This window comes from Cupriavidus sp. 21MJTG02-4, assembly GCF_057798975.1.
Genome location: NZ_JBYOJP010000013.1, coordinates 1 through 55,637, shown reverse-complemented (window position 1 = coordinate 55,637; position 55,637 = coordinate 1). Strand labels below are relative to the sequence as shown.

The 55,637-nt window shown below is 67.4% G+C and carries 49 protein-coding genes (1 of these 49 running past the window's edge); 21 read left to right on the top strand and 28 right to left on the bottom strand.

The window, feature by feature from the left end; all coding sequences use genetic code 11:
• From narJ to AC3FKH_RS23520, 5 genes are all read right to left on the bottom strand, one after another.
• A protein-coding gene (narJ, locus tag AC3FKH_RS23540) for a nitrate reductase molybdenum cofactor assembly chaperone (protein ID WP_488678201.1) crosses the window boundary here: on the bottom strand, positions 1–21 show its start. It extends 654 nt beyond the left edge of the window; the window shows 21 of its 675 coding nt (coding positions 1–21); its start codon is at positions 19–21; the stop codon falls past the left edge of the window.
• Positions 22–48: 27 nt separating this feature from the next.
• The gene (gene narH / locus AC3FKH_RS23535) at positions 49–1,596 is read right to left on the bottom strand and encodes a nitrate reductase subunit beta (RefSeq protein ID WP_488678200.1); all 1,548 of its coding nucleotides are present in this window, start codon (positions 1,594–1,596) and stop codon (positions 49–51) included.
• Between the two features lie 2 nt (positions 1,597–1,598).
• A complete protein-coding gene (locus AC3FKH_RS23530) occupies positions 1,599–5,333 on the bottom strand; it encodes a nitrate reductase subunit alpha (protein WP_488678199.1) in 3,735 nt (1,244 codons plus the stop codon).
• A 174-nt stretch (positions 5,334–5,507) separates the two neighbouring features.
• On the bottom strand, positions 5,508–6,893 hold the full coding sequence (locus AC3FKH_RS23525; protein WP_488678198.1) for a NarK family nitrate/nitrite MFS transporter: 1,386 nt from the start codon (positions 6,891–6,893) through the stop codon (positions 5,508–5,510).
• Positions 6,894–6,932: 39 nt separating this feature from the next.
• Positions 6,933–8,222, bottom strand: a complete 1,290-nt coding sequence (locus tag AC3FKH_RS23520; RefSeq protein ID WP_488678197.1) for an MFS transporter — start codon at positions 8,220–8,222, stop codon at positions 6,933–6,935.
• 224 nt (positions 8,223–8,446) lie between these two features.
• On the opposite strand from AC3FKH_RS23520, the gene AC3FKH_RS23515 reads away from it, so the two are divergent.
• Entirely contained in the window at positions 8,447–9,667 is a 1,221-nt protein-coding gene (locus AC3FKH_RS23515) for an NnrS family protein (protein WP_488678196.1), read from the top strand.
• A 113-nt stretch (positions 9,668–9,780) separates the two neighbouring features.
• Here AC3FKH_RS23515 and AC3FKH_RS23510 read toward each other — a convergent pair whose 3' ends face one another.
• Complete coding sequence (locus AC3FKH_RS23510; RefSeq protein ID WP_488678195.1) at positions 9,781–10,449, bottom strand: MFS transporter; 669 nt, start codon at positions 10,447–10,449, stop codon at positions 9,781–9,783.
• A 334-nt stretch (positions 10,450–10,783) separates the two neighbouring features.
• Here AC3FKH_RS23510 and AC3FKH_RS23505 point away from each other — a divergent pair, with 334 nt between their 5' ends.
• Entirely contained in the window at positions 10,784–11,356 is a 573-nt protein-coding gene (locus tag AC3FKH_RS23505) for a hypothetical protein (RefSeq protein ID WP_488678194.1), read from the top strand.
• A gap of 44 nt (positions 11,357–11,400) precedes the next feature.
• Here AC3FKH_RS23505 and AC3FKH_RS23500 read toward each other — a convergent pair whose 3' ends face one another.
• Both AC3FKH_RS23500 and AC3FKH_RS23495 read right to left on the bottom strand, forming a co-directional pair.
• Positions 11,401–11,715 carry an H-NS histone family protein gene (locus tag AC3FKH_RS23500; protein WP_488678193.1) on the bottom strand — a complete coding sequence of 105 codons (315 nt, stop codon included), beginning with the start codon at positions 11,713–11,715 and terminating at the stop codon, positions 11,401–11,403.
• A gap of 1,185 nt (positions 11,716–12,900) precedes the next feature.
• Positions 12,901–14,283 (bottom strand): NCS2 family permease, encoded by a 1,383-nt coding sequence (locus AC3FKH_RS23495; RefSeq protein WP_488678192.1) that lies wholly within the window; start codon positions 14,281–14,283, stop codon positions 12,901–12,903.
• A 480-nt stretch (positions 14,284–14,763) separates the two neighbouring features.
• Between AC3FKH_RS23495 and AC3FKH_RS23490 the strand changes: the two genes are divergently transcribed.
• The gene (locus AC3FKH_RS23490; RefSeq protein ID WP_488678191.1) at positions 14,764–14,967 is read left to right on the top strand and encodes a hypothetical protein; all 204 of its coding nucleotides are present in this window, start codon (positions 14,764–14,766) and stop codon (positions 14,965–14,967) included.
• Positions 14,968–14,998: 31 nt separating this feature from the next.
• On the opposite strand, the gene AC3FKH_RS23485 is transcribed toward AC3FKH_RS23490, so the two are convergent.
• Positions 14,999–15,622, bottom strand: a complete 624-nt coding sequence (locus tag AC3FKH_RS23485; RefSeq protein WP_488678190.1) for an N-acetyltransferase — start codon at positions 15,620–15,622, stop codon at positions 14,999–15,001.
• A 586-nt stretch (positions 15,623–16,208) separates the two neighbouring features.
• Here AC3FKH_RS23485 and AC3FKH_RS23480 point away from each other — a divergent pair.
• The 3 genes from AC3FKH_RS23480 to AC3FKH_RS23470 all read left to right on the top strand — a co-directional run bounded on the left by AC3FKH_RS23480 (position 16,209) and on the right by AC3FKH_RS23470 (position 18,807).
• The gene (locus tag AC3FKH_RS23480) at positions 16,209–17,390 is read left to right on the top strand and encodes a glycosyl hydrolase (RefSeq protein WP_488678189.1); all 1,182 of its coding nucleotides are present in this window, start codon (positions 16,209–16,211) and stop codon (positions 17,388–17,390) included.
• Positions 17,391–17,403: 13 nt separating this feature from the next.
• The gene (locus AC3FKH_RS23475; RefSeq protein ID WP_483713264.1) at positions 17,404–17,664 is read left to right on the top strand and encodes a MoaD/ThiS family protein; all 261 of its coding nucleotides are present in this window, start codon (positions 17,404–17,406) and stop codon (positions 17,662–17,664) included.
• Positions 17,665–17,850: 186 nt separating this feature from the next.
• Complete coding sequence (locus AC3FKH_RS23470; protein ID WP_488678188.1) at positions 17,851–18,807, top strand: chemotaxis protein; 957 nt, start codon at positions 17,851–17,853, stop codon at positions 18,805–18,807.
• 253 nt (positions 18,808–19,060) lie between these two features.
• On the opposite strand, the gene AC3FKH_RS23465 is transcribed toward AC3FKH_RS23470, so the two are convergent.
• Together AC3FKH_RS23465 and AC3FKH_RS23460 are read right to left on the bottom strand one after the other, a co-directional pair.
• Positions 19,061–19,714 carry a peroxiredoxin gene (locus AC3FKH_RS23465; RefSeq protein WP_488678187.1) on the bottom strand — a complete coding sequence of 218 codons (654 nt, stop codon included), beginning with the start codon at positions 19,712–19,714 and terminating at the stop codon, positions 19,061–19,063.
• 73 nt (positions 19,715–19,787) lie between these two features.
• Entirely contained in the window at positions 19,788–20,225 is a 438-nt protein-coding gene (locus AC3FKH_RS23460) for a universal stress protein (RefSeq protein ID WP_488678186.1), read from the bottom strand.
• Positions 20,226–20,454: 229 nt separating this feature from the next.
• On the opposite strand from AC3FKH_RS23460, the gene AC3FKH_RS23455 reads away from it, so the two are divergent.
• On the top strand, positions 20,455–22,113 hold the full coding sequence (locus tag AC3FKH_RS23455) for a SulP family inorganic anion transporter (protein ID WP_488678185.1): 1,659 nt from the start codon (positions 20,455–20,457) through the stop codon (positions 22,111–22,113).
• Positions 22,114–22,121: 8 nt separating this feature from the next.
• Here the strand turns inward: AC3FKH_RS23455 and AC3FKH_RS23450 are convergent, their stop codons facing one another.
• Entirely contained in the window at positions 22,122–22,325 is a 204-nt protein-coding gene (locus tag AC3FKH_RS23450) for a CopG family transcriptional regulator (RefSeq protein WP_483733613.1), read from the bottom strand.
• Positions 22,326–22,407: 82 nt separating this feature from the next.
• On the bottom strand, positions 22,408–24,030 hold the full coding sequence (locus AC3FKH_RS23445) for a phospholipase D family protein (protein ID WP_488678184.1): 1,623 nt from the start codon (positions 24,028–24,030) through the stop codon (positions 22,408–22,410).
• Between the two features lie 120 nt (positions 24,031–24,150).
• Between AC3FKH_RS23445 and AC3FKH_RS23440 the strand changes: the two genes are divergently transcribed.
• Entirely contained in the window at positions 24,151–24,357 is a 207-nt protein-coding gene (locus AC3FKH_RS23440) for a DUF6494 family protein (protein WP_483733615.1), read from the top strand.
• Between the two features lie 9 nt (positions 24,358–24,366).
• Here the strand turns inward: AC3FKH_RS23440 and AC3FKH_RS23435 are convergent, their stop codons facing one another.
• The 5 genes from AC3FKH_RS23435 to AC3FKH_RS23415 form a co-directional block, all read right to left on the bottom strand.
• Positions 24,367–25,476 carry a dihydrolipoamide acetyltransferase family protein gene (locus AC3FKH_RS23435; RefSeq protein WP_488678183.1) on the bottom strand — a complete coding sequence of 370 codons (1,110 nt, stop codon included), beginning with the start codon at positions 25,474–25,476 and terminating at the stop codon, positions 24,367–24,369.
• A 32-nt stretch (positions 25,477–25,508) separates the two neighbouring features.
• Complete coding sequence (locus tag AC3FKH_RS23430; RefSeq protein ID WP_488678182.1) at positions 25,509–26,486, bottom strand: alpha-ketoacid dehydrogenase subunit beta; 978 nt, start codon at positions 26,484–26,486, stop codon at positions 25,509–25,511.
• 12 nt (positions 26,487–26,498) lie between these two features.
• Complete coding sequence (gene pdhA / locus AC3FKH_RS23425) at positions 26,499–27,596, bottom strand: pyruvate dehydrogenase (acetyl-transferring) E1 component subunit alpha (protein ID WP_488678181.1); 1,098 nt, start codon at positions 27,594–27,596, stop codon at positions 26,499–26,501.
• A 246-nt stretch (positions 27,597–27,842) separates the two neighbouring features.
• The gene (locus AC3FKH_RS23420; protein ID WP_488678180.1) at positions 27,843–28,655 is read right to left on the bottom strand and encodes a MetQ/NlpA family ABC transporter substrate-binding protein; all 813 of its coding nucleotides are present in this window, start codon (positions 28,653–28,655) and stop codon (positions 27,843–27,845) included.
• A 188-nt stretch (positions 28,656–28,843) separates the two neighbouring features.
• Entirely contained in the window at positions 28,844–30,118 is a 1,275-nt protein-coding gene (locus AC3FKH_RS23415; RefSeq protein WP_488678179.1) for an O-acetylhomoserine aminocarboxypropyltransferase/cysteine synthase family protein, read from the bottom strand.
• A 264-nt stretch (positions 30,119–30,382) separates the two neighbouring features.
• Here AC3FKH_RS23415 and AC3FKH_RS23410 point away from each other — a divergent pair, with 264 nt between their 5' ends.
• The 6 genes from AC3FKH_RS23410 (at position 30,383) to AC3FKH_RS23385 (ending at position 36,043) form a co-directional block, all read left to right on the top strand.
• Positions 30,383–31,282: a ketopantoate reductase family protein gene (locus tag AC3FKH_RS23410; RefSeq protein WP_488678178.1), complete on the top strand. Its 900-nt coding sequence runs from the start codon at positions 30,383–30,385 to the stop codon at positions 31,280–31,282.
• A 139-nt stretch (positions 31,283–31,421) separates the two neighbouring features.
• Positions 31,422–32,342: a TauD/TfdA dioxygenase family protein gene (locus AC3FKH_RS23405; protein WP_488678177.1), complete on the top strand. Its 921-nt coding sequence runs from the start codon at positions 31,422–31,424 to the stop codon at positions 32,340–32,342.
• A 55-nt stretch (positions 32,343–32,397) separates the two neighbouring features.
• Entirely contained in the window at positions 32,398–33,432 is a 1,035-nt protein-coding gene (locus AC3FKH_RS23400; RefSeq protein ID WP_488678175.1) for an ABC transporter substrate-binding protein, read from the top strand.
• A 1-nt stretch (position 33,433) separates the two neighbouring features.
• The gene (locus AC3FKH_RS23395; protein ID WP_488678174.1) at positions 33,434–34,306 is read left to right on the top strand and encodes an ABC transporter ATP-binding protein; all 873 of its coding nucleotides are present in this window, start codon (positions 33,434–33,436) and stop codon (positions 34,304–34,306) included.
• Between the two features lie 80 nt (positions 34,307–34,386).
• Positions 34,387–35,193, top strand: a complete 807-nt coding sequence (locus AC3FKH_RS23390) for an ABC transporter permease (RefSeq protein ID WP_488678343.1) — start codon at positions 34,387–34,389, stop codon at positions 35,191–35,193.
• An 82-nt stretch (positions 35,194–35,275) separates the two neighbouring features.
• Entirely contained in the window at positions 35,276–36,043 is a 768-nt protein-coding gene (locus AC3FKH_RS23385) for a class I SAM-dependent methyltransferase (RefSeq protein WP_488678173.1), read from the top strand.
• A 13-nt stretch (positions 36,044–36,056) separates the two neighbouring features.
• Here AC3FKH_RS23385 and AC3FKH_RS23380 read toward each other — a convergent pair whose 3' ends face one another.
• Both AC3FKH_RS23380 and AC3FKH_RS23375 read right to left on the bottom strand, forming a co-directional pair.
• A complete protein-coding gene (locus tag AC3FKH_RS23380; protein ID WP_488678171.1) occupies positions 36,057–36,410 on the bottom strand; it encodes a LysR family transcriptional regulator in 354 nt (117 codons plus the stop codon).
• A gap of 271 nt (positions 36,411–36,681) precedes the next feature.
• Positions 36,682–36,915, bottom strand: a complete 234-nt coding sequence (locus tag AC3FKH_RS23375; protein ID WP_488678170.1) for an IclR family transcriptional regulator — start codon at positions 36,913–36,915, stop codon at positions 36,682–36,684.
• Between the two features lie 473 nt (positions 36,916–37,388).
• On the opposite strand from AC3FKH_RS23375, the gene AC3FKH_RS23370 reads away from it, so the two are divergent.
• From AC3FKH_RS23370 to AC3FKH_RS23360, 3 genes are all read left to right on the top strand, one after another.
• Positions 37,389–37,859 (top strand): hypothetical protein, encoded by a 471-nt coding sequence (locus AC3FKH_RS23370; RefSeq protein ID WP_488678169.1) that lies wholly within the window; start codon positions 37,389–37,391, stop codon positions 37,857–37,859.
• A 109-nt stretch (positions 37,860–37,968) separates the two neighbouring features.
• A complete protein-coding gene (locus AC3FKH_RS23365) occupies positions 37,969–38,715 on the top strand; it encodes an IclR family transcriptional regulator (RefSeq protein ID WP_488678167.1) in 747 nt (248 codons plus the stop codon).
• Between the two features lie 153 nt (positions 38,716–38,868).
• Complete coding sequence (locus AC3FKH_RS23360; RefSeq protein WP_488678342.1) at positions 38,869–40,107, top strand: GGDEF domain-containing protein; 1,239 nt, start codon at positions 38,869–38,871, stop codon at positions 40,105–40,107.
• A gap of 6 nt (positions 40,108–40,113) precedes the next feature.
• Here the strand turns inward: AC3FKH_RS23360 and AC3FKH_RS23355 are convergent, their stop codons facing one another.
• From AC3FKH_RS23355 to AC3FKH_RS23345, 3 genes are read right to left on the bottom strand one after another with little or no spacing between them, the layout of a single operon-like run.
• Positions 40,114–40,965: a citryl-CoA lyase gene (locus tag AC3FKH_RS23355; protein WP_488678166.1), complete on the bottom strand. Its 852-nt coding sequence runs from the start codon at positions 40,963–40,965 to the stop codon at positions 40,114–40,116.
• Positions 40,962–42,161 carry a CaiB/BaiF CoA transferase family protein gene (locus AC3FKH_RS23350; protein ID WP_488678164.1) on the bottom strand — a complete coding sequence of 400 codons (1,200 nt, stop codon included), beginning with the start codon at positions 42,159–42,161 and terminating at the stop codon, positions 40,962–40,964. The genes AC3FKH_RS23355 and AC3FKH_RS23350 overlap by 4 nt, the downstream gene beginning before the upstream one ends.
• Positions 42,162–42,199: 38 nt before the next feature.
• Complete coding sequence (locus tag AC3FKH_RS23345) at positions 42,200–43,195, bottom strand: Bug family tripartite tricarboxylate transporter substrate binding protein (RefSeq protein WP_488678162.1); 996 nt, start codon at positions 43,193–43,195, stop codon at positions 42,200–42,202.
• 196 nt (positions 43,196–43,391) lie between these two features.
• Here AC3FKH_RS23345 and AC3FKH_RS23340 point away from each other — a divergent pair, with 196 nt between their 5' ends.
• Positions 43,392–44,648 carry an Hsp70 family protein gene (locus AC3FKH_RS23340; RefSeq protein WP_488678160.1) on the top strand — a complete coding sequence of 419 codons (1,257 nt, stop codon included), beginning with the start codon at positions 43,392–43,394 and terminating at the stop codon, positions 44,646–44,648.
• A gap of 81 nt (positions 44,649–44,729) precedes the next feature.
• On the opposite strand, the gene AC3FKH_RS23335 is transcribed toward AC3FKH_RS23340, so the two are convergent.
• The 5 genes from AC3FKH_RS23335 to AC3FKH_RS23315 all read right to left on the bottom strand — a co-directional run bounded on the left by AC3FKH_RS23335 (position 44,730) and on the right by AC3FKH_RS23315 (position 49,335).
• Positions 44,730–45,413 (bottom strand): phosphorylase, encoded by a 684-nt coding sequence (locus AC3FKH_RS23335; RefSeq protein WP_488678159.1) that lies wholly within the window; start codon positions 45,411–45,413, stop codon positions 44,730–44,732.
• Between the two features lie 23 nt (positions 45,414–45,436).
• Positions 45,437–47,440 carry a squalene--hopene cyclase gene (gene shc, locus AC3FKH_RS23330; protein WP_488678158.1) on the bottom strand — a complete coding sequence of 668 codons (2,004 nt, stop codon included), beginning with the start codon at positions 47,438–47,440 and terminating at the stop codon, positions 45,437–45,439.
• A 99-nt stretch (positions 47,441–47,539) separates the two neighbouring features.
• Entirely contained in the window at positions 47,540–48,406 is an 867-nt protein-coding gene (gene hpnD, locus AC3FKH_RS23325; protein WP_488678157.1) for a presqualene diphosphate synthase HpnD, read from the bottom strand.
• A gap of 132 nt (positions 48,407–48,538) precedes the next feature.
• Complete coding sequence (locus AC3FKH_RS23320) at positions 48,539–49,102, bottom strand: BON domain-containing protein (protein ID WP_488678156.1); 564 nt, start codon at positions 49,100–49,102, stop codon at positions 48,539–48,541.
• Positions 49,103–49,131: 29 nt separating this feature from the next.
• The gene (locus tag AC3FKH_RS23315) at positions 49,132–49,335 is read right to left on the bottom strand and encodes a cold-shock protein (protein WP_483713300.1); all 204 of its coding nucleotides are present in this window, start codon (positions 49,333–49,335) and stop codon (positions 49,132–49,134) included.
• 1,050 nt (positions 49,336–50,385) lie between these two features.
• Between AC3FKH_RS23315 and AC3FKH_RS23310 the strand changes: the two genes are divergently transcribed.
• Genes AC3FKH_RS23310 through AC3FKH_RS23300 form a run of 3 tightly spaced genes read left to right on the top strand, consistent with a single transcriptional unit; the run spans position 50,386 to position 55,115 of the window.
• Positions 50,386–51,096 carry a response regulator transcription factor gene (locus AC3FKH_RS23310; RefSeq protein WP_488678154.1) on the top strand — a complete coding sequence of 237 codons (711 nt, stop codon included), beginning with the start codon at positions 50,386–50,388 and terminating at the stop codon, positions 51,094–51,096.
• A complete protein-coding gene (locus tag AC3FKH_RS23305) occupies positions 51,089–52,762 on the top strand; it encodes a FecR domain-containing protein (protein WP_488678152.1) in 1,674 nt (557 codons plus the stop codon). Before AC3FKH_RS23310 ends, AC3FKH_RS23305 begins: the two co-directional genes overlap by 8 nt.
• Positions 52,737–55,115: a CHASE2 domain-containing protein gene (locus tag AC3FKH_RS23300; RefSeq protein ID WP_488678150.1), complete on the top strand. Its 2,379-nt coding sequence runs from the start codon at positions 52,737–52,739 to the stop codon at positions 55,113–55,115. The genes AC3FKH_RS23305 and AC3FKH_RS23300 overlap by 26 nt, the downstream gene beginning before the upstream one ends.
• Positions 55,116–55,637: the final 522 nt, after the last annotated feature.

The window sequence follows — 55,637 nt, the reverse complement described above, 5'->3', positions numbered from 1 at the left end:
AAGGATTGGGTAGAGCGGCATGTGGGTACTCCTGTCTGTTCAGCCGGTTCAGCCGGCGAAGGCCTTGCGCGAACGCGGCAGGGCGGCGTAGGCGATGGCCGGCTTCGGCTTCTTGCCGAACAGCGTGCCTTCCGATGTGCCGCCGGAGCAGCCGTTGCCGAAGGTGAAGCCGCAGCTGGCCTTGTCGCTGAAGCTGTCCTCGACCATTTCCTTGTGCGACGACGGGATGACGAAGCGGTCTTCATAGTTTGCGATGGCCATGGTCTGGTACATGTCCTCGACCTGCGCCGGCGTCAGTCCGACCTGTTCCAGCACGGCCAGGTCCTGTTCGCCGTCGACGACCTGCGAGCGCTTGTAGGCGCGCATCGCCAGCATGCGGTCGAGTGCGGACAGCACCGGCATGACGTCGCCCGCGGTCAGCAGGTTGGCCAGGTACTTCACCGGGATGCGCAGGCTCTTCACGTCCGGGATCACGCCGTTCATGCCCATGTGGCCCGCCTCGGCGGCGGACTGGATCGGCGACAGCGGCGGGATGTACCAGACCATCGGCAGCGTGCGGTACTCGGGGTGCAGCGGGAAGGCGACCTTCCATTCGCACGCCATCTTGTAGACCGGCGACTTGCGCGCGGCATCGAGCCAGCTCTGCGGAATGCCCTGGCGGCGCGCCTCGGCCTGCACAGTCGGGTCGTGCGGGTCCAGGAACACGTCGAGCTGCGACTGGTACAGGTCGCGCTCGTCGGCGACCGATGCCGCTTGCTCGATACGGTCCGCGTCATAGAGCATCACGCCCAGATAGCGGATGCGGCCGACGCAGGTTTCCGAGCACACCGTGGGCTGGCCGGCCTCGATGCGCGGATAGCAGAACAGGCATTTCTCGGCCTTGCCGCTCTGCCAGTTGAAGTAGATCTTCTTGTACGGGCAGCCCGAGATGCACATGCGCCAGCCGCGGCACTTGTCCTGGTCGACCAGCACGATGCCATCGTCCTCGCGCTTGTAGATCGAGCCCGACGGGCAAGACGCCACGCAGGTCGGGTTAAGGCAGTGCTCGCACAGGCGCGGCAGGTACATCATGAAGGTGTTCTCGAAGGTCGAGTACATCTCCTTCTGCACGTCGTCGAACAGCTTGTCGCGGCCACGCGAGCTGAATTCGCCGCCGAGGTCGTCTTCCCAGTTCGGACCCCATTCGATCTTTTCCATCTTGCGGCCGGTCAGCACGGACACCGGGCGCGCGGTCGGCGGGGTCTGCACGAGCGGTGCCTTCTGCAGGTGCTCGTAGTCGTAGGTGAACGGCTCGTAGTAGTCGTCGATCTGCGGCAGGTTCGGGTTGGCGAACAGGTTCGCCAGGATCTTCAGCTTGCCGCCCTGGCGCGGCTCCAGGGTGCCGTTGGCATTGCGCTTCCAGCCGCCTTGCCACTTGTCCTGGTTCTCCCATTCCTTCGGGTAGCCGATGCCGGGCTTGGTTTCGACATTGTTGAACCACGCGTACTCGATGCCGTCACGGCTGGTCCACACGTTCTTGCAGGTGACGGAGCAGGTATGGCAGCCGATGCACTTGTCGAGGTTCAGCACCATGGCTACCTGGGCACGGATCTTCATTCTCAGGCTCCTTCCTTCACGTTCTTCTCCACGAGCGGCCCTTCCAGCCAGTCGACCTTCTTCATCTTGCGCAGGATCACGAACTCGTCGCGGTTGCTGCCCACGGTGCCGTAGTAGTTGAAGCCGTAGGCGAGTTGCGCGTAGCCGCCGATCATGTGCGTGGGCTTGGTGACCGCACGCGTGACCGAGTTATGGATGCCGCCGCGCATGCGGCTGGTTTCGGCACCCGGCACGTTCACGATCTTTTCCTGGGCGTGGTACATCAAACACATGCCTTGCGGCACGCGCTGCGACACCACCACGCGCGCGGTCAGCGTGCCGTTGACGTTGAACACTTCGACCCAGTCGTTGTCGCGGATGCCGTTGGCCTTGGCCTCGACTTCCGAGATCCACACGTGCGGGCCGCCGCGCGACAGCGTCAGCATGCGCAGGTTGTCCGAGTAGGTGGAGTGGATGCCCCACTTCTGGTGCGGCGTGATCCAGTTCAGCACCAGCTCGGGGTTGCCGTTCGGCTTCTTGCCGAGCATCGGGCTGACCGTCTTGGTGTCGATGGCCGGCTTGTACACGGCCGAACCTTCACCGAAGTCCAGCATCCAGCGGTGGTCCTGCCAGAACTGCTGGCGGCCGGTCAGCGTGCGCCATGGAATCAGCTCGTGCACGTTGGTGTAGCCGGCGTTGTAGCTGACTTCTTCCGACTCCAGCCCCGACCACGTCGGCGCGGAGATGATCTTGCGCGGCTGGGCCTGCACGTCGCGGAAGCGGATCTTGTCGTGCTCGCGGCCTTCGGCCAGGTGGGTGTGGTCGCGGCCGGTGATCTTGGACAGCGCGTCCCAGGCCTTCACGGCAACATGGCCGTTGGTCTCGGGCGCGAAGGTCAGGATCATCTCGGCCGCGTCGATCGCGGTTTCCAGCTTCGGGCGGCCGTGGCTCACGCCGTGGTCGGCCACGGTCTTGCTGAGTTCGCCAATCTCCTTGACCTCGTGCTTCGTATCCCAGTTGATGCCCTTGCCGCCGTTGCCCATCTTGTCGAGCAGCGGGCCGATCGAGGTGAACTTCTTGTAGATGTCGGCATAGTTGCGCTCGACCACGACCATCGACGGCGCGGTCTTGCCCGGGATCAGGTCGCACTCGCCATGCTTCCAGTCCTTCGGCTCGAACGGCTGGCCGAGTTCGCCCGGGGTGTCATGCAGCAGCGGCGTGCAGACGAGATCCTTTCGGGTGCCCAGATACGGGCCGGCGATCTCGCTGAACGTCTTTGCGATGGCCTTGTAGATTTCCCAGTCGGTCTTGCTTTCCCACAGCGGCTGCACGGCTTCGGACAGCGGGTGGATGAACGGGTGCATGTCCGACGTGTTGAGGTCGTCCTTCTCGTACCACGTGGCCGTGGGCAGCACGATGTCGCCGTACAGGCAGGTGGTGCTCATGCGGAAGTCGAGCACGGTCAGCAGGTCGAGCTTGCCTTCGGCGGCCGGGCGCACCTTGACCTCGCTCGGCTTGATGGCATCGTCCTCGTCGCCGAACACGGCGTTCTGCGTGCCGAGCAGGTACTTCAGGAAGTACTCATGTCCCTTGCCCGAGCTGCCCAGGATGTTCGAACGCCAGACGAACATATTGCGCGGGAAATTGGCGGGGTTGTCCGGGTCGTCGCAGGCGAACTCCAGGTTGCCCGACTTCAGTTGCTCGACGGTGTAGGCGACAGGATCCTTGCCGGCGCGCTCGGCCGCGTCGACGACGTCGAGCGGGTTGGAGCCGAGTTGCGGTGCGGACGGCAGCCAGCCCATGCGCTCGGACTTGGCGTTCAGGTCCAGCAGCGTCATCTTGCCGTACTTGTTCTTGTCGGCGGTCGGCGACAGGATCTCGTCGACGCCAAGCTTTTCATGGCGCCACTGGCTGGTGTGGTTGTAGAAGAACGAGGTGCCGTTCATCTGGCGCGGCGGGCGCGACCAGTCCAGGCCGAAGGCCAGCGGCGCCCAGCCGAACTGCGGACGCAGCTTTTCCTGGCCGACGTAGTGGGCCCAGCCGCCGCCGCTCTTGCCGATACAGCCGCACATCATCAGCAGGTTGATGATGCCGCGGTAGATCATGTCGTTGTGGTACCAGTGGTTCAGCGCCGCGCCGACAATGACCATGCTCTTGCCCTGGGTGCGGTCGGCGTTGTCGGCGAACTCGCGCGCCACCTGGATCACGAGCTTCGGCGGCACCGAGGTGTGCTTCTCCTGCCAGGCCGGGGTGTAGGGCACGTCGTCGTCATAGGACGTGGCCACGTTCGGTCCGCCCAGGCCCTGGTCGACGCCGTAGTTGGCGAGCTGCAGGTCATACACCGTGGCGACCAGCGCGGTGGTGCCGTCGGCCAGCGTCACGCGGCGGGCCGGCACGCGGCGGCGCAGCAGCGCGTCATGCTCGCCGCCGAAATAGGCGAAGCCGACTTCGGCCACTTCATCGTGGCTGCCCAGCAGCGACAGGCGCGGATCGATATTGCGGCTGCTGCCGCCGTCCTTCATTTCCAGGTTCCAGCGGCCGACCTTCTCGCCGCCGTTGTGCGCGCCCTCGCCCCAGCGGAAGCCGATGGAGCCGTTGGGCGCGACGATGTCGCCGGTCATGTCGTCGACCAGCAGGGTCTTCCAGTCCGGATGGTTGGCTTCGCCGAGGTTGTCGGCCAGGTGCGAGGCGCGCAGGAAGTGGTCGGGGACCAGCGTGCCATCGTTGTCGCGCAGCAGCACCAGCATCGGCATGTCGGTGTACTGCTTGATGTAGTCGCGGAAGTACGCCGACTTGCGGCTGACGTGGAATTCCTTGAGCACGACGTGGCCCATCGCCATGGCCAGCGCGGCATCGGTGCCTTGCTTCGGGGCCAGCCAGATGTCGCCAAACTTGACCATCTCGCCGAAGTCCGAGGACACGGCCACGGTCTTGGTGCCCTTGTAGCGCACCTCGGTGTAGAAGTGGGCGTCCGGCGTGCGCGTCTGCGGCACGTTGGAACCCCAGACCATCAGGTAGGTGGAGTTGTACCAGTCGGCGGACTCGGGCACGTCGGTCTGCTCGCCCCAGATTTGCGGGCTGGCCGGCGGCAGGTCGCAGTACCAGTCGTAGAACGACAGGCAGGCGCCCCCGATCAGGCTCAGGTAGCGCGCGCCCGCAGCGTAGGACACCATCGACATGGCGGGAATCGGCGAGAAGCCGACCACGCGGTCGGGGCCGAACTTCTTGACGGTGAAGGCATTGGCGGCCGCGATGATCTCGGTCGCGGTGTTCCAGTCGGCGCGCACGAAGCCGCCCAGGCCACGCACGCTCTTGTAGCGCGCGGCCTTCTCGGGGTTCTGGCTGATCGATTCCCACGCGGAGATCGGGTCCATGGTCTTGCGGGCCTCGCGCCACATCTCCATCAGGCGGCCGCGGATCATCGGGTACTTCACGCGCTGGGCGGAATAGACGTACCAGCTGTAGGAGGCGCCGCGCGGGCAGCCGCGCGGCTCATGGTTGGGCAGGTCGGGACGGGTGCGCGGGTAATCGGTCTGCTGGGTTTCCCAGGTGATCAGGCCGTTCTTCACATACACCTTCCACGAGCAGGAGCCCGTGCAGTTCACGCCGTGTGTGGAGCGCACGATCTTGTCGTGCTGCCAGCGGCTGCGGTAGCCGTCTTCCCACTTGCGGTCTTCGTTCACCACCGCGCCGTGCCCGTCCGAATACGTGGACTTGACGCGCGACATGAACTTCAGTCGATCCAGAAAGTGACTCATCTCTTGTTCTCCGCGAATGCTAGCTGCTGGCCGCACGCGGCCGTTGCAGGGACACTCGTAGCTTATGGGGAGGGAATGGGCGCTCAAATGGGGGGGGCCAACGGGCGGCGGGGGGGGTGGGGGGTTGGGGGGGGGGGCCGGCCTAGTTCGGCCGAACTAGGCCGGCCGGCAGGATCAGCAGGGCATGGCAGCGTTGCGGCGCGCGTAGCACCACCACGTCACGATCACGCAGCTCACGTAGAAGGCGATGAAGCAATACAGTGCGGCGTCGGCCGAGCCGGTCAGCTCCAGCGAGGTGCCGAAGCTCTTCGGAATGAAGAAGCCGCCATAGGCACCGATTGCGCCGGAGAACCCGAGCACGGCAGCCGATTCCTTGCCGGCTTCCTGCAGCGCCTGGCGTTGCACGACGTCGCCCTTGCCGGCAGCGGCGCGCTGGCGCTCCGTGAGGAAGATCACCGGGATCATGCGGAAGGTCGAGCCATTGCCGACGCCGGTCAGCGCGAACAGCGCGACGAAGGCTGCCAGGAAGGCCGGGAAGCTGCCCGCCGCGCCGTCATGCGGCAACGCGGCCAGCACGCCGAACACGGCGATGATCATGCCGATGAAGGTCCACAGCGTTACGCGCGCGCCGCCGAGCTTGTCGGAGATCCAGCCGCCCACAGGACGCGTGAGTGCGCCGACCAGCGGCCCCAGGAAGGCATAAGCCGTGGGATTCACGCCCGGGAACTGCGACTTGGTCAGCAGCGCCAGTCCGGCCGAGAAGCCGATGAACGAGCCGAACGTGCCCACGTACAGCCAGCACATCAGCCAGTTGTGCTTGCGCTTGAAGATGATGGCCTGGTCGGCGAACGAAGCCTTGGCGTCGGCGATGTCATGCATGCCGAACCACGCCGCCAGCGACGACACCACGATGAACGGCACCCAGATAAAACCCGCGTTCTGCAGCCACAGGCTCCTGGTGACGTCGCCGGCCTGGTATTGCTGGGCATCGCCGCCGAGCGTGCCGAACACCGCCAGCGATACCACCAGCGGGGTGACGAACTGCACCACCGACACGCCCAGGTTGCCGATGCCGGCGTTCAATCCGGTGGCCAGGCCCTTCTTCGCCTTCGGGAAGAAGAAGCTGATGTTGGCCATCGACGAGCTGAAGTTGGCGCCGCCGAAGCCGCACAGCAGCGCGAGTGCCAGCAGCGTCGGGTAGCTGGTGGAAGGGTCGCGCAGGGCGAAGCCCATGCCGAGCGCCGGGATCAGCAGCAGCGCGGTGGAGATGGCGGTGAAGCGGCGTCCGCCGAACACCGGAACCAGGAACGAATAGAAGATGCGCAGCGTTGCGCCGGACAGCGCGGGCAGCGCGGTCAGCCAGAACAGCTGGTTCTTGGTGAACTGGAATCCGGCGCGGTCGAGGTTGACCGCAACCACGCTCCACAGCATCCAGATCACGAAGGCCAGCATCAGCGCGGGGATCGAGATCCACAGGTTGCGGTAGGCGATGCGTTCGCCCGTGTTTTGCCAGAACGCCGCGTTCTCGGGCTCCCAGCGCGTTAGTACAGAGGTGGACATGACAGTGTGCTTGAGTGGAAAGAGGGATCAGGGGCGGCGTCACGCCGTCTGGGTGAGGCCGACGGCCTGTTCCTTGCGCCGGCGTTCGGCGCGGTGGCTGTAGTGCATCCAGACCAGGCTCACGCACACGGTGCCGTACATCAGCATGAAGCAGCTGCTGCGTACGCCGGTCAGGTCGGCCAGCGCGCCGAACAGGATCGGCAGCACAAAGCCGCCGAGGCCGCCCGCCAGGCCCACCACGCCGGAAACGGCGCCGATGTTGTGCGTGAAATCGTTCGAGATGAACTTGAAGACCGAGGCCTTGCCGATGGCGAAGGCGATGCCGACCACGAACAGCAGGAACGTGAACACTGTCGGCGTCAGCGCGATGCGGAAGCTCTGCGGACCCGTGGTGGTGTGGATCACGAAGTCGGTCTGCGGGTAGCTCAACAGGAAGAAGCCGACCCAGCTCACCCACATCACCCACCACGTGGTGCGCTGCGCGCCGTAGCGGTCGGAGATCCAGCCGCCGATCGCGCGCAGCACGCCGCCCGGCAGCGAGAAGCATGCGGCCAGGAACGCGGCCACCTTCATGTCGAAGCCGTATTCGCCGATGTAGTACTTGGTCATCCACAGCGACAGGCCGACATAGCCGCCGAACACCACCGAGTAGTACTGCGAGTAGCGCCACACGCGCGGGTCGCGCAACATCGTCAACTGCTCGCGAAAGCCGGTGCTGGACGTCACCCGGTGCGCGGGATTGCTGCGCGAGCCGAGCCAGAACACGATGGCCGTCACCAGCATCGCCACCGAGTACACCCGGGGCACGACTTCCCACGTGCCGGCAGCGAGGATGAGCGCCGGCGCGACAAACTTGGTCAGCGCGGCGCCCGAGTTGCCGGCGCCGAAGATGCCCATGGCCAGCCCCTGGCGCGAGCGCGGGAACCAGCGTGCAACGTATGGGGTGCCGACCGAGAACGAGCCGCCGGCCAGGCCGACGAACAGGCCGAGCACGAGCAGTTGCCACAGCGTATGCGCATACGAGATCAGCCAGATCGGGATGACCGTGGCCAGCATCAGCAGGAAGAACACGACGCGGCCGCCGTAGCGGTCGGTCCAGATGCCGAGCGGCACGCGGATCAGCGAGCCGCTCAGCACCGGCGTGGCGGCCAGCAGGCCGAACTCGGTTTCATTGAGCCCGAGTTCCTTCTTGAGCGGGATGCCGAGGACGGCGAACAGCATCCAGACGGCGAAGCAGATGGTGAAGGCAAAGGTGCTGGATGCCAGCGTCGTCCATGCCCCGGAAGGGACGGGCTCCGGCATTCGCGCCGCGCGTGTTGGGGTGGCCATGGCCATACTCCTGTGTCAACTTTGACGGGATGACGCCAGAGTAGGCACGCGGGTTACGGCTGACCATTCGCCGGGAGCACAAGCCGCCACGCCACGGAACCTGCTGGTGGAGCTAGTTCCATCGGCGGAGGACGACGGCGGCATCAGGGTGCTATCGTGGTTGCACCCCGCCTGGACACGGTATCAACCCGTGACACGGATCAAATTTCTCGCACGCGCCCATCATGGAAACCATCCCTATCCTGCCCGCACGCGGTCCGCGCAAGTCGCCGGAAGCGGGTCCGCCGCCCCGTGGCTTTGCGCTGTTCGCGCTCGGCTTCCGCCCTTTCTACCTGGGCGGCGCGCTCTTTGCGGCGATCGCCGTGGCGGTATGGGCGGCTGTGTTCGGCGGTGCGGCGGGCATGGCGCCTGCAAACGCCTTGCCGCCGATGCTGTGGCACGCCCATGAGATGGTGTTCGGCTTTGCCGCCGCGATCGTGGTCGGCTTCCTGTTCACGGCCGGGCGCGCGTGGACCGGGCAACCCACGCCGACCGGCGCGCCGCTTGCTTGCCTGTTCGTGCTGTGGCTGGCCGGGCGTGGCGCCATGTGGTTCGGCCCTGGCGTGCTGGCCGCGTGGATCGACGGCGCGTTCCTGCCGCTGGCCGCGCTAGCGTTCACGCGCACGTTGGTCAAAGGCGGCAATCGCCGCAACTATCCGCTGGCGTTTGCGCTCTGGCTGCTGGCCCTGGCCAATGTGTCGAGCCTTGCGCTGCATGCCGGTGGCTACGCCGATGCGGCGCTGCGCGCCTGCCAGGCCGGCGTGGCGCTGATCACGCTGTTCGTCATCGTGATCGGCGCACGCGTGATTCCGATGTTCACGACCAATGCCGTTCCAGGCTTTCGCCTGCGCCAGTATCCGAAGGTCGACCGCGTGGCCGTGCCGGCGGCAGTCCTGGGCCTGCTGGCCGGGCTGGTTCCACTGCCCGGGTGGCTGGCGGCCCTGTTGTCGCTGCTGGCGGCCGTGGTGCTCGGCATCCGCGTGGTCGGCTGGCGCGGCTATGCGGTGGGCAACCGCCCGCTGCTGTGGTCGCTGCACCTGGCCTATGGGTGGCTGCCGCTGGCTTTCCTGCTCCAGGCCGGCGCGGAACTCGGCCTGGTGATGCCGGGCATTGCCACGCATGCGTTCACGGTCGGCGTGCTCGGTGGCGCCATCATCGCCATGGTCACGCGCACGGCGCTCGGGCATACGGGCCGGACGCTCGCTGCCGGGCGCGCGGAGACCGCTGCCTACTGGCTGGTCGCGGCGGCCGCGGTGCTGCGCGTCATCGGGCCGCTGCTGTGGCCGGCCGGGTACCTGCAATGGATCCATGGCGCGGCCGCCTGCTGGGTGGCAGCATTCGCGGTCTACGCCGTGGTCTACGCGCCGCGGCTGGCGCGGCCCAGGATCGACGGAAAGGCAGGGTGAGCCTTTCCCCCGGTCCTTCCCAAGGCCATCCGGCTCGTGTCCTTCGACACGGACCGGATCGATTCAAACAGCGTTGGGAATTCTGCCCTGTTGACGGCTGATGCACGCCTGTGTCAGCCCAATTCGGCCACTACGGCCATGCGATCGTTGCCGCGCTCCCTCCTCACGCTGAATCCTGCCACGAGCAGCGCGGCCAATGGCGCCAGGGCCGCCACCCAGGGCAGGGCATTCAGGCCCGGGCCATGGGCGACCACCATGCCGCCCAGCCACGCGCCGATGCCGTTGCCGAGATTGAATGCGGCGATGTTGAAGCTCGATGCCAGGTTCTGGCCCGCGCCGCTGGCGTGATGCAGCACGCGCAGCTGCAGTGGTGACACGGTCGCGAACGCGGCGACGCCCAGGATGCCGACGAAGCCGGCCATGGCGGGCTGGCTGTGGACGGCAAAAGTCATGGCCGCGAGCACGGCGATAAGCGCGCTCAGCGAGCCCAGCAGCGCGGCCGTGGGCTGGCGGTCGGCGAAGCGGCCGCCCAGGATGTTGCCGACGATCATGCCGCCGCCGAACAGCAGCAGGATCGGCGACACCGCCCTGACATGCAAGTCAGTGGCCACTTGCAGCAGCAGGCCCATGATGACGAATTCGGCGGAGCCAATGCAGAAGGATTTGGCATGGGGGGCGCCTGCGGAGGGCGGCAGGGATGGCAGGAAGGTTTCGAGATCGTCGACCAGCGCACGGCCCTGCTCGGCAGGCTGGAGCGCGAACTCGGCGTTCGTCTGCTGCATCGCACCACGCGACGCCTGCTGCGGGCGTTTGTGGATTTCCTGGCCGAACACTTCGGCGAAAACCCGCCGTGGGAGCGCCGGGCATGACGGGTTACGCTACGGTGCAACCGAATGCCTAAAAATTGGGCGGTCCGGTGCGTTGGCGCACAGATTGGGCGTTTCGGGGGAGACGCGCGAGGATATCCACAGATTCTGTGGATATCCTTGCCGGATTTCAACATGGGTTTCTACCATCGACGCGGCCCCCGGCCAGCGGGTATGCTGAGCGATCCGCCCCGGCCTGCCGCTCGCCGTTCGGCGCCCCGGCATGCCATCCCCCTTTCTTCGAGACACCATGCGACACCACGGGCCGACGGCAGTACCGATCCTGGCCATGCTGGCCGGCGCCGTCATGACGGCCGGCTGCGTGGCGCAGTACCGCGTGCCGTCCGGCGCCGCCGTGGCCAGTGTGCGCCTGATGACGGATACCGATGACAACACCACCTTCACGGTGGTCGATCCCGCCAAGTGCCCGGAGCCGGCTCGTCCGCTGGTACTGGCCGGAATGGGCAGGCAGTTGTCGGCGATCGGGCGGGAGCGCGGGCTCGAGATGGCCGGAAGTTCGCCGGAGTCGCCGGCGCGCACGCGCGAGCGGCATGTTGAGGCGGGTCGGCGGATCTACGTGGGCGTGATATCGACAGCCGCACCGCCGCTGCCGGAACTGCGCTGCGCGGCGGGCGTGTCGTTCGTGCCCGCGGCGGGGGCGCAATATGAAATCCGCTATAAGCGGGATGAGACCGCGAGCCAGTGCTCGGCCCAGGTCTTGCGCTTGCAACCGCTCTCGTCAGGCGCCGCGCGGCCCATGGCAGAGCCGACGCAGCAGGGCTTTCGCGCGCTGAAGAAAGAATACGTCTGCCAGGCGTCCTGACGACGCCTGGACGGGCCAGCCCCGGCAGGGGCGGCCGCGGCGGCTTACGACTCGATCAGGAAACGTTCCGGGCGCTTGCCCAGCCATGCCGGGGCACGGCCGCGACCCGACCAGGTCTTGCCGGTCTTCGGGTCCATGTACTTGGCGGGCAGCGGAGCGTGCTCCGCCTTCTTGGACGCGTTCGAACCTGCCGGCCGGCCGCGGCCGCGGCGCGGGGCGATGTCGTCCGGGGTCAGGCCGTATTCGGCCATCAGCGAACGGATCTGGTCGATCACGCCGGCGACTTCGGTTTGCCTGACCTCATTGAGCTTGGCTTCGAGTGCTTCTTTTTCTGCAAGAAGTTGCTTGTATGTCGCCATTTATATTCCCCTTTTCTGCAATTGACCGCTGCATGGTACTGGAACTTCCTGCCGATATGGCATTGTCGTGCGGCGGTGGATACGAAAATATTTTACAAAATATAACGCAGAATGCACGGGTCTATTGTTACAGAGTGGTGCGGCTTGCCAGAAATGGCGGCGCTCGCGCGACTTCATTCCGGCTTTTCTTCGGTTTCGAAATTCGCTATGCGTTCGCCCGGCGGGCGACAAGGTTCAATGGATATTGATGGATGCGGCAGTGGTTGGCATGGCCGGATGCCGGCACGATGAGCGTATAGACGGTAGGCAAAAAAGAATGGCTCTTCGCTGATCTGCGGGGATGATCTCTTGCCCACGCGATTCGGCCAAGAACCCAAAAAAATGGTTCTTGCGAATTGCGGGGTGTCGTTCTTGGCAGGCGCCGCTGTTTCGCCGGCGTAGCCGGCGAGTTACTTCTTGTCCAAGCGACAAGAAGTAACCAAGAAACGCGTTTACTTGCCCTAACGGGCGAATATTGATCGTAGTGTGCGACGAATTTCGTACGGGTATTCGCTTCAGAGTCTGCCCGGCTGCCTGCCGCATGGTGCGCATCCGTCTGCAGGCTCTCCAACAATGATTGAACCAGCCCCGAAACTGTCCGTGGCTCGACACTGCGAACGCCATCGCATCATCGCCTACGGCTGCTGCGCGGCTCAGTAGTCGGCAAGCGGGAGGTCATCAACGGCACAGAGGCTGGTGCTTCCGTTTCTTCCCTTCCCTTTCCCTCGGTTTTCACTGAGTGCGCGCAGCGCAGCCGTAGGCGTCCGACTGATGGTGGGATTAGAAGGAGCCACCAAGTAATCCGGGTTCGCTCATCCAAGGTGTCTATCCTGATCATCTACGCGGCAGGCAGTGTAGCTATGCCCTGTACCGTCTTTACCCATCGGGCCGTTCGTCGACCACGTAGACGCGCTCTTTGGTTCCTTCTGTCGCTCGGACAGAAAGGGACTCGCCGGCTACGCCGGCGAAACAGGCGCGCATGCCAAGAACGACGCCCCGCAATTCGCCCGAAGAACCAAAAAAAATACCCCGGGAAAGCAGGAATCCCGGGGCATAAATCCACCGTGTGGCGGTGGAGGAGACATTGTCGAATTCATTGCGGACAACCGCGCCAGCGGCAGCGGCGGTCCGATTGAAGCGTCTGTTTCAGATGGCCCAGCCCCCGGCATAGAACGCGGCAAGCGCAATCGCGATCGCCACCGTACCGACATTGAGCTTGCGCCATTCGCCGGAGACGATGCGGCCGACCACCAGCGTGCAGAAGCCGAGCATGATGCCGGTGACGATATTGCAGGTCAGCACGATGAACACGGCGCACACCAGGCCCGACAGCGCATCGACCAGGTCATCCATGTGCAGGCGCGAGACGCTCGACAGCATCAGCAGGCCCACGTACATCAGCGCGGGCGCGGTGGCGTATGACGGCACCAGCCCCGCCAGCGGCGAGAAGAACATCACGGCCAGGAACAGCAGGCCGACCACCACGGCGGTCAGGCCGGTCTTGGCGCCGGCGGCCACGCCGACGGTCGACTCGATATAGGCCGCGGCCGGAGCGCCGCCGAACATGGCGGAGAAGATCGAGCTGACCGAGTCCGCCGTCAGCGCACGGCCACCGTTGCGGATGTGGCCGCTGGCGTCGAGCTGGCCGGCCTGGCCCGCCACGGCCCGAATGGTGCCGGTGGCATCGAACACCGCCGTCATCACCAGCGCCAGCACGCTCGGCAGCACGGCGGCGGACAGCGCGCCACGAATATCCATGGCGCCGATCAGCGACTGGTGGCCGGGCGCGCTCAGCGAAGGCAGTGCGAACACGCCGGTGAATTTCACGGCCGGGTCGAAGATCAGGCCCAGCACGGAGATGGCGACGATCACCAGCAGGATGCCGCCCGGCACGCGCCGGCGCTCCAGGCCGAAGATGGCGGCCAGGCCCAGCACCGACATCACCACCGGGAACGAGGTGATCTTGCCCAGCGCGACAGGCAGGCCCGCGCCGCTGTTCTTGACCACCAGGCCAACCTCATTGGAAGCGATCAGCAACAGGAACAGCCCAATGCCGATTCCCGCGCCATGGGCAACGCCTGCCGGCAGGTTGCGCAGGATCCAGGAGCGCACGCCGGTGACCGAGATCGCGGTGAACACCACGCCCATCAGGAATACCGCGCCTAGCGCCACGGCCGGCGACAGTCCCTGCCCCAGCACCAGGCCGAAGGCCATGAAGGCCGTCAGTGAAATGGCGCAGCCGATGGCGATCGGCAGCTTGGCCCACACCCCCATCAGCAGCGAGCCGAACGCCGTGGTCAGGCATACCGCCACGAACACCGCGCTGGTGTCGAAGCCGGCCTTGCCGAGCATGCCCGGCACGACGAAGACCGCGTAGACCATGGCCATGAAGGTGGTCACGCCGGCCACCACTTCCTGGCGCCGCGTGCTGCCGCGCTCGGTGATCTGGAAATAGGCGTCGAGCTTGTTCCTGACTTCGGGGCGCGCGGAATCGACTTCCGTCACGGACGGATAGGGCTGTTCGATCATGATGATCTGTCTCCTTGCAGGGCGCTGCCGCGGCCGATGGAGGGGCCGTGGACAGGCTTTGTCTCACGTGGTTCTAGGTATCGGCCGCGTCCATGCTCGCTGCGCGGCCGGTTTTATCGGTGTTGCCTCTTGTCGGTGCCTTCTGCATGGGCGTGATCCGGGCAAGGCTGAAGGCTAGGCGACGCGCGCCGACTCGTCATAACCCCGTCAAAATGCGCGGTATGCCTGGCGGGGAATAGTGAATGTGATGGATTGCCGCTTTCGTGGGCGACGACGGCCCGGAGGTGGCTCGGAGGCACGCCTGCAATATCAGCTGACGCAAATACGGCCTATAGGGGTTGTCCCGTATGTCTCGGGGTCGACTTCGATATACTAGGGATAACCCTCGAATCGGGTCGTCAGCGTCCTTGCAGGTCGACGCAAGTGCGGCTCGGTACGCTTCTCATCGACGTTCCCTCTACCCTTAGCCTGAGCCCTTTTATGCAAGTCCTTGCTGATACGCTTTATCGCCAGTCGCCGAGCCGCCGTCCGGCTGTTGCCACCGACCTGACCCGCGACACAGACCTGTACGCCAGCATGGGCAACGGCCGTTCGCTGGCCGCGCGCGTGCGCGAATACTTTGCGCGCGGCTGGGCGCTGCATGTGGAGAATGCCCGCCTGGCGGCGCCCATTACCTGGCTCTGAACGCTTCAGAGCGCCGCCCCAGCCAGCGGACTCAGTACATCCCCGTCGCTTCCTTGAAGCGACCCAGCGTCCAGCCATGGCCGAGCAGCACCATGCGTGTGTGCAGGTCATCCATGACGGCTGCGCTGACCCGTTCGCCCAGATAGGTGAGCGTCTTGTGGCGCAGGTCGACATAGCCCAGCGTGTACCGGCTGCCCAGCGATTGCCACAGCGCGTGCGCGCCCGCGGACTGCCGGGCCCCGCTCAGCAGGCACAATCCACCATCGAGCGCCCAGCGGTAAAGGCCTGACGCCAGGCCGCGGCGCTGGTAAGCCGGCGCAAACTTCGTGTGGGGCGAACGCACCCACGGGTCGGCGCGACGGCCGACCTCGATCAGCCGGTTGAACACCGTATAGCCGGCAAGCCGGCCGCTGGCCACGTCTTCCACGTACACGAAAATCTCGCCGTCGGCCTCGCGAAAGCGCAGGCGCAGCCCCGGCAGCCCGCTGGGCTGGTCCGGCATCGCATGGAGCCGGTCGCCAGGGCAGCGCATGCGGTCATGCAGGGCGCCCAGTTCGTCTTCCACTTCGGCCCGTCCGGGGCTGACATCGATGCGCAATTCCAAGGCGCGTGCCAGTGCCTGCGCCGGACGGCGCAATGCGAAGGTCAAGGTCATGACGAGTACCCCCGCTCAGGCGTTGAGGGCGACGTACACGATCACGAGCGCCAGCATGGCGCAAAGGGTGCGGCGGTAGATCTGTGGCATGGCTTTCTCCTGGATGCACGATGGTTTGCGGCTGCCAACAGGGCAGCGGCATGCAAAGTGCCGTGCGGGAAAGCTCAGGTCGGGACGGGGGTCCGCCGAGCTGCCCGCACGGCCAGGAAAAGCACGGCCCGATGGGCCGGGGTCGCCGGCAAGCCGATGCGGGTGGCCATCGCCGGCGCGCACGCGGCCGCGCCATGCAGGGCATGGCGAAGCAGGGCGGTGGCGCGGAAAGGGCGTAGCATCGGCAAATAGATGGGGAGGAACCGGCGTGGCGGGGCGCGGCCGGGCAATGGGTCTTATCCCATAATTCTCCGTTCATGTCTATCCATTGTGCCGAGATCTGCGGTCAACAGCATCGATTTGGAGAGGAGGACGAGCGCATGGGCGACGAGTTACCGGCCACATCCTGCCGTCACATCGTAATTGTGAACACTGTCTACATATACTAGACTCGAAAGCACGCGCCCCGTGACGGGGCAATTCCGCAGGAGCCACGATGACTGCTACCAAGGCGCCGCATCCCGGGCCCCATTCGAAGCCGACTCCGGAATCCGGCCCGGCCATGCTGCTGGTCGCCACGATCAAGGGCGCGTGGTTCCTGACCAGTGATGCGGCCCGCCGCAATTGGACCCTGCGGGGGCCGGTATTCCTGGGGCATACCATCCATCACATCGTGCAGGACCCGCGCGAGCCCCGGCGCATGCTGATGGCCGCACGCACCGGCCACCTTGGCCCGACCGTATTCCGCTCCACTGACGGCGGCGAGAACTGGACCGAGGCGACGCGTCCGCCCGCCTTTGCCAAGGCGCCCGAAGGCGAGACCGGTCGCGTCGTCGACCATGTCTTCTGGCTGACGCCGGGACACGCGTCCGAACCGGGCACGTGGTACGCCGGCACGTCGCCGCAGGGGCTGTTCCGGAGTGCCGATCATGGTGCAAGCTGGGAATCCGTGACCGGTTTCAACGATCATCCGATGCGGCGCAGCTGGACCGGCGGCGAGCAGGACGGCACGCCCGATGGCCCCAAGCTGCATTCGATCCTGGTCGACCCGCGCGACCCGAAACACCTGTACATCGGCATGTCGAGCGGCGGCGTATTTGAAAGCACCGATGCCGGCGCCGACTGGAAGCCGCTGAACCGAGGCTGTGCCGCCAATTTCCTGCCGGACCCCGACGTCGAATACGGTCACGACCCGCACTGCGTGCTCCAGCATCCGGCCGCGCCCGACATCCTGTACCAGCAGAACCACTGCGGCATCTACCGCATGGACCGGCGCGAAGGAACCTGGAAGCGCATCGGCGACGCCATGCCGCGCGAGGTCGGCGACATCGGCTTCCCGATCGTCGCGCACCAGCGCGATCCGCGCACGGTGTGGGTATTCCCGATGGATGGCAGCGACGTCTGGCCGCGCGTGAGCCCCGGCGGCAAGCCCGCGGCCTATGTCACGCGCGATGCCGGCGAAACCTGGCAACGCCAGGACCGCGGCCTGCCGCCCGCGCAGGCCTGGCTCACGGTCAAGCGCCAGGCCATGGCGGCCGACGCGCAGGAACCCGTGGGCGTGTACTTCGGCACCACCGGTGGCGAGGTCTGGGCCAGTGCCGACGAGGGCGAACACTGGCAGTGCATTGCCAGCCATTTGCCGCACATCTACGCGGTGCAGTCCGCGCGGCCGGCCTGAGCGAGACCGGGCGATGCGCGTGCATATTGCCTCGCCGCTGCTTTCCTACACCGGCCAGCAGCCGGTGGTGGAGGCGCATGGCGGCAGCATCGGCCAGCTGCTCGAGGATCTCGACCGGCAATTTCCCGGCATGCGTTTTCGCATCGTCGACGAACAGGACAAGCTGCGGCCGTATATCCGCGTCTTCGTCAATCGCGTGCAGTGGATGCGGCTCGACGCGCCGCTGCACGACGAGGACGAAGTCCACATCCTGCAGGCACTGGCCGGCGGCTGAACGCCGCCGTGCCACGTGCGCCGCGCCCCGCGCCTTGATCTGGCGCGGGGCGCGCGCCTTAAATCCCCATCCCGCTTGCCGTTATCCAAGCATCGAACGTCTGCTGTCCGCCTGCCGCCAGGCCGCAGACCGGACCTACCGCAGCGGCAAACCAATCGGCCAATCGGCATGCAAGGGGAGCATCACATGAGCAGTTCGATGAGGGACATCGACGAGCGCACCAACCTGACCAACAACAACCAGTTCGAATTGCTGTTGTTCCGCCTGGGCGACGCCGAGCATTCAGGCCAGTCCGAACTGTTCGGCATCAATGTCTTCAAGGTCCGCGAAATCCTGGTGATGCCGCCGGTCACCACGGTGGTCGGCGCCGACCCGTCGATCCTCGGCATGGCCGACATCCGCGGCCAGGTGATTCCCGTGATCGACCTGCCGCGCCTGGTGGGCTGCAAGCCCGCAAACGGCCTGGGCATCCTGCTGGTCACCGAATACGCACGGTCTACGCAGGGGTTTGCCGTGGAAGCGGTCGAAGAGATCGTGCGGCTGGAATGGAACCAGGTGCATTCGGCCGAGGCCAGCGTGCGCACCGGCCACGTGACCAGCATCGCCAAGCTCGATGCCGGCACCGACCAGGCGCGCCTGGTGCAGGTGCTCGACGTCGAGCAGATCCTGCGCGACGTGCTGCCGTCGCGCCAGCCGGACGTCGTTCCGGAATCCGTCGGGCCGCAGCTTGCGCTGCCGCCAGGCACCAAGGTGATCGCCGCCGACGATTCGGCGCTCGCACGCGGGCTGATCGAGCAGAGCCTGAAGGCGCTCGGCGCGCCGGTGGTCATGACCAAGTCGGGCAAGGAAGCCTGGGAGCTGCTCGACAGCATGGCGACCGAGGCGGCCAGCAACGGCCGCTCGATCCACGACGAGGTAGCGCTGGTGCTGACCGACCTGGAAATGCCCGAGATGGATGGCTTTACGCTGACCCGCCGGATCAAGGCCGACAGCCGCCTCAAGGCCCTTCCGGTGGTGATTCATTCATCGCTTTCGGGCGAGGCCAGCGAGGAACACGTCCGCAAGGTCGGCGCCGATGCCTATGTGGCCAAGTTCGTGGCCAAGGAACTGGCCGAGACGCTTCGCAGCGTCCTGGTGCACTGAACCGGACCCGGGTTGTATCGCATCAGGCACAGAATCGCTGCCGGTGCAACCATTTCCCCACACCGGCGGCCTGCCTAGAATTTAGGCACTCCAGTGTTTCCCAGTCCCGGCGCGCCTTGTGCGGTTGTCAATAGGCCGGATATCCACTGTTCCTGTGGATAGTTTTCCCGGTGATTCGGCCGCCTCATCCAAAAGTATGAGGCGGCGCCGGTAACCACCGGGGGCACGGACGGCGGCGCCGCCCGCCGCGGGCCTATTTTGGCTGCGACACTACCCGGAGGTAGGGCTTCAGCGTCTTGAAGCCGTCCGGGTATTTCTTCCGGGCCTCCTCGTCCGACACCGAAGTCGGGATGATCACGTCTTCGCCCGGCTTCCAGTTGGCCGGCGTGGCCACGGCATGCTTAGCATTGAGCTGCAGGGCGTCCAGCAACCGCAGGACTTCATCGAAATTGCGGCCGGCGCTCATCGGGTACGCGAGCATCGCCTTGATCTTCTTGTCCGGCCCGATCCAGAACACGGAGCGGATGGTGGCGTTATCCACGGCCGTGCGCGGACCGCCGCTGGCTTCCGGATGGATCATGTCATAGAGCTTGGCCACCTTCAGGTCGGCGTCGCCAATCATCGGGTAGTTGACCGCGTGGCCCTGCGTCTCTTCGATGTCCTTGGCCCAGCGCGAATGGTCGCCGACCGGGTCGATGCTCAGGCCGATGATCTTGGTATTGCGCTTCTCGAATTCGGGCTTGAGGCCGGCCATATAGCCGAGTTCGGTGGTGCAGACCGGCGTGAAATCCTTCGGGTGCGAGAACAGGATGGCCCAGCCGTCGCCGATCCATTCATGGAAACTGATCGGCCCCTGCGTGGTTTCGGCGGTGAAGTCTGGAGCAACTTCGCCAATGCGAATCGCCATGATCGAACTCCTTGGTCTTGTGATGAAGGTGGGGAAACGGGCTGTCGCCCGCATGCCAGGCCCCTGCGGGCGCCTAGCGGAATACCAGCACGGGAATCGCGCTGTGGGTAAGGACCCGGTGCGTCTCGCTGCCGATCAGCATGGCCTGCAGGCCGCGCCGTCCGTGCGATGACATCACGATCAGGTCGCAATCTCTTTGCTGCGCCGTCTGCACGATGGCCTGCCACGGGTGATCGTCCGTGGCGGTGACGGTCTCGCATTGCACGCCCGCCTGCGTAGCCGCCCGGCTCAGTGCGGCCAGGAACTCGTCGGCATGGCGCGCGGTCTCCGCGGCGAAGGTCTCCCGGGTGTCCTGCAGGCTGGTCAGCCGGTAGGTCATCAGGTGGTACTGGGGAATCACATGCAGGCCCGTGACGCGGGCGCCAAGGCGTCCGGCAAAGGTCATGGCGCGCGCAATCATCGCGTCGGCGCGGGGCGAGCCATCCGTGGGAACCAGGAAGTGCTTGAACATCGTGTCCTCCGCCTGCCAGTCCACTGAAAGCCGGCGCGTTTCCGGCTGCACGCCCCGGTTCGCGCGGGCCACTCCAGTATAGGAATTGCCTGCCCGTCGCGACAGCCCTTCAGTGCGCTTTCCGGCATCGGTTCGCCGCCGCCGGACGGGCTCGCCCGGTGTAGCCGATGATTAACATACTGTTATCATCGGATGTGCTTATCGATTCTCCGTCGACGAAGGTGCCCCAATGATTGCGTTGCGCGAAGCATGGCAGGCTGGATTGTTCCGCCGCGGGAACTGGCTCTCCAATATCGTTGCGGGGGCCATCGTCGGCGTGGTGGCGCTGCCGCTCGCCATGGCCTTTGCAATGGCTTCGGGGGCCAAGCCGGAGCAGGGACTGTACACGGCGATCGTGGCCGGCCTGCTGGTCTCGGCGACTGGCGGCAGCCGGGTGCAGATCGCCGGGCCGACCGGGGCGTTCATCGTCATCCTGTCGGGCATCACGGCAAAGCACGGCATCGACGGCCTGCAGATCGCCACGCTGATGGCCGGGCTGATCCTGGTGGCCATGGGGCTGACGCGGCTTGGCAGCGTGATCCGCTATATCCCGGCGCCGGTGATCGTTGGCTTCACCGCAGGCATCGGCGTGATCATCTTCGTCGGCCAGTGGCGCGACTTCTTCGGCCTGCCGGCGGTCGCCGGCGATCATTTCCACCAGAAGCTCTGGCACCTGTTGCAAGTCTTGCCGCATCTGCATCCGGCCACCACGGGGATCGCGCTGCTGAGCCTGCTGCTGGTGGTTGGCACGCCGCGCGTACCCTGGCTGCGGCGCATTCCGGGGCCGCTGGTGGCGCTGGTGGCGGCCACCGCCATCCAGGCGCTGTTCCACTTCGATGGCGTGGCCACCATCGGCAGCGCCTTCGGTGGCCTGCCGCGCGGCCTGCCGGGGCTGTCGCTGCCCGAAGTCACGCTCGCGCGCGTGCTGGAACTGGCCGGGCCCGCCTTCACCATCGCCATGCTCGGCGCGATCGAATCGCTGCTGTCCGCCGTGGTCGCCGACGGCATGGCCGGCACGCGCCACGACTCCAACCAGGAACTGGTGGGGCAGGGGCTGGCCAACGTGGTCGCGCCGCTGTTCGGCGGCTTTGCCGCGACCGGCGCCATCGCGCGTACCGCGACCAATATCCGCAATGGCGGCAACAGTCCGCTGGCGGGCATCACGCACGCCGTGACGCTGGTGCTGGTGGTGATGTTCCTGGCGCCGCTGGCCGCCAATGTGCCGCTGGCCGCGCTGGCGGCGATCCTGTTCGTGGTGGCCTACAACATGAGCGAGCTGCGGCATTTCGCGCGCATGGTGCGCCGCGCGCCGCGGGCGGACGTGGCCATCCTGCTGATCACGTTCTGCCTGACCGTACTGGCCGACCTGGTGGTGGCGGTCAATATCGGCGTGATCCTGGCCATGCTGCAGTTCCTGCGGCGCATGGCGGAGTCGGTGGAGGTGTCGCGCCAGGATGCGCCCGACCTGGAGCACGAACTGTCGCGCGACGGCGGGGTGCCGTCCGGCCTGCCGGCCGGCGTGCTGGTGTACGGCATCGACGGGCCGTTCTTTTTCGGCGCGGTGGAGAACTTCGAGCGCGCGCTGATCCAGACCCATACCGATCCGCGTGTGCTGCTGATCCGGCTGCGCCGCGTGCCGTTCATGGACATGACCGGCCTGCAGACGCTGGAGGAGGTGATCGGCAAGCTCAGGCATCGCGGCGTGGCCGTGGTGCTGTGCGAAGCCAACGCGCGCGTGCGCCAGAAGCTTGCGCGCGCCGGCGTGCTGGCGGCGCTGGGGGAGGGGAACTACCAGGAAACGCTGGCCGAAGCGGCCGAGCGCTGCGCGCGGATCGCGCGGCAGGCATGACGACGGGCTCAGGCCTTGTCGGCCGAGGCCTTCTTGCGGCCGACGGCCTTTGGCTTGGTGGCGTAGTCGACGCCGTGCTGGGCGAGGTATTCGCGGATGAGTTGCCGCACCACTTGCGAGGGTGTCAGGTCCTGCGACGCGCACAGGGTCTCGAAAGCCTTCTTCTTGGCCGGATCGATCAGGATGGTGAGGCGGGCGGTCTTGGATTCCATGGAGGTCAGTCGCGATGCGCGGCGGCGATCGGAACCGCATTATATACAGGGCCAACGCAGCGCCAGATGCGCGTCCGGCAGTCTACAGTTCCTCTTCGATCGGCAGCATCCGCAGCAGTCCCTGCCCGAGATGCTGCAGCGCGCCCATGCCCGGCTCGCTGTCATAGGTGCGCAGCAGGCCGTTCTCGCGCGTCACCCATTCCAGGTGCGCGGCGTTGCCATCGGTGCCGGGTGCGAGCATGACCTTGTAGGCGACGTCCAGCAGCGCCTGGTCCAGGTCCTTGCCGAGCGCTTCGCACAGCGGCGCGCTGTCGACCACTACGCCCATCTCGGTATTGAGCCGGGCCGAGCGCGGATCCAGGTTGAGCGAGCCGACGAACAGCAGGTGCCGGTCCACCATATAGCTCTTCGCATGCAGGCTGGCGCGGCTTTTGCTGATCATGCTGCGGTGCGCGTGCTTGCCTTCATGCGCGATCTCGGCGTAGGCAGATGGCTTGAGTTCATAGAGTTCCACGCCGGCTTCGAGCAGGTCCTTGCGCCAGGGCGAATAGCCCGCGTGCACGGCACTGACGTCGGTGGCCGCGAAGGAGTTGGTCAGGATGCGCACCTTCACGCCGCGCTTTGTCATCTGCGCGAGCCAGTCCACCGACTTGCGGTCCGGCACGAAGTAAGGCGATACCAGCGCCAGTTCCTGTTGCGCGCTGCCGAGCAGCTTCGCCAGCTTGGGGATGGCATGGCTCGAATCGTCTTCGGGCGGCAGCGTGACCTTGGCCGCCTTGTCGGCGATCACCGCGGCATGGCCCCAGTACGCCGGAAGCTTGCCGCTTTCGAGTGCCTGTGCGAGGCCGGACGCCAGCAGGGCCTGCGAATACTCGCCGCCGCGCGCTTCGGCGACATGCTGGTCGAGGTATTCGCGTATGTCCTGCAATTGCGCTGCCGCGTCCTCTGGCGGCCTGGCCAGCGCACTGACGGGGTACGCGGCGGCACCGTTCCAGTAGTCGTCGAACACGGCCGAGACCTCGGGCACCACCGGGCCGGCCAGCAACAGGTCGAGATCCGTGAAGTCCGAGCCCTTGTCGGCCGAGAAATAGGCGTCGCCGATATTGCGGCCGCCGACGATGGTGGCCTGGTTGTCGGCCGTCATCGACTTGTTGTGCATGCGGCGGTTCAGCCGGCTGTAGTCGAAGGCCATCTGGGCCATGCGCAGGCTGCGTGCCGTGAACGGATTGAACAGGCGCACTTCGATGTTCGGGTGGTCGTCGAGCGCGGACAGGATGCGGTCCTGGCCGGACAGGTGCAGGTCGTCGAGCAGCAGCCGCACGCGCACGCCGCGGTCGGCTGCGGCGATGATGTCGGCCAGCAGCGTCTTGCCGGTCAGGTCGCCGTCGTAGATGTAATACTGCACGTCCAGCGTGCGCTGCGCGGCCCTGGCCAGGGCCAGTCGCGCCACCAGTGCGTCCGGGCCGCTGGCGAGCGGATAGAAGGCCGACTGGCCAGGGTGCGCGGACAGCAGCGGCGCCAGGGTGCGGCCCAGCAGCGTACCGGCCGTATCGGTGACCGCGTAGGAGGCGACGCGCGCGTCCTGCGGCGGCAGGCTGGCGCAGCCCGCCATGAGCAGTGCGGCCGCGAGCAGCGATGCCAGGCGATACAGCCAGCGGGAGGTCGGGCTAGGGAGCGGACTCGGGCGGTCATGGATGGCGGGCATCGCATCTCCTGGGCGGCCAGCCTCCTGTGTAGCGCGTTTTGCACGCGCGCGCCAGTCCTGCGGCACCTGCACTACTATCAAGGCGTAACCGGCAAGCGAACCACCCGTCAGGAGATCGACATGGACCAGGAAGCCTTCAACACGAGCATCCGCAAGTTCCTCAAGACCGTGGGGGTCAGTTCTCAGCGAGAGATCGAGCAAGCCGTGGCCGCCGCGCTCGACAGCGGCGAGCTGGCCGGCAACGAGATCCTGCCGGTGAAGATGACGCTGGAACTCGGCAAGCTGAAGCTGAGCGCGACGTTCGACGGCGAGATCCGCCTGGCCTGACCGCGCCGGCTATTCGGGCAGCGCCAGGTCGGCGATCACTGCGGCGAGGAAGCGCGCCGCCTCGCCGCCGGTGACCACGCGGTGGTCGAAGGTCAGGCTCAGCGGCATTACGCGGTGCACCGCCGGCACGCCGCCGGCGGCCACCACTTCGTCGCGGATGTGGCCGGCGCCGAGGATCGCCACGGTTGGCGGCACCACGATCGGCGCGGCATAGCGTCCCGCGATCATGCCGAAGTTCGACAGCGTGATGGTGCTGCCGCGCATCTCCTCGGGCGCGATCGTGCGCGCGCGGATATCGGCGCGCATGCGATCCAGCCCATGGCGCAGGTCGGCCGCGTCGCGGTTGCCCACGTTGCGCAGCACCGGCACGAACAGGCCCTCGGGCAGGTCCGCGGCAATGCCGACGTCGATCTTCTGCATCACGTGGCGCTTGCCGGTCTGGCCTTCGTACCAGGCATTCAGGCCCGGCTCCGCGCGGCAGCCGGCGACCAGCGCGCGCACCAGGCGGATGGTGACGTCATGCGCGCCCTGCCAGGCATGGATATCGGCATCGTCCATCACCGTTGCGGCGGCGACCTCGCTCTGCGCGCGCGCCATGTTCTGCGCCATCGCGCGACGCACGCCGCGCAGGACCTCGCCCGGCCCGGTTTCGGCGAGTGTCGACGCCACGCGCTCCACATCCGCGGCGGTGACCACGCCATCGGCACCGGACGGGTTTGCCATCGCCAGGTCCACGCCCAGGCGCCGCGCCAGCGCACGCACGGCCGGCGTCGCCTTGATGCCTGCGCCGCCCGCGCCGGGCGCGAGCGGCGTGGCCGATTCCGCCACGACGTGCGAGCCGACCTTGACCGCGCCGACCACCGTCCCCGCATCGGCATCATCGCCGGCGCCCTCGAAGCCCGCGAGCGGCGCGCCCAGGTGGACGATGTCGCCGGCCTGCGCAAACAGCTTGCCGATCGTGCCCGCGTAAGGCGACGGAATCTCGACGATGGCCTTGGCGGTTTCCACCGACAGCAGTGGCTGGTCGACGGCCACGGTGTCGCCGGCCTTCACATGCCACGTCACGATCTCGGCCTCCTGCAGGCCTTCGCCCAGGTCGGGCAGCTTGAACACTCTCATGGTTGCGTCCCCGGATTTTCGTCCCAGATCGGTCAGGCGGCCAGCGCCTTGCGCACGGCATCGACGATGCGCGCCACGCTCGGCAGGTAGGTATGCTCCAGCCGCGACAGCGGCACCACGGTGTCAAAGCCGGTCACGCGCTGCACCGGCGCCGCCAGCGAGTACAGGCCGGCATCGGCGAGCCCCGCGGCGATCTCCGCGCCGAAGCCCGCCGTGCGCGGCGCCTCGTGCACGATCACGCAGCGGCTCGTGCGCGCCACCGATTCGAGGATGGTCTGCATGTCGAGCGGCTTGAGCGTGGCCACGTCGATCACGGCGGCGGACACGCCTTCCTCGGCGAGCTGGTCCGCCGCGGCCAGCGTTTCCTGGAGCATCGCGCCCCAGCTCACCAGCGTGACATCGCTGCCTTCGCGCAGCGTGAAACAGGCATCGAGCGGCAATGCCGCGCCATCGTTGACGACCTCCTGGCGAAACAGCCGGTACAGGCGCGTCGGCTCCAGGAAAATCACCGGGTCGGGGTCGTTGATCGCGGCCAGCAGCAGGCCATACGCGCGCGCCGGCGACGACGGGATGACCACGCGGATGCCCGGCATGTGGGCGAAGATTGCCTCGGGGCTTTCCGAATGATGCTCGGGCGCGTGAATGCCCGCGCCGAACGGCGAGCGCACCACCAGCGGACAGCCCAGCCGGTTGCGCGTGCGGTGCCGCATGCGCCCGGCGTGGTTGATGATGTTGTCGATGGCCGGATAGATAAAGCCGGTGAACTGGATCTCGGCCACGGGCTTGAGCCCCATCGCCGCCATGCCGATGGCCGCGCCGACAATGCCGGATTCGGCCAGCGGCGTGTCCAGCACGCGCTGTGGCCCGAAGCGCGCCTGCAGGCCGACCGTGGCGCGGAACACGCCGCCGTTCACGCCGATGTCCTCGCCCAGCAGCAAGACGTCGGGATCGTGTTCCAGCGCGTAGCCCAGCGCCTGGTTGACGGCCTCGACCAGAGTGATTTCAGCCATGATGCGCGCGCCTCAGTTCGGGTTGGGCTGATGCGGCGCGGCGTAGCGCCGTGCCGTCGCCAGCTGTTCCTGCAACGCCGCCGGCATGGTGGCGAACAGGCAGTCGAACATCGCGGCCGGGTCGGGCGGCGGCAGCGACAGATACGCTTCCACGGCCTGCGCCACCTGTTGCGAGCATTCGCGAACCAGTGCCTCCTCGCGCCCCGCGTCCCAGGCGCCAAGCTTGACCAGGTGTTCGCGCAGCCGCAGCAGCGGCTCCGCCTGCCAGTGCGCCTTGACGGTCGACTCGTCTCGGTAGCGCGACGCATCGTCGGCCGTGGTGTGATCACCCAGCCGGTAGGTGACGGCCTCGATCAGCGTGGGTCCGTCGCCGGCCCGCGCGCGCTCGATCGCCTCGCCCACGCGGTGCCGCACGGCGACCACGTCGTTGCCATCGATCTGCTCGCCCGGAATGCCCGCCGCGATCGCCTTCTGCGCCAGCGTATGCGCGGCCGTCTGGCGGCTGCGCGGCATGGAGATGGCCCACTGGTTGTTGCTCACGACGATGACCAGCGGCGCATGCCACGCGCCGGCCATGTTCATGCCCTCGTAGAAATCGCCCTTCGAGGTGCCCCCATCGCCGAGCATGCAGACCGCTACGCGCGGTTCGTTGCGCAGCAAGAAGGCATAGGCCACGCCCGCGGCATGGCAAACCTGCGTGCCGATCGGCACGTTGTTGCCGAAGTCATGCGGCGCCGCCGCAAAGCCGCTGCCGCGTTCGTCGCCGCCCCAGTACAGCAGGCTCTCGGTCATGCTGACGCCGCGCACAAACTGCGCGGCATGTTCGCGGTAGGACGGCACCAGCACGTCCTCGCGGCGCATGGCGCTGGCCACGCCGACGCCGATGGCTTCCTGTCCGAGCGCCGAGGCGAACGTGCCGATCTTGCCCGTGCGCTGCAACGCAATGGCCTTGAGGTCGAACTGGCGGGTCAGCACCATGGCGCGGTACAGCGGCAGCAGCGCGTCCGGATCGGTGGCGAATGGCGGGAGAGGGGAAGAAGAAACCGGGGATGCGCCCGGCGGGTCCAGGTATCGTGTGTAGCCGATGTCAAAGCTCGCAACCGTGCCCATGTGGGAGGCCTCCGATGTGCGTGTCAGGGATCCCGCGCTTCCTTGTGGGACAGCGGGACCGCGTCGGGTTGCTATGAGTTTAGGGCATCGGCGCGCGCGTGGGGGACGGAAAGCGGCGCTTGTGTTACTCCGGGCGCAGAAGCGTGATGGGATCGCCCATGCCGTGCTGCAGCAAGCGCAGCCTTTAAAAACAAGAAAGGCTCCCGATGGGAGCCTTTCCATACTGGCTGCGTTCAGCCCATCCGCTTACTTCTGGTAAGCCGGCGGCACGAAGCCCGCGAAGCGCTGCTGCGCCACGGTCTTGAACTCGGCCGACTGGTAGGCGTCGCGGATGTCCTTCACGAACGGCTTGTTCAGGTCCGCCGTCTTCACCGCCACCAGGTTCATGTAGTAGTCCGGAATCTTCTCGAGCGCCAGCGCCGAGGTCAGCTTAAGGCCGGAGGCCAGCGCGAAATTGCCGTTGACGAAGCCATAGTCCACGTCGTCGAGCGAGCGCGGCAGTTGCGCGGCTTCGAGCTGGATCAGCTTGAGCTTGTGCGGGTTGCTGTCGATGTCTCGCTCCGAGGCGCGGATCATGTCCGTGCCCGGCTTGAGCGTGACCCAGCCGATCTGCTGCAGGATGGTGATCGCGCGCGCGAGGTTGCTCGGATCATTGGGCAGCGACACCGTGGCGCCGGCCTTCACTTCGGTCAGGGCCTTGTGCTTGTTGCTGTAGATGCCGATCGGCGCCGTGGGCACCTGGACCACTTCGGAGAGCTGCAGCTTGCGGTCGGCCGAGAACTTCTTCAGGTAGGCCACGTGCTGGAATGCGTTGGCGTCGATCGCGCCATCGGCCAGCGCCAGGTTCGGCTGCACGTAGTCGCTGAACTCGACGATGGTCACCTTGTAGCCGCGCTTTTCCAGCACGGGCTTCACGCCATAGCGGATCTGGTCCGCGTACGGGCCGGCCGTTGCGCCAAAACGGATTTCCTTCTTGTCCGGATCGGCAGCGGCCGCCGCCTGCATCACGCCAACTGCCAGCACGGCTGCGAACAGCCGGATCCCCTTGCCGATCTTCATCAAAGCTCCCCGTTTGGAATAGCGCAGCCATCGGGCTGCATGGTCGGGCCATTGTAGGGAAAGGCAGACAAGGAAGGAACGAGTGTTTCGTCATGCCCATATGCCGAAAGTACATATGGGGAGCGGCGCACGATGCCGCCCGCAGGGCCGCGTGCCCCATGCGGGGACGCGCGGTCGCGCCATCCCGCTCAGGCAGCGTTCAGCGCGCGGTCTAGGTCCTCGATCAGGTCGTCGATATGCTCGATGCCGATCGACAGGCGCACCATGTCCTCGCTCACGCCGGCGGCCTTGAGTTCATCGGCGTTGAGCTGGCGGTGCGTGGTCGAAGCCGGGTGCGTGGCCAGCGACTTGGCATCGCCGATGTTGACCAGGCGCGTGAACAGTTGCAACGCGTCGAGGAACCGCGCGCCGCCTTCGCGCCCGCCGGCCTTCAGGCCGAACGACAGGATGCCCGGCCCGCGGCCGCCGAGGTACTTCTGCACCAGCGCGTGGTCCGCGTGCTCCGGCAGGCCGGCGAAGTTGACCCAGTCCACCTTGGGGTGCTTCTGCAAATGCCTGGCGATGGCCAGCGTGTTTTCGGTGATGCGATCGAGGCGCAGCGCGAGCGTTTCAATGCCCTGCAGGATCAGGAACGCATTGAACGGCGACAGCGCCGCGCCGGTGTTGCGCAGCGGCACGACGCGTGCGCGGCCGATGTAGGCCGCCGGGCCCAGCGCTTCGGTGTAGACCACGCCGTGGTACGACACGTCGGGTTCATTCAGGCGCTTGAAGCGCGCCTTGTGCTCGGCCCACGGGAACTTGCCGCTGTCGACGATGGCGCCGCCCACGCTGGTGCCATGGCCGCCGAGGTACTTGGTCAGCGAATGCACGACGATGTCCGCGCCGTGCTCGAAGGGCCGGCACAGGTATGGCGAGGGCACGGTGTTGTCGACGATCAGCGGCACACCGTGGTTGTGCGCCACGCGCGCAATGGCTTCGATGTCGACCACATTGCCGAGCGGGTTGCCGACCGATTCGACGAACACGGCCTTGGTGCGTTCGTCGATCAGGTCGCCGAAAGCCGCCGGGTTGCGGCCATCGGCGAAGCGCGTTTCGATGCCCGATTGCGGCAGCGTGTGCGCGAGCAGGTTATAGGTGCCGCCGTAGAGCTGGCTGGACGAGACGATGTTGTCGCCGGCCTCGGCGATGGTCTGGATCGCGTAGGTAATGGCCGCCATGCCCGAGGCCAGCGCCAGCGCGCCGACGCCGCCTTCCAGCGCGGCCAGGCGCTGCTCCAGCACGTCGTTGGTCGGGTTCATGATGCGGCTGTAGATGTTGCCGGGCACCTTCAGGTCGAACAGGTCGGCGCCGTGTTGCGCGCTGTCGAACGAGTACGCGACGGTCTGGTAGATCGGCACCGCAACGGCGCGCGTGGTGGGGTCGGACGAATAGCCGCCGTGGACGGCAATGGTTTCAAGTCTCATGATCGGGTTGTTCTTGGTCGGGTGCTGGAGCGGCATGCGCGAGGAAGATGCCGGATGAAGCCGCAGCGTACGTTGCGCCGGGCTTGCGCATGGTAGCAGCACAGGATGTCCGAGGCCACGCGCGGCAAAGAACCAAATTGCATTTGCATATGCGCGGCCCTGCGCAGCTGCCCTGTCATAATCGTCTTCATGCAGGCGACGCGGGCTCGGGGTATGACGCCACGTCGCGCACCATCGGGGTTCACAGCAGGGAGCGTGCAAATCATGAAAGTCGCAGTGATGGGCGCCGGGGCAGTCGGTTGCTACTACGGCGGGATGCTGGCGCGGGCCGGCCACGAGGTGGTGCTGATCGCCCGGCCGCAACACGTGCAGGCCATCGAGGCGCGCGGCCTGCGCCTGGAAACGCAATCGTTCGACGAGCAGGTCAGGGTATCGGCGAGCACCGAGGCGAGCGCGGTGCAAGGCGCGGATCTCGTGCTGTTCTGCGTGAAGTCCACCGACACGCAGGGCGCGGCGCTCGCCATGAAGCCGTCGCTCGCGCCGGGCGCGCTGGTGCTGTCGCTGCAGAACGGCGTCGAGAATGCCGACACGCTGCGCGGCCTGCTGGAGCAGGAGGTGGCTGCGGCGGTGGTTTATGTGGCCACCGAGATGGCGGGCCCGGGACACGTCAGGCACAACGGGCGCGGCGAACTGGTGATCGAGCCGACCAGCCAGGGTGAGCGCCTCGCCAGCACGCTGGCCGCGGCCGGCGTGCCGGTCGAGACCTCCGGCAATGTGCGCGGCGCGCTGTGGGCCAAGCTGATCCTGAACTGCGTGTACAACGCGCTATCGGCGATCACGCAGTTGCCGTATGGCCGGCTGGTACGCGGCGAAGGCGTGGAAGCCGTGATGCGCGATATCGTCGCGGAATGCCTGGCGGTCGCGCAGGCCGACGGCGTGATCCTGCCGCCGGATACTGCGCTGGCGGTGAGCCGCATCGCGGAGACCATGCCCGCGCAGACGTCATCGACCGCGCAGGATCTCGCGCGCCGCAAGCGCAGCGAGATCGACCATCTCAATGGCCTGATCGTGCGCCGCGGCGATGCGCTCGGCATTGCCGTGCCCGCCAACCGGCTGCTGCACGCGCTCGTGCGTCTGATCGAAGACAAGCAGCAGGCCGGCTGATCACCGCTTCGATCGCGGGGCGGTCCATGTCAAGACATGGATATGCGCTGCCCGCATAAGCGGCAGCGATTTCGTTCGTTGACCGCCCCAATCGGCGTTCCCTACAGTGCAAGGCTCGTACCCGCTCACCGAGCCTGCCATGACTGCAAATCTCCATAGCGGCCAGCCGAGCCGCCGGTCCTACGTACCGCAAGCCCCAGCGGTCGCGGATCGCTTCCGCATCCGTCCGTTCGACGCACCGCTCGGTGCCGAAGTGATCGGACTGGATCTGTCGCAACCGTTGTCCGCCGGCGATTTCGCGCGCATCCATCGCGCGCACCTCGACTATCACGTGCTGGTGTTCCGCGACCAGCGCATCACGCCGGCGCAGCAGGTCGCCTTCAGCCGCCGCTTCGGCCCGCTGCAGATCCACGTGCTGAACCAGTTCCAGCTGCCTGGCCATCCGGAGATCCTGGTGGTGTCGAACGTGGTGGAGAACGGCAAGCCGATCGGCCTGGGCGATGCCGGCCACTTCTGGCATTCCGATCTCTCCTACAAGGACAAGCCGAGCCTTGGCTCGCTGCTGCATGCGCGCGAGCTGCCCGCCGAAGGCGGCGACACGCTGTTTGCCAACATGCACCTGGCGTGGGATACGCTGCCGCGCGCATTGCAGCGTGCCGTCGAGGGCCTGCAGGCCGAGCACACCTATCTCGCCCGCTATGCAGAACTGCAGGCGCGCAGCCCGTGGCGGCCCGACCTTACCCCGGAGCAGGTCGCGCAGGTGAAGCCGGTGCTGCAGCCTGTCGTGCGCACACACCCGGAAACCGGACGCAAGGCGATCTTTGTCAGCGAGCATTTCACCACGCGCATTGCCGGCCTGCCTGAAGACGAGAGCCGCGCACTGCTCGACCAGCTGTTTGCGCACAGCACGCGGCCCGCACATGTGTATCGCCATGCCTGGCAGGAGAACGACCTGGTGTTCTGGGACAACCGCTCGCTGCTGCATCTTGCCTCGGGCTGTCCGGCCGAACTGCGTCGCGTGATGTATCGCACCACCATCGAAGGCGACGTACCGCGTTGAGCGCGGTGGCGTAGCCGAAGGTCCTTCCGCTTCATCTTATTCCGGAGTTATCCGCATGTTCCCCTCCCGCTTCACCGCGCGTGCCCGTCGCTGGCCGCGCAAGCTGGTGTTGCTCGCCCTCGGCGCAGGCCTGGCCGGAACCGGTGCCGCGCATGCCGAAGGCAAGCTGCGCATTGCCGAGCAGTTCGGCGTGGTCTACCTGCTGCTCAACGTGGCGCGCGACCAGCAGCTGATCGAAAAGCACGGCAAGCAGCAGGGCGTCGACATCAAGGTCGAATGGACGCAGCTGTCCGGCGGTGCGGCGGTCAATGACGCGCTGCTGTCCGGCGCCATCGATATCGCCGGTGCCGGCGTCGGTCCGCTGCTGACGCTGTGGGACCGCACGCTCGGCAAGCAGAACGTGCGCGGCGTCGCGTCGCTCGGCAACTTTCCCTACTACCTCGTCAGCAACAACCCGAAGGTGAAGACGATTGCCGACTTCTCCGAGCAGGACCGCATCGCCTTGCCGGCGGTGACGGTGTCCGTGCAGTCGCGCGTGCTGCAGCTTGCCGCCGCGAAGCAGTGGGGCGACAAGGCGTTCAATCGCCTCGACAAGTGGACGGTGGCCGTGCCGCACCCCGATGCGACGGCCGCGATCATTGCGGGCGGTACCGAGATCACCGGGCACTTTGCCAATCCGCCGTTCCAGGAGCAGGAGCTGGCGGGCAATCCGAATGCGCGCATCGTACTGAATTCGTATGACGTGCTCGGCGGCCCGAGTTCGGCGACCGTGCTCTACGCGACGGAAAAATTCCGCAACGAGAACCCGAAGACCTATCGCGCGTTTGTCGATGCGCTCGCCGAGGCGGCGAAGTTCGCCAGCGCGAACCCGGAAGCCGCTGCGGACCTGTACATCCGCGTGAACAAGGCGAAGATCGATCGCGCGCTGCTGGTCAAGGTGCTGAAGAACCCGCAGGTGCAGTTCAAGGTGACGCCGCAGAACACCTTCGTGCTTGCCGACTTCATGCACCGCGTGGGCGCCATCCGCAACCAGCCGAAATCCTGGCAGGACTATTTCTTCCAGGACCCGGCCACCGCGCAGGGCAGCTGACATGGCGACGCACAACCTGCGCGTCGTGTCCGACCGTGGCGCGGCGCGCGGCCCGCTGCTGCAGGTGGACGGCGTGTCGCTGGAGTACCGCACCGACGCACGCATCGTGCGCGCGACGCACCGCGTGAGCTTTGACGTGCATGCGGCCGACCGCTTCGTGCTGCTGGGTCCGTCGGGCTGCGGCAAGTCCACGCTGCTCAAGGCCGTGGCGGGCTTCGTGCCGCCTTGCGAGGGCGAGATCCGGCTCGACGGTGAACGCGTGCAGGCGCCGGGGCCGGACCGCATCGTGGTGTTCCAGGAATTCGACCAGTTGCCGCCGTGGAAGACGGTGCGCGAAAACGTGATGTTCCCGCTGCGGCAATCGCGCCGCATGTCGCGTGCGGAGGCCGATGAACGCGCGATGCATTGCCTCGACAAAGTCGGACTCGCCGGCTTTGCCGACGCGTATCCGCACACGCTGTCGGGCGGCATGAAGCAGCGCGTGGCGATTGCGCGCGCGCTGGCCATGCGGCCCAAGGTGCTGCTGATGGACGAGCCATTCGCCGCGCTCGACGCGCTGACGCGCCGGCGCATGCAGGAAGAGCTGCTGGCGCTGTGGGACGATGCCGCGTTCACGCTGATGTTTGTCACGCACTCGATCGAAGAGGCGCTCGTGGTCGGCAGCCGCATCCTGCTGCTGTCCCCGCACCCGGGACGCGTGCGCGCCGAACTGAACAGTCATCAGTTCAGCCTGGCCAGCCAGGGAAGTGCAGAGTTCCAGGCGGCCGCGCAACGCATCCACCAGATGCTGTTCGACGTGCCCGCCGACGCCGTAGCGACACAGGCGCCGCATGAGCTCGCCGCAGCGCGCCAATACTCAGGGAATCCAACATGACTGTCTCCATCGCCGCACCACGTGGCGGCCTGCCCGAGGTGCGCCCCGAAATCCTCCGCGAGCCCGAGCCCTTTGTCGCCATGCCGCTTGCCCGCGCACTGCCGTGGCCGCAGCGCCTGTGGCAGCACGGCTGGCTGCGCAAGGCGGCGATCCTGCTGGTGCTGGCGATCCTGTGGGAGCTGGCGGCACGCGTGCAGGACAACGACCTGCTGCTGCCATCGTTCCTGGCGACGGCACGCGCCTTTGCCACCGACATGGCCAATGGCGAATTGCCCGGCAAGGCGGTCGCATCGCTGTCGGTGCTGCTGCGCGGCTATGCGTGCGGCGTGGCGCTGGCGTTCGTGCTGACGACGGCGGCGGTGTCGAGCCGCATCGGCCGCGACCTGCTCGATACGCTGACCGCGATGTTCAACCCGCTGCCGGCGATTGCGCTGCTGCCGCTGGCGCTGCTGTGGTTCGGCCTGGGGACCAAGAGCCTGATTTTCGTGCTGGTCCACTCGGTGCTGTGGCCGCTGGCATTGAACACCTATGCGGGCTTTCGCGGCGTGCCCGAGACGCTGCGCATGGCGGGGCGCAACTACGGGCTGCGTGGCGTGCGCTATGTGGTGCTGATCCTGGTGCCGGCGGCGCTGCCCGCGATCCTCTCGGGCCTGAAGATCGGCTGGGCCTTCGCCTGGCGCACGCTGATCGCGGCCGAACTGGTGTTCGGCGCATCGTCGGGGCAGGGCGGGCTCGGCTGGTTCATCTTCCAGAACCGCAACGAGCTGTACACCGATCGCGTTTTTGCCGGCCTGGCCACGGTGATCCTGATTGGGCTGATGGTGGAAGGGCTGGTGTTCACCACGCTCGAACGGCTGACGGTGCGGCGCTGGGGCATGCAGCACTGAGTCGCTTGCCCGTCACCTCCGGCGGTAGTAGTGTACGGCTCTAGTTATATCCAACGCGCCACAGCGAGACCGGAGCCCGCCAATGACAGAGATTCACCACGCCGCCGCCGAAGGATTTGCCGCCCAGGCCGCCACCTACGCGCGCGGCCGCCCCGATTATCCGGAAGGCATTGACGACTGGCTGCGCGGGACGCTCGGTCTCGGCCCGGGAAATGCGGTCATCGACCTTGGCGCCGGCACGGGCAAGTTCACGCGACGGCTGGCTGCGACGGGCGCGGCCGTCATCGCGGTCGAGCCGGTCGACGAGATGCGCGCGCAGTTGTCCGCGGCGTTGCCCGCGGTGCAGGCCGTGGCGGGCACGGCCGAGGCGATTCCGCTGCCCGACGCGAGCGTCGATGCCATCGTCTGCGCGCAGGCCTTCCACTGGTTCGCCAACGACCGCGCCATGGCCGAGATCCACCGCGTGCTGCGCCCGGGCGGCAAGCTCGGCCTGGTGTGGAACGTGCGCGACGAGAGCGTGCCGTGGGTCGCCCGGCTTACCGCGATCATGATGCCGCTGGAGGGCGATGCGCCGCGCTTCTACAAGGGCGATTGGAAGCGGGTATTCCCCGCCCGGGGTTTCGGCCCGCTGGTGCTGGAAAGCCTGCCCTACGTGCATGAAGGCCCGCCGCAGCAGGTCGTTGTCGATCGCGTGATGTCGGTCAGCTTCATTGCGTCGCTGCCGCCCGGGCAGCAGGCCACCGTGCGTGCGCAGTTGCAGGCCGTGATTGACCAGGAGCCGGCGCTGGCCGGCCACCCGCAGGTGGCGTTTCCGTACCGGACCGAGGCTTACAGCTGCATGCGCCTGTAGCCGTTTCAGCGGCCTACATGGTGGCTTGCCGCACCCAGAAAGCCACGGGGCCATCGGGTGGCATTGCGGCATCCGTTGTCCCGGGCTCGCGTGCGACGCTATCGAGAATATCGCGCCACATCGCCAATACACGTTGCGCCCGGGGCAGCGCGCGGATGCCGGCCGGCGTGGGCAGCCAATGCGGACTGCCCACGCGGAACAGCGCCGTATCGAGCGCGGACTCCAGGCTGCGCAGCTGATAGTGCAGCCGTTGCGGCTGGATGCCCAGCTCGGCGGCCGCACGGCCGAGGTCCTGGTGACGCATGAGCGCGACGAACGCGCGCAATGACAGCAGGTTGACGCGCCGGTTCTTCAGGAGGTGTGCCATGCAGGGAACCACGCCGCGCGAAGGCCAGCCTGCCGCAGGCTGGCGTTCGCGCGGCGTGGTGGAGGTAAAGCGCTGATCGTAGCCACCGGGGTGGCGACCTTGAGTCAGAAACTTCCGCAACGTTATTGCGATTCGTCGGAAGCTTTGGCGGATCTGCTTGGGCAGTTTCCCTGGCGGGACGGGGACGGGGACGGGGACGGGGACGGGGACGGGGAAGGGGGAGAGGAGAAGCGGGACCAATCGCGGCGGGGCGGCAGCGCCCCGCGCGGTTTCAGTGCATGGGCAACTGGCCCAGGGCGGTCAGCGCCTGCACGACTTCGGGTGACAGGCGACGCTCGCTGCACTGCACGCCCGCGGTTTCCAGCGTGGTCCAGAGGTCGGCATCGCCGGTGACGATCCGCTGCCTGAGGTAGGCCAGATAAGTGTGCTCGGACGGCGTCAGCGGTCGCGGTGCGCTGCGCAAGTCATCCAGGATGTCGCAAAGCGAAATGTTGGGTGGGGTCATACCAATGCGAAAAGTAAAGCTGCGGCGGGAGGTAACGCATGATTCTATCCATGCCGTGCACTAACGGCTTCACCAAAAGCAGGCAATAACCCTTCTAATTCGGGCAGGGAACGCACAGGCGCCGCATACGTGGCGCGCCATGCCACGCCATGTGGCTTAAGCCGCCTTTGCAGTTGCCATGCGAACGCGAAGACGGAAAATGTTGTTGCGGAAAAACGCCATCGGTCGCGCTGTGCGCGTGATCGAGGAGCGCTTCAACGACAACCCGCGCGCCAACGCGCCGCGGCTTTCCATGGAGTGAATGCTGAACGGGTGCGCTGCACGAGGCACTCGTTCCCCGCCAGGATTGCGCCGTCTGTTCTGGCCGGAATATTTCAGCGGCCACGCGCGTATACGTCTATACAACAGCTATCAGGCGAGGTCGAAATGGGGGCTGCTCGCAACGGCCCCGGTGACTGCACAGGAGGTGAGCCATGAACGGTGCAGCGAGATGGACGGCGGCAGGGGTGTTCGTTATCGGTCTTTGCGCCGGGACCCCCGCGCTGGCCGACGAGGAATGGAGCACGGGACCGCCCTGCCAGCCAGTCGTGGGCCAGGCGGTGGTCAATGGCCAGTGGCAGCAGGTGGGCGGACTGGCCTGCCTGCAAGCTGACGGCAGCTGGCAACTGGTGGATGGCGGCGGCGATTATTACCAGACGCCCTATTACTACGACGACAGCTATCCCGGATATTGGGCGCCCGTAGCGGTGGGCTATGGCGCATTCGTCTTTGTGGATCGCCATCACCACGTGCATCCGATGCAACACGTGTACTTCCGCCGCATGGGCGGCGCGGGCTGGGGCGCGCGCGGCTTCCGTGCCATGCCGCGCGGTGGCACGGGCGGCGGAGCGGCCCGCGGAATGGGCGGCGCCATGGGTGGCGGCCGCGGCGGCGGGCACCGCTGATGGCCTGACCGGGCATCCATTGACAAGGACAGGCCTGTTCTATACGGTGGCTGCTCGTTCCGTCATGCCGGCGTGCCATGCACGCCGGTTTTCCTTTCCGCGCCAGCCTATGCCACGCAAAGCCGCCCAGGTCTCCGAAGCCGACAAGCACGCCGCCGAAGGCGGTGCCGTTGCCGTGGACCGAGCGCTGTTCGTGCTGTCGGCGTTCCGGCTTGGCGATACCTCGCTCGGGCTGGCCGAACTGGCACAGCGCTCCGGCCTCTATAAAAGCACGCTATTGCGGTTGCTGGCGTCGCTCGAGCATGCCGCGCTGGTGCAACGGCTGCCCGACGGACGCTACAGCCTGGGGCCCGAGGTGGCGCGGCTCAATGCGGTCTATGCCGCATCGTTTTCGCTCGAGGCCGTGGTCATGCCGGTCCTGCGCGCGCTGGTACAGGCCACGCGCGAAAGCGCCGCGTTCCATGTCGAGCAGGGCGAACACCGGCTGTGCCTGTACCGGGTCGATTCGCCGCAGCCCGTGCGCGACCACATCCGCGCGGGCGAGCTACTGCCGCGCGATCGCGGCGCCGGCGGCCGCGTGCTGCGCGCGTTTGCCGGCGAGGCCGGCGAACTCTACGACCGCATCCGCCGCCAGGGGGTGATTGCGCTGGTCGGCGACCGCAGCCCCGAGATCGCGGGCGTTTCGGCGCCGGTGTTCGGTCCGGACGGCGCCCTGGCCGGTGCGCTGACGCTGACCTGCCCGGCCAGCCGCTTCCGGGAAGATTTCCGTGACGATGTCCTGGGCGCGGCGCGCGCGCTGACCCAGGGACTGGGCGGCAACTTCCCCGATTTCCCGGAGCTGCCGGCGGCTGCCTGATCCCGCTTGCCCGGGCGGTGTGGTGGCGAGGTGACCCGGCTTGTCGGGGGTGCCCGTCGGCAGCCGCGGCGGGATATCATTCGCGGTCGCCCCCTTCACCCGTGCCCTCGTATCGATCGACGGCGCGCCTCATGGCTTTGTCAAGGGATGTTCGTGCACCTGGACCAGCAGACCATTGCGGTCGTGATGATCGTGTTCTTTTCCAGCACGCTGGTCATTGCGGCCGGGCTGGTCTTGGCGCTGCGCGCGATCGAGGCGGGGCGGCTGTGGGCGTTCGGCCATGTGATCGTGTCCGGCGCCGGACTGGCGCTGGCCGTGAGCGCGGCCGGCGGCGCGCCGAACCTGGGCCTGGCGGGCGCCGGCGCGTTCGTGGTGGGCTGGCTGCTGATCTACCGCGGCGTGCGCGTCTACTACGGCCTGAGCGTGCATGCCGGCCCGCTGGCGGCGGCCGGACTGGTCGTGCTCGGCCTGATGGCGACGTCCTCAGGGCTGCCGGACGGGCCCCGGGTGTTGCTGGCCGTGGCCTACGGCATCCTTGCCGCGATTTCGCTGGCGACGATCGTGACGCTGGTGCGTACCGGGCGCGGGCGGCGCAGCATCGGCGCGCCGCTGGTGCTGGTGTCCAGCCTGGTGCAGCTGTCGACCCAGCTTTTCTGCGCCAGCCATACGATCACGCAGGCCGGCGTCGACCGGCATGACCTTACGCTGCTCTTCGCCGGCCCGGCGGGCTCGGCCTGGGCGCTGGCGCCGCTCATCGCGGGGCTGCTCGGGCTGTTCGGATTCACCGTGATGGCGATGGAGCAGATCATCGCCAACAACGAAAGCGGCGCGCGCGTGGATGCGCTGACCGGCCTGCTCAACCGCGGCGCGCTGGACCTGTCGGCGCTAGGCCTGGTGGCGCGCTGGCAGCGCAGCGGCCAGCCGCTGTCGTGCCTGGTGATCGATATCGACCACTTCAAGCAGGTCAACGACACCTTCGGCCACCACGCCGGCGACGCGGTGCTGCGTGAAGTCGCCCAGGCGCTCGACAACTCGCGCCGCGCCTCCGACGTGGCCGCGCGCTATGGTGGCGAGGAGTTCTGCATTCTCTGTCCGCACACCGACGAACAACAAGCCACCGCGCTGGCCAACCGTATCCTGCGCAAGGTCCGTGCGATCGCGCTGCCCGGGCAGGGATGCTTTGCATCGGTCAGCATCGGCGTGGCGCAGTTGCGCGGCGAGACGGGCAGCAAGGAACTGCTGTGGCGCACGCTGTTCGCGGACGCCGACCGTGCGCTCTACCTGGCCAAGACGCACGGCCGCGATCGCTACGTGGTGGGGTCCGCGATGCAGGTCGAGGCGCCGGCGCCGTCGCTCGTGCGCGTGACCACCCGGCCCATGCCGGCGGGCTGAGCGGCGTCAGGCCCCGGTGCCGTCCGGCACATCGCGCTGCGGCACGCCGTCGTACGTCCACAGGAACTGGCGCGGGATCGGTCCCTTGTTGCGGCCGCCCTGCTGCGTCTGCTCCCACGCATGCGCCAGGATGCCCACCGAGCGCGACAGGCAGAACAGCCCGCGCGCCAGCGGCGCCGGGAAGCCCAGCTCTGCGTAGATCACCGCCGTGGCGCCGTCGATATTCATCGGCACGGGCTTGCTGCGGCCTTCACCGAGCGCGCGTTCCACGGCGCGCGCAATCGCGGCGTAGCGGCCATTCACCACACCTTTCTCCGCAGCCTGGTCCACCAGCGCCAGCAGGCGTGGCGCGCGCGGGTCCAGCGGATGGAAGCGATGGCCAAAGCCCGACACGAACTTGCCATGCAGGTCGCGATAGTGCTGCAGGCCCGCGCTGACGGCCTGGTCCAGCGCATCGCCGGCGTCGATGCGCTGCGCGATGTCCTGGTACAGCTCCACCGCCTGCTCGCCCGCGCCGCCATGCACGTCGCCGAGCACGTTGACCGCCGAAGCCATCGCATTGTTCAGCCCGACGCCGCACGTGGCGGCCATGCGGGCAATCGCGATGCTGGGCGCCTGCGGCCCGTGATCGACGGCCGCCATCAGCGCCGCATCGAGCAGTTCGCCCTGTCCCGGGCCGGGCAAATCGCCACGCAGCATCAGCCAGATCATCTGCGCGAACGAAACCTGGCCGATCAGCTGCTCGATCGGGTAGCCGCGATAGCGGATTTCGCCAGGGCGCATGTCGATGATTTCCGTGCGCCACCAGTCCTGCGACATCTGCTGGCCGGGATCCATGGTCGGTCGGGTCTCGCTCATACGGCGCGCTCCTGTGTGAGGGTGTCGATGTCGGTCTCGCTGTACCCAAGGCCGGCAAGGATCTGCCGCGTGTGCTCGCCCAGTTGCGGCGGCGGCGTGTCCACCGACGGCGCTTCGCGGTTCAGCTTGAAACCGGTGCGCACCACGCGGATATCGCGGCCCACGCCAGGCACGTCGGCGAAGGTGCCGATCATGCCGCGGTCGCGCACCTGCGGCTGTTCCAGGGTCTGATGCACGCCCAGCACCGGGCCGGCCGGCACGCCGGCCTCGTTGAGCAGCGCCCACCATGCGTCGGCGGGTTTCCTTGCCAGCTCGGCTTCCAGTGCCTGCGTCAGCGCGGCGCGGTTTGCCAGGCGGGCCTGGCGCGCCGCGAAGCGTTCGTCGGCAATCAGGTCCGGGCGGCCGACCACGCGGCACACGGCCTCGAACTGCTCCTGCTTGTTGGCGGCGATGTTCAGCAGGCCATCGCCGGTGCGGAAGGTGCCCGACGGACTGGCGGTGAAATTCTCGTTGCCCATCGGGGCCGGGGTTTTGCCGGCGATCAGGTGGTTCGACACCACCCAGCCCATGGTGGCGAGCGTGGCTTCCAGCATCGACACGTCGATGAAATAGCCTTCGGTGCGCTGGTGGTCCGCCAGCGATGCGGCGATGGCGAACGCCGCCGTGATGCCGCCGATGGTGTCCGACACCGGGTAGCCGACCCGGTACGGCGCGGTCTGCGCGTCGCCGGTGATGCTCATCACGCCCGACATGCCCTGGATGATCTGGTCGTAGGCCGGCAGGTCCGACAGCGGCCCGTCCTGGCCGAAGCCGGAGATGGCGCAGTAGATCAGGCGCGGATTGTCCTGCCGCAGCGTCTCGAAGCCAAGGCCCAGGCGCGTCATCACGCCGGGGCGGAAGTTCTCGACCACGACGTCGGCGCTTTGCACCAGTTTGCGGAAGACTTCCTTGCCGCGCGCATGCTTCAGGTTGAGGGTGATCGACTGCTTGCCCGGGTTCTGCGCCAGGAACGACACGCCCATCAGGCGCTGGTTCAGTTCGGCGTCGGCGCCGAGCTGGCGCGCCAGGTCGCCGGTGCCCGGCGTTTCCACCTTGATGACCTCGGCGCCCATGTGCGCCAGCTGGTGGCAGCAGAACGGGCCGGCCAGCACATTGGTCAGGTCGAGTACGCGCACATGGCGCAACGGTTTTTGCATGATGGTTTCCTGCGGAATGCTGGGATGGCCGGCGCGGACTACTCCACGCGCGCGCCCGATGCCTTCACGATCGTGCCCCAGCGGGCGTTCTCGGCCTTGATGAAGGCGGCCAGGTCCTGGGCGCTGCCGCCGCGCGGGTCGCTGCCTTCCTCGCGCATCTTGCTGATGGTATCGGGCTGGGCGAGCGCCTTGTTGACCTCGGCATTGAGCCGCTTGACCACTTCAGGCGAGGTGCCGGCCGGTGCCACCAGTGCCTTCCAGTCTTCCGCCTGGAAGCCGGCATAGCCCGATTCGGCCACGGTCGGCACCGCCGGCAGCAGCGGCAGGCGCCTGGCCGACGTGACCGCCAGCGCGCGGATCTTGCCAGCCTTGATCATCGGCATCGCGATGGGCGGCGTGGCGAAGTAGAAGTCGGTCTGGCCGCCGAGCAGGTCGGTCAGCGCCGGCGATGCACCCTTGTACGGCACGTGCAGCGTCTTGATGCCGGCGCGGCGCGCGAACATCTCGCCGGTCAGGTGGCCCACGGTGCCGGTGCCGGCGGAAGCCATCGACAACGATTTGGCCTTGGCCGCGGTCACGAGATCGGCCACCGTCCTGTACGGGGCGTCGGCGCGCACGATCAGCACCACTGGCTGGGCCGAGACCAGCACCACGGGCGCGAAGTCCTTCACCGCGTCGTAGGGCATCTTCGGGTACAGGGCAGGGTTGATCGCCAGGTTGGCGGTCTGCCCCATGCCGAGCGTGTAGCCGTCCGGCTTGGCCTTGGCGACGGCATCGAGGCCGATATTGCCCCCCGCGCCGGCGCGGTTTTCCACCACCACGTTCCAGTGCGTGGCCAATCCGACCTTGTTGAATACCAGTCGCGACAGCACGTCCGTGCCGCCCGCCGGCGGGAACGGCACCACCAGGCGCACCGGCTGGCTCGGGTAAGTGTCGGCGCGGACCGGCACTGTGGCGGCCATGAATCCGGGGATGGCGAGGCACAGCAGGGTGCGGGCCCACGAGTGAAGCTTGCGGCGGTGCGGGAAAGTCATGTTGTCTCCTGATATCCGTGTAATTCTATAAGATAGAACGAAGGTCTTATAGAAAGAACGTAGCCAGCATAGGAGGCGGGACTAAACGTGTCAAGGGCCGGTGGCGGCCGGCATCTGCCACTACAATGGCGCCCGGCCCGCGCCGGCCATTCGCTGGCGCGGGGAACTTGCAGTGGTGGTACAGAGAACGGAATCGATGATGTCAAACGCATGCGGCCTGGACTTCGGCACGTCCAACTCCACGGTGGGCTGGACCCGCCCCGGCCATCCGGCCGCGCTCCTGCCGCTGGAAGACGGCAAGCAAACGCTTCCCTCGGTGATCTTTTTCCACGCCGAAGACCCGCTGGTCAGCTATGGCCGCGCGGCGCTGGACGACTACCTCGCGGGCTATGAAGGCCGGCTGATGCGCTCGCTCAAAAGCCTGCTCGGCACCTCGATGATGGAGGACAGCACCGAGGTAATGGGGCAGGCCATGCCCTTCCGCAAGCTGCTGGCGCACTTCATCGGCGAGCTGAAGGGCCGCGCCGAGCGCGCGGCGGGCACCACGTTCTCGCGTGCGGTGCTGGGCCGCCCGGTGTTCTTCATCGACGAGGACCCGAAGGCGGACCAGCTTGCCGAGCAGACGCTGGCGGAGATCGCCCGCGATGCGGGCTTTCGCGACATCGAATTCCAGTACGAGCCGATCGCGGCCGCATTCGACTATGAAGCCAGGATCGCGCAGGAAGAGCTGGTGCTGGTCGCCGACATCGGTGGCGGCACGTCGGACTTCTCGCTGGTGCGGCTGTCGCCGGAACGCGCCAGCCGCACGGACCGCCGCGACGACATCCTGGCCAATGGCGGCGTGCATATCGGCGGGACCGACTTCGACCGCGCGCTGAGCCTGGCGCGCGCCATGCCGTTGCTGGGCCTGGGCAGCAAGCTGCGCAACGGCAAGGAGATGCCGTCGGGCCAGTACTTCGACCTGGCGAGCTGGCATACCATCAACCTGGTCTACACGCGCAAGGCGTGGGCGATCGTGATGGACAACTATCGCGACGCGGCCGACACCGCGATGCTCGACCGGATGATCCGCCTGATCCGCGAGCGCGCGGGCCACTGGCTCGCCATCCAGATGGAAGCGGCCAAGATCGCGCTCTCGGGCACGGACCGCACCGACGTCGACCTGCATCGCATCGAGCCCGAGCTGAGGCTGGCCATCACGCGCCAGGAGTTCGATGAGTCGATCGGCAAGCTCGTGGCGAAGACCGAGAAGACCGTGCAGGACATGCTGGTGACGGCCGGCGTGACGGCGGATGCGGTCGACACCATCCTGTTCACGGGGGGCTCCAGCAGCGTGCCGTTGTTGCGACAGCGGCTCGGCGAATTGCTGCCGAAGGCGCGGCGGGTGGAAGGGGATCTGTTCGGCGGGATCGGGTCGGGACTGGCGCTGGATGCGGCGCGGAAGTTTGGATGAGGCGATGAGGCGATGAGGCGATGAGGCAGGAAACCTTGTCGGATTCAGCGTCGGCAAACGCTGTTTAGTCCTTCTTATCCCTTACCACGTAGCGCATTTGCCGAGCGCAAAGCCCTGACCCACAGCCCGCCGTACCACCGCCAACGTCGCACGCGCGGCACTGGCATCGCGCCCAAGTCGCATCAGCGCCGGCAGTTGCCAGGGCGCCTTCAGCAGACCCGCCATGACCGCGCCGACATCGGTACGCCCGTCGCTCCCCATCCCGGCCAGCGCCAGTGGCGGGACGGCGCGCGTGGCCGGATCGATCACCACGCGGCACGCGGCGAATGGCAGGCCATGGCTGTGTGCGATGCGGGCGGCGATGTGAGACTCCATATCGACGGCCAGCGCACCGCTGGCGGCGTACAGGGCCGCCTTGTCGGCGAGCGTTGCCACGGCGGTGTCCGACCCGGCGACGATGCCGGATACCGCCTGCGGCAGCGACTGCATCAGCGCGCGCACCCAGTCGGGGTCAGCCCGCGTGGACATTTCGTTCGATTCGTCGCGCACGCTCGTTGCTACGATGACAGCCCCCGGCGCCAGCGCAGGATCCAGACCGCCGGCCACGCCGAAGCTCAGGATGCCGGCGCACGCAGCGGCCCGGCGCTCGATGGCGGCGCCCAACGCCGCGCCGCGCTGGCCGTACACGATCTCACTGTCCGGGCCCGCGGCGATGTTCGCTTCGAAATCCATGCCGCAGACCACCAGCACGCGCGGCTTGCTCATAACAGGCGCTTGCGGGGTGCGGTTCACAGTCCCCACGCCACCTGCCGCTTGCCGCCGCGCTGCAGGTTGCGGTAGCGCGCCAGCGCCCACAGCGGAAAGTAGCGGGCATAGCCGTGATAGCGCAGGTAGAACACGCGCGGGAAACCCACGGCGGTGAAGCGCGGCTCGCGCCACAGGCCGTCCGGTTGCTGCGTGCGCAGCAGGTATTCGATGCCGCGTGCCACGGCCGGGTGCGCGGCATCGCCGGCTGCCATCAGGCCCAGCAACGCCCAGGCCGTTTGCGATGCCACGCTGGGCGCGCGTTCGTAGCCACGGTATTCGAGCTTATAGCTGTCGCCGTCCTCGCCCCAGCCGCCATCCGCGTTCTGGATGCCGGCCAGCCAGTCGGCGGCGCGCCGCACCGGCGGCGCATCCCGGTCCATGCCCGCGGCATTGAGCGCGCACAGGGCGCTCCAGGTGCCGTAGATGTAGTTGGTGCCCCAGCGCCCGAACCAGCTGCCGTCAGGCATCTGCTCGGCCAGCAGGTAGCGCAGCGCGCGCGCGGCGGGTTCGCTCTTCTGCGGCGTGTCACCGGTCTGGCACAGCATCGACAGGCAGCGCGCCGAGACGTCGGCAGTGGGCGGGTCCAGCAGCGCGCCGTGGTCCGCGAACGGGATGTTGTTCAGGTAGAGATGGGTGTTCTCGGGCTCGAAGGCGCCCCAACCACCATTGCCGCTTTGCATGCCGACGATCCATTCGATCGCGCGCGTGACGGCTTCGGCGTTCGGGTCCGGGCGTTGGCTCGGCACTGCCTGGGCGGCACGGTGCATCGCCGCGGCGACGACCGCGGTGTCGTCCACGTCGGGGTAGTGCGGGTTCGCGTACTGGAACGCCCAGCCACCCGGGCGCACCTGCGCGCGGCGCACGGTCCAGTCGCCGCGCACGTCGAGTACCTGCAGCGGGCGCAGCCAGTCCAGCGCGCGGCCGACCGCGGCCGTGGCGCGCGGCCCGCCGGCTTCCAGCAGCGCATGCGTGGCCAGCGCGGTATCCCAGACCGGCGACAGGCATGGCTGGCAGTAGGCTTCGTCGCCGTGGATGACCAGCAGCTTATCGATCGAGCGCCGCGCCACGGCACGGTCAGGATCGTCGGGCGGAATGCCGAGCACGTCGAACATCATCACCGAGTTCGCCATGGCCGGGAAGATCGCGCCCAGCCCGTCTTCGCCGTTGAGCCGCTCGCGCACGAACGCTTTCGCCGCGTCGATGGCGCGACGGCGCAGCGCGCCTGGCATGACCGGCTCGGCGGCGCGCAGCAGCGCATCGGCACCGCGGAACAGCGAATACCAGCCGGCATGCTGGTGGGGCGCCTTCGATGGCAGCCGCACGGCGTCACGCGGGGCGGTGAACAGCTCGTCGATGCCGATCTTGCGCGGGTTGCGCGCCTGCGGCCGCAGGCTGTTCAGCACCAGCAGCGGCACGATCACCGTGCGGGCCCAGTACGAGACCTTGGACAGGTGGAACGGGAACCACTGCGGCAACAGCATGATTTCCACCGGCATCATCGGCACCGCCTGCCAGGGCATCACGCCGAACAGCGCCAGCAGCGTGCGCGTGAAGACGTTGCTGGCTTCCGCGCCGCCCATGGCCGCGATGGCCGCACGCGCGCGCGCCATGTGCGGGGCCTGCGGATCGTCGCCGGCCATCTTCAGCGCGAAATAGGCCTTCACGCTGGCGCTGACGTCGGAGCGGCCTTCATGGAACAGCGGCCAGCCGCCCTCGGCATTCTGGATGCGCCGCAGGTAGCGCGCGATGCGTGCCTCCAGCGCCAGGTCCGGGGTCTCGCCCAGGTAGTGCACCATGAGCAGGTATTCGGCGGGAATGGTGGCGTCGGCTTCCAGCTCGTAGACCCAATGCCCGTCGGACTTCTGCTGGGCCAACAGGGCATCGAGCGCATGGCCGATACCGGCCTCCAGGGCGTCCGGGGCGGCCGGCGCGGCGGCCGCCATGGCGGCGCGCGGTGCGGCAAGGACGGCCTCGTTCATCGACATGCAAACTCCTTGTTCGGCACGACGCATGCGTGCCTGGAAGATGGTGTCCGGGATGCGGCCGGACGTGGTACGCCAGCAGCGCATCCCCTCGCAGCATCTTCAGACCATGGTGTGGCGCAGAACGATCCACAGCATCTGCGCGCGCGGCACGCGCACGCGTGCGCGCGGTGCGCGCCAGCCCCGCGCGCGCAGGCGCACGAGCACGCAGTGATAGACCTGGGACATGATCCGCGGCGATCGCACCGCGCGTGACGGGCAGCGCGCCATGACGGCGTCGGCCTGTTCGTAGTGGGCCTGCGCCTCGCGCGCGACGGCCGCGCAGGCGGCGTCGATACCGGCATGGGCCACGACTTCCAGCGGCGTGGCGTGTTCCAGTCCCTGCACGCCCGCGGCGGCCAGTGCGGGCGCGGGCAGGTAGAGACGGCCAATGGCGGCGTCTTCGTCGATATCGCGCAGGATATTGGTGAGCTGCAGCGCCCGCCCGAGATGATGGGCCAGGGCCAGGCCGGGGGCCTCGTCCACGCCGAACACGCGCACGGCCAGCCGGCCCACCGCGCTCGCGACGCGGTCGCAGTAGAGGTCCAGCGTGGCGGCGTCGGGCGCGCGGATATCGGCGACCACATCCATGGTCATGCCGTCGATCACGTCCAGGAAGTCCTGCTGGCGCAGGTGGAAGGCGTCAATCTGCCGGGCCAGTGACCGCAGCGCGGCCGGCGCCATGCCCGCATAGCACAGGCCGATGTCGCGGCGCCAGGCATCCAGGCCGGCAAGGCGTTCGGCATGCGGCGCGTCGCAGTCGGCGATATCGTCGACGGCACGGCAGAAGGCGTAGATCTCGAACATGGCCTGCCGCTGGGCTGCCGGCAGGATGCGCATGGCCGCGTGGAAGGAACTGCCCGAAGATGCGGCCGGCGTGGCTGCGCCGGCGATTGGGGCATCTGGCGTTGCGATTTGAGTACCGGCCACGTAACTCCTCGACGCGCTTTTTTTTCCGTCGTGCGGCATCGGCGGACCACGGCGCCGAGCCACGCTCACGGTGGTTAGGGGTCGGCCGATTATAGCAACAACCTCGTAACAGGCCGGCCGGGCCGGAGTGCCTTATCGGCCGGGGGAAAAGCGCACATAGGGCACGCCACGACTGGGGGTCGAGGTGGTCTGGTCGACAACCTTCTCGACATCGGCCACCTCGCGCAGCGCGGCAAGGAAGGGTGCCACGGCAAAGCCCGGGCGGACGCATCCCTGCACGGTCAGCCAGCGTCCGCGTACCGTGATCCAGAGCGTGCTGTCCTGCCAGGCGGGCATGGTGACGGCCAGCGTCTGCAGTCGGCGTTGCAGGCTTTCGGCGATGTCCTGGTCGTACTGGAATGCATTGGCCAGGCGGCAGCGGCCCTCGGTCCAGCAGTGGTTGCCTTGCTCGATGCGATGGTGCGCCTCGCGGCGCCATTCGGCCTCGCTGACGCGCGGGCCGGCCGGCTCGGGGCAATCGGCAAGGCGGGACGACACCTGCACAAAGGGATCGTGGCCATAGTTGGCAACGGTTTCGGCGCAGGCCGGTTGCAGCGGCAGGGCGAGAGCGATGGCAAGTGCCTGGACGCCGCAGCGTCGCCGCCAAAAACAAAGAGCCCCGCGCTCGCGGGGCTCTCTGGTGGCAGGCACGTGCATGGGCGCGCGCCTGCGGTGTCCAAACCGGATCAGACCGCCTGGATCTTAGTGGCTTGTTCGCCCTTCTGGCCCATCGCCTTGACGTAGCGGACCTTCTGGCCTTCCTTCAGCGACTTGAAGCCGTTGCCTTCAATCGCCGAGAAGTGCGCGAACAGATCGTTGCCGCCTGCGTCCGGCGTGATGAAGCCGAAGCCCTTGGCGTCGTTGAACCACTTAACGGTACCGGTATCCATATCTTTTCAACCTTGAATTTCAAATGAGCTTAATTGCCCGCTGTACATCGTGCTCAATGCAGGAATCGCGCAAGGGTTGGTGAATGCCCGATTCCTTTGCGCATTGTTTATGCCTTCCCTATGTCGCTGGTATGACAAACGAAAAACACCGCGGATCGACACATCGAGAAGGCGTTGCACATGTGGGAAGCATTCTGACGAATTTTCCCGGCGTGTCAATCAGGCAAAGCGCCAAATCATGATGAGACGTTCCGACACGAGATATTAACGGTTTCTACATCACCGTCGATTCAGTGAATTCCCTGAGATACGCCCCCTTGGCACTGCAACGGTGCGTCGCAAGGGTATTGACTGAACTTCGGATTTTGCACACGTTTCACCGCGCCAAGTCGTCGGGCATAATGTCTGACTTATAAGTCATTGAGTTGCCATCGCTTTTACATCTGCTTACTTCTTGCGCGTACCACATTCGGGGGATGCGGCACTAATTGATCGCGGTTAAAACGCAGGCTCACAAAAAACAAAATCGCGTGGAGAGGCCAGACGGCGGCCACGATGAAAACACTGTCGCCACGGGCAGGCAGATGTCATTCGCAGAACGGGGAAACACATGATGCATGCGCAATAGGCGTCCGCGCGCCAAAACACGGACGTTGCCCTTGAACGGCCAGGACCTCGCATGTCCTGTGCTCCGCCACAGCAAATTCCGCATTGTCTTTTTTGCCACGGCGAGTCGCCGTGCGGCCCGCCGCCGCCTGCGTTCGTTCTCGGCACAATTGTTGACAATACGTTCGTCTTTGCTGACCTAGCATCTCGCCTTCGTCCGGTGAATGGGATTTTTCCGAACCGTAATGTCGTCCCGACATAGCAGAGGCCGTGTCACATCCATGGTGTGGCGTATGCTATACAAATAGTCGCATGGGACGACGCGTTGGATGAGTCGTGAAGCGGGCAGAGCGGGCGTTGGCTGGCTCGCTGCGCAAAGATCGTGAATGGCCGCGCCCGGCCATGGAAGCAATTTGCAGTCGCAGCAGGCAGAAGGATGTGAGGATGAGGATTGCCTCGGTGGAAGACGATCCGGACCAGGCCGAACTGATCCGGAAAATACTGGAAGAGTCGGGATTCGAATGCGAAACCTATGCAACGGGTGCGGCCTTGCTGCGCGCGCTGCGCGAGCAATCGTTCGACTTGCTGGTGGTGGACTGGCAGTTGCCCGATACCAGCGGCTTTGAACTGGTGAGCTGGGTGCGCCAGACCTCCGGCGCCATGCCGCCGATCCTGTTCCTGACCAGCCGCACCGCCGAGGAGGACATCGTTGCCGGCCTGAGCGTCGGGGCCGACGACTACATGCTCAAGCCGATCCGTGCCGGCGAACTGCTGGCACGCGCGCGTTCGCTGCTGCGGCGCGCCTACCCCGAAGCCACGCAGGATACCGAAGTCATCCGCCGCGGCAACTATTGCGTGGATCCGCGCGCGCGCACCATCACGCTCGGCGGCGAGCCCGTCACGGTATCGCCGCGCGAGTACGAGCTTGCGCTGTTCCTGTTCCGCAACATGGGCCGCCTGCTGTCGCGCGACGTGGTGGAGCAGGCCGTGTGGGGCCGCGCCATCGGCGCGGGGTCGCGCACGGTCGATACGCACATGTCGCGCCTGCGCATCAAGCTGGCGCTGCGCCCCGAGAACGGCGTGCGGCTGACCTCCGTCTATTCGCACGGCTACCGCTTCGAAGAGACCAGCGCCGAGGACCCGCCCCATGCGTAGGGCCGCAGCGGTGACCGGCATGGCGCTGGCCATGTGGCTGGGGTCCGTGGGGCCAGCGCAGGCGGGACCGGCCGGCGCCGAAGGCGCCGACTTCCTCTACGTGGTCGAGCCCGGCGACAACCTGTTCACGCTGGCCGAGCGCTACATGGCCAGCGCCGACGGCTGGCGCCTGCTCCAGGCGCATAACGGCGTGGCGAATCCGTACCGGCTGGCGCCGGGCACGCGCTTGCGCATCCCGCTTGGCCAGATTCCCGAGCAGCCCGGCGCGGCGCGCGTCGTGTTCGTCAGCGGTTCGGCCCAGGCGGATGGCGAGCCGCTGCGCGCCGGCCAGGCGCTGCGCGAGCGCGCGCGCATTGTCACGGCCGCCGGCAGCACCGTCACGCTGGAGCTGCCTGACCGCACGCGCGTCACGCTGCCGCCGGGCACCACCGTGGCGGTGCAGCGGCTGCGCACGTTCCGCAAGACCGGCCTGACCGATACCGTGATCCGTGTCGAAGGCGGCCAGGCCGAAACGCGCGTGGCGCCCGAAGGCGGCGGCGTGGGCCGCTTCGAACTGCATACGCCGATGATGGTGACCGGTGTGCGGGGCACGCGCTACCGCGTCGCCGCCGACGCTGCCGGCAGCCGCAGCGAGGTCCTGGAAGGACGCGTCGGCGTGAGCGTGGCCCGGGCCGGCGCGGCATCCGCCACGGCGGTGACGGCCGACTACGGGATCGGCGTGGCGGCGGGCCAACGCCTGTCACGGCCGGTTGCACTGCTGCCGGCGCCAGCCTTGCAGCCGCCGCCGGACACGGTCGTGGGCCCCGCCACGGAGGCGAACTGGCAGGCCGTGCCGGGCGCCGCGGCCTACCATGTCGCGGTGGCGCGCGATGCTGCGCTGACCGAGCTGGTCTGGACCGGCGACACGGCGGACACGCAAATCGGCCTGGATGGCCTGCCCGAAGGCCCGCTCCACCTGGTGGTGAGCGCCGTGGACGCGCAGCGGCTGGCCGGCCGGCCGGCCTCGGCACCGTTTGCCGTGCGCCTCAATCCGCCGGCGCCGTTCACGCTGCAACCGGCCGCCGGGACGGTGCGTTATGGCGAGTCGGCCGCGTTCGAGTGGGCGGCCGTGGGCGCCGCGGCTTCGTATGAAGTCGCGGTGTCGGCGGATGCGGGGTTTGCCGTCACGGCGGCCACGCTGCAGGGCAAATCCGAGCAGGCCACGCAGAAGCTGGCGCCAGGGGCCTGGCTATGGCGCGTGCGCTCGCTGGATGCGGCCGGGCGTCCCGGGCCGTGGTCGGCGGCGGTGCCATTCACGCTCGAACCGGCGCCGCCCGTGCCGACGCTGAACGATGACGGCAACCGCCTGCGCATCGGCTGGCCGGCCGACGCCCGGGCCACGGCCGGCTATCGCGTGCAGATGGCCGAGGACGCCGCCTTCACGCGCATCGTGGCGGACCAGCGCAGCGCCGACAACGAAATGGCGCTGCCACGGCCGCCGGTGGGCACCTATTACGTGCGCGTGGCGCGCGCGGCGGCGGACGGCCGCGAGCCCGCAGCCGCATTCTCCGCGCCGCAGCGCCTGGACATAGCGGGCTATCTGCGCGATGGACTGGGCGGCGCGATCCGCATCGGCAACGGCGTCCGCGAAGACGGTGTCCATGGCGACGGCGTCCGCCTCCGATAAGCCCTGGCGACGCCTGCGCGGGTCCGCCTTCGGGCGGCGTACGCTGGCCGAGTGGGCCTTGCTGCTGGCCGCCGTGCTGGCGCTGGTGGCGGTGGTCGCGCGCTACGGCTGGGCCGAGCGCGCCGATCTGGCGCTCTATGATCTTGCCATCGGCGCGCAGCACCATGCCGCGCGCGACGACATCGTCATCGTGGCCATCGACGACGCCAGCCTCGTGACGATCGGCCGCTGGCCCTGGCGCCGCACCGTGCTGGCGCAACTGGTGGACCGCATTGCCGGCGGACAGCCGCGCGTGATTGGCGTGGACGTGATCCTGACCGAGCGCGACACGCGTTATCCGCAGGACGATGCCGTGCTCGCGCGCAGCCTGGCCGCCGCGGGCAACGTGGTATTGCCCGCGCTGGCCGAGCCCTCGGCGGGCGGCATGATGGTGCGCTATCCGCTTGCGGGGCTCGGCGCCGGGGTGGGGCACATCAACCTGTCCGTGGACACGGACGGCGTGGCGCGTCAGGTGTACCTGCTGGAAGGGCCGCAACCCGCGCTGCAGGCCGGGCTGCCCCACGTGGCGGCGGTGATGGCGTCATGGCCCGCGGCACGGCGGCCGGTCGCCGCGTATCGGCATGAGGCGGCCAGCGTGGTCGATGCCTTCGGCTGGGAGCGCCGATACCGGCTGCGGATTCCCTTTGCGGGGCCACCCGGCACGTTTGCGCGGGTCTCGGCACGCGATGTGCTGGCGGGGCGCGCCGATCCCGCCCTGTTCCGCGGCAAGGCCGTGCTGCTCGGCGCCATTGCCACCGGCATGGGGGACGTATTGCCCACGCCGGTGGCGCGCGACGGGCGTGGCATGAGCGGCGTGGAAATCCTGGCCAATACGCTGCAGGCGCTGCAGGAGGATCACGCCATCGTCGCGGCGCCGCCGGCCTGGGGATGGGCGTGCACCGTTCTGGCGGTACTGGCGGCCGCGCTGGCGGCGCTGGTGCTGACGCCGCGCGGGGCGCTGCTGGCGACCGGGCTGGTGGTTGCCGCGCTGCTGGCCGGACCGCCGCTTGTGCTCGCTGGCGCGCGGCTGTGGTTCGCGCCTGCCGCCGCGCTGCTTGGCTGCCTGATGTTCTACCCGTTATGGAGCTGGCGCCGCCAGGAGGCGGCGCTGCGCTTCCTGGCGGACGAACTGGCCCGCCACGAGCGCGAGCCCGGCTTGCCTCCCGTCCCTGCGGCGCAAGGCGCCACGCTCGACAGCCGCATGCGCGCGGTCTATCGCATGAGTTCCCGCCTGCACGACCTGCGCCGCTTCCTGGCCGACGGGCTGGAAAGCCTGCCCGAGGCGACGGTGATCTGCAATCTTGAAGGCGGGGTGCTGCTTGCGAACCGCTGCTGCGTGGCGTTGGTGCCCGGCGTGCTGGGCGCGGTCGCCGGCAGCGGTGGCCATGCGCACGACGCCAGCGCCGATATCCGCGCCGTAATGGCCGTACTCTTCGCCGAGCCCGAAGCCGCGCTGGCGTACTGGCAGGCGCTGCATGCGCGCAGCGCGTCGGCGGGCGGGTCCGATGACGGCATCGAACTGGCCGCGCGCGACGAGCGTCGTTACCTGATGCACGGCGCGCCGCTGCATGGCGAGCAGGGCACGGTGGCCGGGCTGATCGTCAGCTTCATCGATATCACGGCCATTCGCCTGGCCGAGCGGCAGCGCGAGCAGATGCTGCGCTTCCTGTCGCATGACATGCGTTCGCCGCAGGCGTCCATCCTGGCGCTGATCGACCTGCATCGCGGCGCGGTCGGCGACGAGCGCGCCGCCGACCTGCTCTCGCGCATCGACACGCATGCCCGGCGCACCATGTCGCTGGCCGACGATTTCATTCGCGTGGCGCGCGCGGAGACGCAGCCACTCGCCCTGCGCGATGTCGACCTTGCCGGGCTGGTGCTCGACGCCACCGACGAACTGTGGGCGCTGGCCAGCGCGCGCGGCGTGCTGCTGAACGTGGACCTGCCTGATGAGCCTGCCGTGATCCGCGCCGAGCCGGCATTGCTGGTGCGCGCCGTGGGCAACCTGGTCAGCAACGCCGTCAAGTTCAGCCCGCGCGGCGCGGAGGTCAGGGTGGCATTGCGGACGGAGCCGGGTGGCTATGCCGTATCGGTCACGGACCGGGGGCCGGGTATTGCGTTGGCGCAGCAGCAGAGGTTGTTCCAGCCGTTTGCGCGCCTGCATGAGCATGACGCGGCGGCGCCGGCAGGCAGTGGGCTTGGCCTGGTCCTGGCGAAAACCGTCGTGGAGCGCCACGGCGGCAGTATTGGCGTAGTGAGCGATGCCGGGGCCGGCGCCACGTTCACGCTGCACTTGCCGGCACCGCGCGCCTGATGCGTACGTCAGACACAATTGTTGGCAGTTGCCCCGGTCGTATTTGCTTACGATGTCGGAGCCGTGCGGCCCCGCATCGTACGGCTTGCAACGCCCGCCCAGGCCTCCCGGCAGTTTCCTGGTGCGGGCGTTATTTTTGGTTCTTCCGGTGAGTTGTGGGGTGTCGTTCTTGGCAAGCGCCGCGGTTTCGCCGGCGTAGCCGGCGACCTACTTATATGAACGCGCCCCGGTTTGCAAGGTAAGACTGATCATTGTTGGCTAGAACAGGACTGGTTGCAGACTTATATCCGGCCTTGCTTGCAGGCGAACCTGCGGGCCTTCATGGATATCCGCCGGGAGCGTCCCTATCTTCTTGCCGTGCTTAGGGGCACCTGTAGGTCGTTGGGCTTGCACTCCCGCGGTCCGACCTGTCTTGCCATGATGCTCATCTCACCGTCGCAACCTGTGAACGGTCCTGCAACTCTTCCCTGCAAGCGGCCTGCCCTCAGGCAGGCCTGACCGAGACATAGTCTCGGTCATAAG

What these genes read in the sequence shown, in the direction of transcription:
- AC3FKH_RS23350 (WP_488678164.1), bottom strand. Translation starts at nt 42,161, where the DNA reads ATGCAAAAACCGTTGCGCCATGTGCGCGTACTCGACCTGACCAATGTG.
- AC3FKH_RS23310 (WP_488678154.1), top strand. Translation starts at nt 50,386, where the DNA reads ATGAGGATTGCCTCGGTGGAAGACGATCCGGACCAGGCCGAACTGATC.
- AC3FKH_RS23480 (WP_488678189.1), top strand. Translation starts at nt 16,209, where the DNA reads ATGACTGCTACCAAGGCGCCGCATCCCGGGCCCCATTCGAAGCCGACT.
- AC3FKH_RS23420 (WP_488678180.1), bottom strand. Translation starts at nt 28,655, where the DNA reads ATGAAGATCGGCAAGGGGATCCGGCTGTTCGCAGCCGTGCTGGCAGTT.
- AC3FKH_RS23365 (WP_488678167.1), top strand. Translation starts at nt 37,969, where the DNA reads ATGCCACGCAAAGCCGCCCAGGTCTCCGAAGCCGACAAGCACGCCGCC.
- AC3FKH_RS23315 (WP_483713300.1), bottom strand. Translation starts at nt 49,335, where the DNA reads ATGGATACCGGTACCGTTAAGTGGTTCAACGACGCCAAGGGCTTCGGC.
- AC3FKH_RS23455 (WP_488678185.1), top strand. Translation starts at nt 20,455, where the DNA reads ATGATTGCGTTGCGCGAAGCATGGCAGGCTGGATTGTTCCGCCGCGGG.
- AC3FKH_RS23510 (WP_488678195.1), bottom strand. Translation starts at nt 10,449, where the DNA reads ATGCAGCAGACGAACGCCGAGTTCGCGCTCCAGCCTGCCGAGCAGGGC.
- AC3FKH_RS23355 (WP_488678166.1), bottom strand. Translation starts at nt 40,965, where the DNA reads ATGAGCGAGACCCGACCGACCATGGATCCCGGCCAGCAGATGTCGCAG.
- AC3FKH_RS23390 (WP_488678343.1), top strand. Translation starts at nt 34,387, where the DNA reads ATGCCGCTTGCCCGCGCACTGCCGTGGCCGCAGCGCCTGTGGCAGCAC.
- shc (WP_488678158.1), bottom strand. Translation starts at nt 47,440, where the DNA reads ATGTCGATGAACGAGGCCGTCCTTGCCGCACCGCGCGCCGCCATGGCG.
- AC3FKH_RS23450 (WP_483733613.1), bottom strand. Translation starts at nt 22,325, where the DNA reads ATGGAATCCAAGACCGCCCGCCTCACCATCCTGATCGATCCGGCCAAG.
- AC3FKH_RS23445 (WP_488678184.1), bottom strand. Translation starts at nt 24,030, where the DNA reads ATGCCCGCCATCCATGACCGCCCGAGTCCGCTCCCTAGCCCGACCTCC.
- AC3FKH_RS23470 (WP_488678188.1), top strand. Translation starts at nt 17,851, where the DNA reads ATGAGCAGTTCGATGAGGGACATCGACGAGCGCACCAACCTGACCAAC.
- AC3FKH_RS23460 (WP_488678186.1), bottom strand. Translation starts at nt 20,225, where the DNA reads ATGTTCAAGCACTTCCTGGTTCCCACGGATGGCTCGCCCCGCGCCGAC.
- AC3FKH_RS23485 (WP_488678190.1), bottom strand. Translation starts at nt 15,622, where the DNA reads ATGACCTTGACCTTCGCATTGCGCCGTCCGGCGCAGGCACTGGCACGC.
- AC3FKH_RS23435 (WP_488678183.1), bottom strand. Translation starts at nt 25,476, where the DNA reads ATGAGAGTGTTCAAGCTGCCCGACCTGGGCGAAGGCCTGCAGGAGGCC.
- AC3FKH_RS23370 (WP_488678169.1), top strand. Translation starts at nt 37,389, where the DNA reads ATGAACGGTGCAGCGAGATGGACGGCGGCAGGGGTGTTCGTTATCGGT.
- AC3FKH_RS23490 (WP_488678191.1), top strand. Translation starts at nt 14,764, where the DNA reads ATGCAAGTCCTTGCTGATACGCTTTATCGCCAGTCGCCGAGCCGCCGT.
- AC3FKH_RS23320 (WP_488678156.1), bottom strand. Translation starts at nt 49,102, where the DNA reads ATGCACGTGCCTGCCACCAGAGAGCCCCGCGAGCGCGGGGCTCTTTGT.
- AC3FKH_RS23495 (WP_488678192.1), bottom strand. Translation starts at nt 14,283, where the DNA reads ATGATCGAACAGCCCTATCCGTCCGTGACGGAAGTCGATTCCGCGCGC.
- narH (WP_488678200.1), bottom strand. Translation starts at nt 1,596, where the DNA reads ATGAAGATCCGTGCCCAGGTAGCCATGGTGCTGAACCTCGACAAGTGC.
- AC3FKH_RS23345 (WP_488678162.1), bottom strand. Translation starts at nt 43,195, where the DNA reads ATGACTTTCCCGCACCGCCGCAAGCTTCACTCGTGGGCCCGCACCCTG.
- AC3FKH_RS23515 (WP_488678196.1), top strand. Translation starts at nt 8,447, where the DNA reads ATGGAAACCATCCCTATCCTGCCCGCACGCGGTCCGCGCAAGTCGCCG.
- AC3FKH_RS23525 (WP_488678198.1), bottom strand. Translation starts at nt 6,893, where the DNA reads ATGTCCACCTCTGTACTAACGCGCTGGGAGCCCGAGAACGCGGCGTTC.
- AC3FKH_RS23400 (WP_488678175.1), top strand. Translation starts at nt 32,398, where the DNA reads ATGTTCCCCTCCCGCTTCACCGCGCGTGCCCGTCGCTGGCCGCGCAAG.
- AC3FKH_RS23440 (WP_483733615.1), top strand. Translation starts at nt 24,151, where the DNA reads ATGGACCAGGAAGCCTTCAACACGAGCATCCGCAAGTTCCTCAAGACC.
- AC3FKH_RS23500 (WP_488678193.1), bottom strand. Translation starts at nt 11,715, where the DNA reads ATGGCGACATACAAGCAACTTCTTGCAGAAAAAGAAGCACTCGAAGCC.
- AC3FKH_RS23300 (WP_488678150.1), top strand. Translation starts at nt 52,737, where the DNA reads ATGGCGACGGCGTCCGCCTCCGATAAGCCCTGGCGACGCCTGCGCGGG.
- AC3FKH_RS23305 (WP_488678152.1), top strand. Translation starts at nt 51,089, where the DNA reads ATGCGTAGGGCCGCAGCGGTGACCGGCATGGCGCTGGCCATGTGGCTG.
- AC3FKH_RS23465 (WP_488678187.1), bottom strand. Translation starts at nt 19,714, where the DNA reads ATGGCGATTCGCATTGGCGAAGTTGCTCCAGACTTCACCGCCGAAACC.
- AC3FKH_RS23405 (WP_488678177.1), top strand. Translation starts at nt 31,422, where the DNA reads ATGACTGCAAATCTCCATAGCGGCCAGCCGAGCCGCCGGTCCTACGTA.
- AC3FKH_RS23395 (WP_488678174.1), top strand. Translation starts at nt 33,434, where the DNA reads ATGGCGACGCACAACCTGCGCGTCGTGTCCGACCGTGGCGCGGCGCGC.
- AC3FKH_RS23530 (WP_488678199.1), bottom strand. Translation starts at nt 5,333, where the DNA reads ATGAGTCACTTTCTGGATCGACTGAAGTTCATGTCGCGCGTCAAGTCC.
- AC3FKH_RS23385 (WP_488678173.1), top strand. Translation starts at nt 35,276, where the DNA reads ATGACAGAGATTCACCACGCCGCCGCCGAAGGATTTGCCGCCCAGGCC.
- AC3FKH_RS23335 (WP_488678159.1), bottom strand. Translation starts at nt 45,413, where the DNA reads ATGAGCAAGCCGCGCGTGCTGGTGGTCTGCGGCATGGATTTCGAAGCG.
- AC3FKH_RS23475 (WP_483713264.1), top strand. Translation starts at nt 17,404, where the DNA reads ATGCGCGTGCATATTGCCTCGCCGCTGCTTTCCTACACCGGCCAGCAG.
- AC3FKH_RS23340 (WP_488678160.1), top strand. Translation starts at nt 43,392, where the DNA reads ATGATGTCAAACGCATGCGGCCTGGACTTCGGCACGTCCAACTCCACG.
- AC3FKH_RS23375 (WP_488678170.1), bottom strand. Translation starts at nt 36,915, where the DNA reads ATGACCCCACCCAACATTTCGCTTTGCGACATCCTGGATGACTTGCGC.
- AC3FKH_RS23415 (WP_488678179.1), bottom strand. Translation starts at nt 30,118, where the DNA reads ATGAGACTTGAAACCATTGCCGTCCACGGCGGCTATTCGTCCGACCCC.
- AC3FKH_RS23380 (WP_488678171.1), bottom strand. Translation starts at nt 36,410, where the DNA reads ATGGCACACCTCCTGAAGAACCGGCGCGTCAACCTGCTGTCATTGCGC.
- AC3FKH_RS23505 (WP_488678194.1), top strand. Translation starts at nt 10,784, where the DNA reads ATGCGACACCACGGGCCGACGGCAGTACCGATCCTGGCCATGCTGGCC.
- AC3FKH_RS23430 (WP_488678182.1), bottom strand. Translation starts at nt 26,486, where the DNA reads ATGGCTGAAATCACTCTGGTCGAGGCCGTCAACCAGGCGCTGGGCTAC.
- AC3FKH_RS23520 (WP_488678197.1), bottom strand. Translation starts at nt 8,222, where the DNA reads ATGGCCACCCCAACACGCGCGGCGCGAATGCCGGAGCCCGTCCCTTCC.
- pdhA (WP_488678181.1), bottom strand. Translation starts at nt 27,596, where the DNA reads ATGGGCACGGTTGCGAGCTTTGACATCGGCTACACACGATACCTGGAC.
- AC3FKH_RS23410 (WP_488678178.1), top strand. Translation starts at nt 30,383, where the DNA reads ATGAAAGTCGCAGTGATGGGCGCCGGGGCAGTCGGTTGCTACTACGGC.